The following is a 57671-nucleotide window of genomic DNA, read 5'->3' on the forward strand; positions in this document are numbered from 1 at the left end:
TGGAGGCATTCATGCCAATACCATCATCATCAATCGTGCATACGAGGTAATTATTTACCTTGCTGAAACTGATGATGATATTCCCCTGTTTATCCTCCAGGGGGGTGATGCCATGTTTAATTGCATTCTCTACATAAGGCTGAATGATCATAGATGGGATGCTGATATCCGTAGGATCGAGATCAGCAGCCACTTCTACCACATAGTTCATCCGTTCACCCAGGCGTACTTTTTCCAAATCCAGGTAGAGTTCCAGAATTTCTAATTCCTCTGCCAGCGTGATGTCGGCAGCAATGCTATATTGTAGGATATTTCTTATCAGTTTTGAAAATTTATATAGATATAAATTGGCATTTGCGGTATCGGCGCGTAATATATGATGTTGTATTGATCCTAAACAATTAAAAATGAAATGGGGGTTCATTTGTCCCCGCAGTACCTTCATTTCTAATTCGGCCATTCCTTTTTTGATCTGGTATACTTTATCTTTCTTACGCTGTTGTATCCGGAAATAAATATAAACAGCGCAGCCTATCAGGATGGCAGTGAAAAGATAAGTACATAAAATGAACCAGAATGTTTTCCAGAATGGAGGTATAACAGAAATTGTCATTCTTTTAACCGGATTACTTTTATTGCCCCAACGGTCTACAGCCCGTACTTCAAAGGTATGAATGCCAAAAGGTAAAGTCGAAAATTCCAGTACATCAGTAGCCGTACTGGCCCAGTTGCTATCCAGGTTTTTAAATCTGTATTCGAAAGTGGTTTGTTTGCCACTCCGGAAAGAGATACCGGATAGTTCTATGCGTAGTTTATTTTTCTTATAATCTATGGCAATGGTGTCTGAGGGCACTATCGTCTCACTTCCTCTTACCACGGTATTAATATTGATGAGAGGATTCAGCATGTTGTGTGAAGCCGAATTTTTTGAGATAAAACAAATGCCGCTGGCAGTTGCCGCCCATATGTACTGGCCACTGATAGCAATCTGATTTACGTCTGAAGAAATAAGGCCATCATTTTCTGTGATGCTGGAAGTTGTATAAACAGGGGTATCGTGGTCCCAATGGTAAGCTACCCGGGATATCCCCCGGTCGGTTGATATCCACGCTGTATTGCCTTCAAAAAGGACATCTTTACACATATCGCTCACTAATCCCTGTTCTTTCCCGATAGTAGTCAGGTGTTCGTTTTTTAATATGCTTACACCTTGCTGGGTGGAGATCCAGATAGCTGAATCCGGGGCAATGTTGATACGATTGATGATACCACTCAGTTGCGGATATTTTTTCCCCAGGTAATGGAGTGAATCATTGGTATAGGCATATACACCATTCAGAGCCCCCCAGTATAGGGTGTTGTTCATTCCGCTGACGCAGGTAGTTCTATTGGAAAAAATGGTTCTCGCGGTCTTATTATAGGGATTATAGATATAGATGCAGGAACCGCTTGCAAGCGCGATGGAGGTATCAGGCATCACAAAAGCCCCCTTTAAACTGATACCCAGGAACACTGTTTTACAGATATCACGGGAACTAAGTGTATGAAGACCGTAATCGCTGGCGATCATCAGCTGATCTTTGCCATAGGGCTGGATGTCCATGATCCGGTTGTTGGTATTGGCGTTGTTCCACCGGGAATATGCTTTACTTTTTAAATCGGCCAGGTTGACTTCGATGATGCTTCCATTTGTAAAACCAGCTACCACGCGTTGTTTATCAATGACCCTGATGGTTTTTACGTCTTTAGCTGCCAGGTTCTGTAACCCTGATAAATAGTATGCGTTCAGATTGGGCAGGTAATATACGCCATCGTTATAGGTGGTAACCCAATACCCCCCTTCATGGTCTTTTAATATTGATGTGCAGAAAGTTTTTGGGAAAAAAGTTTTGATGCTCCGGTTGGGGGACTGGAAATTTGTTATCCTGAGGAGGCCTCTGTTCCTGGTACAGCACCACAGGATGCTGTCATTTTCGCAGAAAATCGCGTTTATGTCGCGATATTCCAGCTGGAGAGACTTAATCGTACAGATTTTTTTTAGTCCCAGGCTATCTGCTTCATAGAAGACATCCGAGAGGAATAGGAGTGATCCTTTCCTGGGATTGAAGGTATGCAGGAATTTTATGTTGATGGGGAAATATCCATCCATACGTTTATAGGGGAAGGTGCAGGTAGTGGTTTTGGTATTACTTTTTATAGTGATTTTATAGTTATCGTAATCTGCCAGCGAGAAGTAGAAATTGATTTTTTTTTCGGAGGATGCATTCAGTTGAGGAATCCAGCAGGGGGCATATCCAGTGCCGAAAGATTGATAGGTAAACCGCCATGCGCCGGTTTTGTTGAGCGATGAGTAACGACCGCTATGCAGGTTGACTCCCTGTGTATTACTGGCGTTGAGGAAAATAGAGTCGCTCTGGAGATCTTCCGTGATAGAGAAAACACCTTTGCAATCATTCAAACTTTGTATGGTGCCGTTATAGCATACCGAGGGGATTCCGGATATGGAGATAAACCACATATTGTTATGTCTATCGAGGTATAGCCGGAGGATTTCGTTGTCGGGCAGGCCATTTTCTTTGGAGAAATTTTTAAATGATCTGCCGTCAAACCGGCTCACGCCCTGGTTGGTCGCAAACCATATAAAGCCGTTTTTATCCTGGAGCGCATGATATACGACAGCCCCGGGCAAACCATCTTTAATGGTATACTGGGTATGTGATGGTTCCTGGCAATATGCCGCGGTACCGAGGAATAGTAGGAATAGTATTAATAGTCTGCACACTACCGGGTTTGCTTTCTGATGACTATTAAAATAACGAAAATATAGGAACATATTATGCTTAATAGGAACGAATGTTTTTACTACCGGGCCCGCTACTCTTATAAAATTCGTAAAAACGCCCTTTCGCCCGATAAATATACGAATAAACATATAAGCAAACGGTTATGTATCGAAAAATGCCCCTGAGGATGCACTTTGTTTTGTTTTCAATGCAGTTATAAAATGGCATTTTCACCATTGACGGAGTACTTATATCTTGCTATGAATTGAGCGATTTTTTATACCTGAAATAGCCCAAAACGATCACCTTTTACCATTTTAGAAAAAAAATATCATTGAATACAACCACCAGGAAGGAACCTTCGAAAAAGAAAAACAGCAATAATGAATTGCTGCTGTGGCTCCCGAATCCAAACATATGTAATTAAATTTTTATTCAATGGCCAGGTACGTCAATTGACGTATTGATAGAATGAAGAGGGGAGTTAACATGCTACTTTAAAACTTCGTTATCTATCAGGTCAAAGAACCAGCATGCGCTAGTCGTGGAAAAAGGTTGCCATAACTCCTTCCGCCATTCTAAAGGATACATGGTTCCGTATTTTGGATGTACGTTTCAAACAATCATCCACCAATTGGAATATAACAGTAATCATTCATCCATGTATTAGCGTTTATCCGTTTACCAAACAATAGAGGACATTGAAKAATGTCCTTTGTTGTTTGTCTGTTTTTTTGATGATGTATTTGGTTAAGCACGTTGTTCCTGTTTTCCCACCCCCAATTATTATCAGCTACTGAGGTCCCCTCCGGGACCGACAGATGACCTTTTATGTACATTTTTTTATCTTGATAAATATAATACGCGTAAAAATAACTCTTCCTGCTTTCCTCTCGCCACAATGGGTCTCCTGCCCAATAAGGGCATACTGATGCGATATTTGGTCGTGTTCAATGGCGGCTCCTGCATTAAACCGGCAGTGAAAAAATGGTAGTTCTGATACCGGAAACAGGGTTTGGAATTTAAGAATCCTTTACCGCTGCTGTAATAAAAGTAAATTCAATTGCGTTCCTTTTTGTATATTTAATTACAAAGAAACCTATGGCCTATGTAGTAAAGTTACATACCCAATTCTTGTAGTATTTCAACCAGATCTAAGTTGCCTGTTCATCATAATTCTGATGTACCTGCACTTTTTTTTAAGCAATCTGTCCTTTGGGCCTGAAGCACAAAGTGTGTAAACCCAGTTTTGCCAGGTGTTTCGCCGGCATAAAATAGTAGAATTTTTGCGTAATACGTAAACCTATATTCGTTATTCATTGATTTAAATGTCAACCAAAATGCATGAACATTTTAGCCCAACAATCAGTAAATCCAATTCCGGACTTGTGTATATGATCCCGTACAGCTGCGTCTGAATAAGGATATACCAGACCTGACGACTTAGTGATACCAGCGCAAATTTTCCGGGCTGATGAGCCCGGGTGGCGGAGCTATGTCTATTATTTTAAGGTTATGCTGTTCTGTTGCCCTGTCACACGGCATATCAACCTCTTTACCTATTCATTCTTATACTAAAATATATCCGGAATTTATGAGAAAATCTACAACACAATTTCCCGGCCTATGCTGTGTAGTTTTGGCACAATTGCTATGCAGCAGTACTGTGTTTGGCAGTTCTCGGGCCAATGTACCCGGCCATGAGAGGGTCGGGTATGCCAACATGCATACCGCCGCAATTGATCTGCGGGGAATGGTGAAAAACACAAAAGGCGAAGTGCTTATGGGCGCCAGTATTAAGGTGAAAGGAACGTCCCAGGGAACAGTAACAGATCAGAAAGGTACGTTTGTATTGAATGGCCTTGCTCCCGGTGCGGTACTGATAGTATCTATGATTGGATATGAGCCCAGAGAGTATCGGGTTGCAGCAGATGCTACTTTCATCCAGATTACGCTGGCCGATCAGAAGGCGATGGATGAAGTGGTGATTACCGGGTACCAGACACTGCGGAGAATCGATTACGCGGGCGCTGCGACCTCCGTAAAGGCCAAAGATGTTAAGGTGGCCAGCATTGGTACGCTGGATAAAATGCTGCAAGGGCAGGTGGCCGGTGTAGCTATTCAGAATACGTCGGCTGTATTTGGTACCGCACCCAAAATCAGGGTAAGGGGAAGCGCCTCTATCAGCGGTATCAATGAACCGTTGTGGGTATTGGATGGGGTGCCGCTGGAAGCACCACTCAACATCGTTCCCTCTGAACTGTATGCAGGTAATGCCAGGAACCTGCTCGCCAGCGCATTATCCAATGTAAACCCTGAGGATATTGATGACATTACGGTACTGAAAGATGCTACGGCTACTGCCATGTATGGTACGCGTGCGGTAAATGGAGTAATCGTTATCAGTACAAAACGCGCCAGAAAAAATTCCCCCCTGCGTGTGAACTATACCTTCAACGGTACTTACAGTTTAAAACCTTCTATCCTTGATTTTGATGTACTTAATTCTAAAGATCAGATAGAACTCAACAGCGAATTGGGCACCATCTATGAAAGTCTGTTACAGAACTTTTCGGCAGAAACTTCAGGCCCTTATTTAAAATTGCAAAACCGCTATAACAGACGCGAGATCACTGAGAAACAATACCGTGAAATGGTACGCGACCTGAAAACCGTTAACACCGACTGGTTTGATGTGCTTTATAAAAACAGTTTCACCCAGCAACATTCTGTCAGCCTTAGCCAGGGCGGTGAAAAAAGCTCCACCCGCCTTTCCTTCAGCTACTACGATGACCCGGGAAAAACGAGAGGGGAATTTGCGAAAAGATATACTGCCAACCTGGTCAACAGCTTTCAGTTTACCAATCAGTTCTCTTCGGAAATTATGCTGAAATATGCCCGCAGGGAGCAACGCCAGCCCGGTACCCAGGTAAATCCTTTCCTCTATGCAAGAGATGCCAGCAGGGCTTCCAGACCTTATGACGATGACGGGCAACTGGAATACTACAAAAAGGGGTATGCCGACTTCAACATCCTGCAGGAAATAGATAATAACTATGTTAACCTTGGCAGCACCGACTTTGCGGCACAACTGAACCTGGAGTACAAGATCACCCCCAGATTAAAGGCTTCTACCTTGTTTAATACCAGGTTTACCAATTCCTCGCTGGATGAAATCATGACCGAGCATTCGAACTATGCACAACAGTTCAGAGCCGATGACTTCCGGATACTGGAATCAAATAGCCGCCTGTATAAAAAGCCCGGATCTCCTTCTTATGAACTGCCGCAGACCGTACTGCCGGAAGGAGGTATCCTCGACAAGGAAACGATCAACGCAAAGTATTATACTCTCCGTGGACAATTAGACTGGACCGCTATTGAAACCAAGAATCATAAATTGGCATTGATGGGTGGTATGGAAGTAACGCAAAACAAACAAAGCGCCAACTTCGGACGTAACTATGGTTACAGAAGCGATAGCAAAACATTCGCCTCTTCTCCACTGGCTTACGAGCGCTTATTGGTAAGTACAAACTTACCGGATGATGAAAGGCGGATGTATGGAGGAAGGAACCTGTTACAGGGTACTTCTACCTATGTGAATGACTTTACCCGGAACGCAGTATCTTATTACTCCAGTCTTTCCTACAACTTTAAAGGCAGGTATATTTTTGATGCGTCGTTAAGAAATGATGCGACCAACGTATCCGGCAGATCCAGCCGCAACAAATTCCTGCCTACCTGGGCGATTGGTGGTGCCTGGAATTTCGGAGAAGAGCATTTTATGAATGGACTCAATAATGTTGTTTCCAGCGGAAAATTACKGGTGTCTTATGGTTTGAGAGGAAACGCCGGTTACAGAGGCCCCGACCTGGTAGCTTATTACACGAACATCGTTCGTCCTTCTTTTCCTGCATATAACGCCACCGGCGTGGATATTACCGAATCAGAGAATTCGGCCCTGGAATTTGAAAAAGAGTATATGTTCAGCACAGGTATAGACCTGACATTGAAAGATGCGATAGACGTTACATTCAACTATTATTCCAGGAAAAATTTTGACCTCGTTGGTTATAAACCGGTACAATCTTCTTCTGGTTATTTGACCAAGCTATTTAACTGGGCCGACATGAAGAATGAAGGTATTGAGGCATCCGTGAATATCCGGCCGATCAAAATAGCCGGCGACTTCAGTTGGTCCGGTATGGTGAATGTGGGATACAATAAGAATACTGTATTATCCGATTACCAGGGTAATAATCCTTCTGTATTCGATGCTTCTGTTGGGGAAGGTTTTCCTTTAAAGGGTATGCCACTTACCGGATTGTATTCTTTCAGGTTTACCGGATTAAATGACAGAGGTCTGGCGCAATACAGCAATGCTGCCGGTAAAACGGTGCTGGGCTTTTCTGAAAGCGACAGAAATCTCGCCAACGTTGTTTACCAGGGTAGCAGAGACCCAATGTATTCCGGTGGTTTTACTTCCAACTTTATGTATAAGAACTTTATGCTGGGCGTGTCCTTTGTATTTAATGCCGGACACGTAGTGCGTAAAACAGATTACTACCGGGACGGAAGATTGAGCAGCATTTACCGCGATGATAAAAATGCGAATGGTGACTTCGCTTACAGATGGCGCGCCAAAGGAGATGAGGCATTTACCAATATTCCCCGCTTATTATTGCGCGATGATATCAATGACTACGTCAATCTTGGATTCTTTGATAAGTCTACATTCGAAACCTATAACAGGTCTGATGAGCGTACCATAAATGCCTCTTATCTGCGCCTTCGTAATATCGTACTGCAGTATAATTTTATGAAGTTTGCGAAACGGTTGAGAATGCAGAACCTTACTGCAGGACTGGAAGCATCTAACCTGGCGGTATTTGCCTCTAAAAGATTTAATGGTATGGACCCGGAAACATTGTTGACCGGTCTTAATATGCCACCTGTTAAATCCTTTACGTTCAGCCTGTCTGCCACTTTCTAAAAACGACAGGAAGTCAACCATCAATTAAAAATGAATACCATGTTGAAGACTTATAAAATTAATCACCGTTTTTCCAAATACATAATGGCAGGGGTGTTCCTGGTGTTAGTTACCATGCCCTCCTGTACCAAATTTCTGGAAGAACCGGTAGACAACAGAACGTTGATTACTACTATTTCGGATATGGAGAAAACGCTCAATCAGATCCATCCATATTCCGACCATCATTTTACAGACATCATGTCTGATGATTATATCTTCAGAGATCTGGCAGGACATAACGTGGAGGATGCAGTACAGCAGTTGTTGCCGATTTTTGAATATTCCATCATCAAACAATCCCTGCCCGCCACCCGTTTTCTGAGTAGTGGATTTAATCCGGTGACTGCTTTCAGAAGATATTATAATGATATTATTAACGCGTTGCTGATCATCAAAAAAGCAGATGAATATAAGCCCAATAGTCCGGCGGAAGTAAATGCGATTGCCGTTATCAAAGGGAAAGCCATGGGAATAAGAGCCTATTGCAATTATATGCTGGTGAACCTTTTCGCGAAACAGTATAATCCTGCTACTGCTGATGCAGATGAAGGTATTCCTTTTGTAGAAGCGTATAGCGGAGCCCCGGTGACCCCTTACAAAAAGGTAAGTGTTAAGAAGATATATGAAGTAATAGAGCAGGACTTATTAAAGGCACTGACATTAGTAAATGATACAGAAGCAGGTAATCCGCAATTTACCTTTAGTAAGGAAGCAATTCTCGCACTGCTGGCAAGAGTATATCTGAATAAGAAGGATTGGGATAACTGCCTGAAATATTCAACCCAATTACTCCAGAGACGCAATGTACCATTGAATGTTGGCCAACTAAGGTCATCCATCATTGACTATGCACAGTATTCAAACAGCTATTTTAATCCAGGCAATCCTGCCTATATCATGATGGCAAGCAATACCTATCAGTTGATGGCTTACTTCTGGATGGGGATGTTCCCTTATCCGGCAGCCCAGGTGATGCGCGACAATGGTGCAGATGATGCCAATAACTATGTAATCATTACCAGCGCCTTGTTCAGGGATTTCGTACCGCAGAAACTAATGATCTTTCAGCCTACTGCCACCAGGAGTGGAAACATGCCATTGCTGACAGTAGATGAAGTGTTATTTAACAGAGCAGAAGCAGACATCGAAAAGAATAACGGTCTTACCGATCTGTCAAAAGCCGACCTGACACTGCTGATCAAGAACCAGAATTTCTCCACTGCCACCGCCAATAGCAAAATTGCGCAATTAAGCACGCTGGCCACGCGTAAAGCAGCTATCGACTTCCTGCTGCTGATAAAAAGGATACGGTTTTCCAGTGAGGGTATGCGTTGGTTTGATATGAGACGGCATAACATTCCGGTAACACATGTGGGACGTTCAGGTACCTACAAGATTGATGGAACCAAGCCAGATGATTACGTGATTCAGCTTCCTACGGAAGAAATCACGCGCAATCCGGGACTTTAATGAATATTTTATCAGCATTAATTTTATTTCCCATGTACAACAATAAAATAATCATTTGCATACTAACCGGCATCCTGTTCGTATTGGGCGCCTGTAAAAAAGAGGATCCATTGACAGCAGAAGTGGATCCGCCACCGGTATTTGATACCCGTACACCTGTTGGTGTGAAGCAGAAGGCCATCTTTGATAAATACGGGGTCATTTTTGAATATAAATGGAACCGTTTTGCTTACGCGCCCAATGTGGTTGCCAATCCTGCTGAAGAGAGAGATGTATTGCCATACATAGAATTGATGGAGGAATTGTTCTTCAATGCCATGGACACCATCAGCGGCCCTGGTATTACCGCGAAGAAAGAAACGCCTGTTCGTATTTTGTTGATCGGTAACGGTATGAACTACGGTGGGGCAGAAAGTTTTGGTGAATCCACTGCTGGTCAGGCAGGTAATATCCAGCCTAACAGGCTTACCCTGGGCGGTTTGTCGCCATTTGGTGAATTGTTACGCACACCCGGAAAAGACGCTGCATTTCTTCGTGCTATATATGATGCCGCACCTACCAGTTTTCCGAACGATGCCGGGTTGATTGGGTTTATTTATCATGAATATACACACTACCTGGACAGTAAACATCAGATTCCTGTGGGATTTGAAAAACCCGCTAAAACGGAATATCTGCGTGGATCTGACCAGTACAGAAATGTATCTCTGACTACCGCCATCTCCAAAGGTTTCTTTATCCCTTACGGTATGCAGAATGAGCATGAAGACTTTGCTACCTATGTACAGACGATTATTTGGAAAACAGATGCAGAAATGCAAACCAAGTATCTGACTAATAATGCCACGAGGACCAAGTATCAGCTGGTAACAAAATATTTTGCCAACCTGGGAATTCCTATTACGGCCCTGAGGGATCATTTAACCAAACAATCGGTGAAAGATCGGCTTATTGCTCTGAAAAGGAGATATGAACAATAGGGGTTACGGTAAATTATTTTTTAATTTCTCATGCTTTTTTATGAACACACTACATAAAGTTTTTCATACGAATAGGCTGGTGGCTATGGTTGCAGCCTTGCTCATTCTCACTACGCTTTCCTGCCAGAAAGACCGGGACTATAGCCGTCCGCCGGATAACAAGAATTCTTTTGATGGCGATAAAATTGCCGCCTTCAAAAATCTTACCGACGATCAGGATGTAGTTTGGGCCTGGGATATGCCGGTAAGTATTGTCGGCAACAAATTTCCCAGTTTATTACTGCAATTCTCTAAGGATTCGACAGCGAATATTTATTCTATTGTGGCAAATGGCATATCAGCGGATCTCACGTCACTGTATTTTTCCGGAACGCTTACCACCGATGAAGCAGATCTTGCAGCGGGCCTGGTAGACGCTTTCGCCGGGTTATCGGATGCAGACCTCCGGGAGATACTTGACGATCCCAGGAACCTGGATTATAAAAACTGGGTGCTGGAACTGCTGCCTAATTATGAGAATTTTAATTCGCTTGGCTTCTATCAGGAAGAGAGAGGAGGGAAGTTTGATTTTAATGGCCCGGTTCAGGTGAGCCTGACTTTTCATAATAGTAAGTTATTGGCAAATCTGAAACAAAACAGGCTGCTTGATTTCGATTTCAGGGTATTATCATATACAAAAGATACCGTTCGCCTGGATGGCTATTTTGCCAATAGCGCGAATAAAAGTTCCGTGCTGTTGAAAACAAAAGCGCAGCCTGGTCTTTTTGCCGCGGGATCAAGTATTATCATTGCTATTAATCCCGTTAAGGCAAACGTTAAGTTTGTGGTGGGAGGAGTAACTGTAGGCGTGCCTGCTGGTTATAATACCTGTCTTGATTTCTTCTACAAAGCATTTAACCAGGGATTTGATGCTAAAACAGGATATGGTTTCCTGCCTAACGGGAAAGGAACCGCCGTGGCGCCGGATGTTTTAAAGACTGCGAAGATGGTGACCGTGAAAAAAGCGTTCAGTGGTGATCCTGTGGCAGCACCTGCCGGAACAGTACTGGTTACTTTATCAGTGATTAATACAGATGGCACAACGAAGGATATTGATGTGGTGAAAAATTAATCAGACTCACTACCGGAAATTAAAAGAACAAAAAAACCTTGCAGCAACTGATGCTGCAAGGTTTTTTGTTATAAACAGGAGATCACTACTTTTTTTGCGTATCCATCATCATGCGTGCGAAATAAGGATTCATTTCTGTAATGCGTCCGCTGTTGAAAGACAAGCCAACTGACCCTGCAGGGGGAACTGCTCCTCCCAGGCCAAAGCCTGAAACGGAGAGATATAAAGCGGCCTTCTCATTTTCGCCTTTAAGCGTCCATGTTGCACCGGTAGCGCCACCCTTACTCAGTTTCAGTTCGGTGCCAACGGGTAGTTCATAGTGCAGGAAACCATTGGCAGGAATGTCTATAGATTCTCCATTTACTTTTACTGGCATTACCTTTCCTTTGTTGCCAAAGAGATAGACTACATTCTTTTCTTCCCGCTCACTGTTCCGCCTGAGGGCTTCTTCTGAAGCCAGGTAAAGATCGAGTATCAGTTCTGGTTTGGTGGAGTCACTGTCAGTGAAAGAGCGGAATATAAATACATTGGATCCTAACTTGCGGGATCGGTTGCCGGCATGCATCCACAATTCCCAAAGTGAGCTGCCACCCATTGCGGAGCCTTTGGATGATAGCGTGGCTACATATTCCAGCCCGGTGGTGTCGCTGGGGTTGTTCCAATAAATGAATGCACGTTGTTTCCCCTGGCGTTGTAAAGTATCTGATTTCCGCAGGATATCTATATTCTGACTATATATCCGGCCACAGAAAAATGAGCAAACAAGTAGTAGGGATAAAATCTTCATATGCGGGATTTTTTCAAAAATATAAAAAAAACAATGAGCTATGATACAACCGAATGCTGTACGCAAAGATTGACGAAAGTTTAACCAGCTTGATTACTTGAAAGTCAGTTGCAGCAACAGTAACGTAGGTATTGCCGGAAAAGAAGAAGACCTGCACGATGGTGCAGGTCTTCTATATGCGTTATTTTTTTAGTTACTGCCACAACTTTCCATCCAATCCCCAGGCGGGATCAATGGGCACATTCAGCCAGGTAAGGATACGTATCGGGATATCCACTATTTTAGGGACATCACTGGATACTGCATTGCCACAAATATCTTTACCGGTTTCTTCCCAGGGCGTATTATTTTCCAGTTGCAGATCTGCTTTTTTAGGACCGGCATCTTTCATCACGTTACCTTTGCCTTCATTGCCTTTCCACCATCCAATGAGACGGGAATAGAATGGATGATCGGCCGTAATGGTAGTGTCACATTTTGAATAATCCTGGATAGTTTGAGCATCCAGTTCCGCACTCCATAATCTTACATCAGCGATGTTGAAAATGGAATTGCCGTAGTCATTACCATAGGTGGTGGTGATGTCATCTGCAATACTGAGTTTAATAGATGATCCCGGATCTAGTGTGCTGAAGCCCGTCATGTTGCCGGCTTTCAGGAAAGCACCATCCTGATAGAGTTTCACCTGGCCGGCGCGGTTAACGCTAACGGCTATATGATGCCATTTGTTGTCATTCAGGGGAGCGGCGCCATCAGCATTCACGTCTACTCTTTTGCTGCCATCTCCTGCATTAAACTTCCAGCTCTGACCCCGTACATTAATTACCCATCCTTTGTTGCCGCCACTGTTCCAGTCTTTGTTGGTAATGAACGGCGGATCGCTGTTAAGTCCGCTGCTGCGCATTTTAAACTCTACGGTGAATTGTAAGAAGTTATCAAAGTTATAAAAGGGATTGCCGGTCCATGCACGTTGGCCAGCCAGCAGGAATTTTACAAACGTGGATGCTGTTTGCGGCTTTTTTACTTCTCTTGTTTGGAAATTTTTATTGTAGTAAATGGAGAAGATGTTTTGTTCATCGTAAGAATTACCTCCATGTCCACTCATGATACCGCCATGATCTGTGGAGAGAATGATGAGCCAGTCTTCATGATCAATATTACTTCGTTTGCCCAGTGCCTGGAGGATGCTGCCTACGTAGTCATCAATTTTTGTGATGGCCTGCAGGTATTGTGGTACGGAGGTATCAAATCCGAATGTATGACCAGCATCATCCACACCGTTGAAATCCACGAACATCACATCCGGGTTGTCGGTGGCTAAACGGGCTACTGCACTGTCTTTCACCGCCAGGTCGTTATCATTTGCAGTAATAGCTATGTCTGCGTTGTTGATGATTTTATCATTGATAGGAGGCCATGATACAATAGAAATAGTGCGCAGCGATGGTTTGGCAGCCTTGATGTATTTAAATATCATTGGATATTGTGAAAAGTTACTGCCGGAAAAGCTGTTATCGCTGACGCCATGTTTGTTACCCCATACGCCGGTCAACATAGATGACCACCCCGGACCACTCCAGGTAGGTGGTTGTGTTAATGCATCATAACTATATAACGCGTGTGGTAGCAATCCTTGTATATTAGGTGCTGTAGCCGCTCTCAGGGCTGCGGCTTTGCATCCGTCTATACCAATCAGTAGTACTTTCCTTTGTGGAGCGCTGGCTGTTTTATTTCCCTCAGGCGCGGTGCTGGTTTGTATGACAGGCTTATTACAGGCCATGGTAAAGGCTATCGTCGTTGCAAACAGCACAGTGTGGCGTAGCAATTGTTGGTAGCATTGAAGCATAATTTTATTTTTTGCAGTACGGTGAGATGTAAATTTTGATCAGGGAGCCTTGTTTAGTGGTGTTAAGTTATGCTAAATATTTGTTTGTCCAAATGCTTGCCTGATTATTTTTTTGAAAATTCATATTTTGATTTTATTTTAGCATTACTATACAAATATCCCTGTATTTCTGTGAATGGTCGTAAATAAGTTTAGTAATACTGAAATTTCATTATTATATTTGAGGGGGTCTTGTTTAGTATTAGTAAAATTATTAACATTGATTTAATCGACATTATCAACCAAAGTATTATCAGCCGGGCTATATTTGAATCAGCCTTGTTTAGTGAAACGTGAACAATTATTAACATCGGTTTAAACATTCTTATCCAGACAGACATTCTTTTTTGATCCTGTAAATTTTTATGCATGACTACTCTGTACACTCATGCATTCAGAGGAGCATTATTAATGCTGCTATTAGCTACTGCTTTGTCTACTCCATCTGCTTATAGCCAGGTGAAGACAGTCAGGATGACTAATAATGCCATTGATACAACGCTCCCGCTAAATGGCAACACCACGGTGCCGGATTCCCTTATCCCGGGAAGTACCATGCCTGGAGCCATTTCAGCAATGGATGCATCACCTGTTAAATTATTACCTTATTCCAGCATCGACCAGCTATTGCAGGGACGCATCAGCGGCGTGGAAGTAAGAAGCAACACCGGAGAACCGGGCGTGCCTGGTCTCACTATCATACGTGGTACCGCTATTCAAATAACCGGCGCCAAAAGCAGCTACTATGCACAACCACTCTATGTAGTCGATGGTGTACCGCTGGTAATGGAACATCCCTATGCGTTTGATATCAAGCAATATGATTACACCCGGCCAGGCCCCAATATCAATATGGGTGCTGCCATAGATGTAAACAACATCGAATCCATAGAAGTGCTGAAGGATTTTGGTGCTACCGCCATGTATGGCCCACGCGGTGTAAACGGCGTAATTCGCATCACTACCCGTAAACCACGCGCAGGTAAACAAAAGGTGACTTTCAATACCTATTTCGGTGTGGCTGCCAAACCAATGGTTCATACTATCAATGCGGCGTTTGAAAGAGATTTTCGCCTGCCCTTCTATCGACAGTATGCCAATGCCAGCCAGTGGGCTGCATTTCCAAGGTATCTCGCAGATTCCATGCAGGCCGCCTATTATGGCCCAGCTAACTGGGATGATACTTATTATCAGAACCGTTTGGTGCAGGGCGTCAGCGCAGCTATCAACGGTGGCAGCGCCAGGTCGAACTTCATCTTCGGCGTAGGAGAACAACACGATCCCGGCGTAGCAGACAAAAGTGGATTGAACAAGTACAATGTTTATTTTAAATTAAACATTGAACCGGTAAAGAACATGCAGCTCCTTACCAGCATCAGCGGCACATTGATGGATCGCAAAAACAACCACTCCCTGCGTGATCGCTTTGCGGAAGAAGAATACCTGCCTTCGCTTACTGATCCGCTACCTCCTAACAAAGACTATCTCACAAAGTATAATACAGAGTACGACAGGGTAGTAGATAAGAATAAAAGCAATGCGATACAGGCATCGCTGGCCATAAACTATAACTTCCTGCCGCACTTTAACTTCAGTTCTTTACTGGCTGTTGATTACAATGATCAGAATCGCGACTATTTTATCCCCGGCAGTATCAATGAAGGCAATAGTTATATTTCTTATTATACCGGCCTAAACAGGCGCATTTCGGTAGACAATGCACTCACCTGGTCTGATAATTTTCAGGGTAAACATGCACTCACGCTGAAGTTGGGACAGTCCTTACAACTGGATAACCGTAAGTACGATTATACGAAAGGATACCGGGGCCCGTCTGATTTTATCAAGATCATTCGCGTAGGAGATAAAGACCATCCGGAAAATAATACCTACGATAGTCGCATGGTGTATAGCTATAAGGATTACGTCAATTTTAACCTGGTGTCCTTTTATGGCAGTGCTACCTATGAGTTTAATAAAAAACTCAACCTCAGCATGTTGCTCCGCAGTGATGGATCTTCCAATATCAATGCCAATGGATATACCTGGTTTGTATCTCCTACGGTAGCCGCTTCCTATAAATTATCGGAAGAGCAGTTTCTACGCAATAGTAATACCATCAGTAATCTGTTGCTACGTGCCAGCTGGGGACGACAAGGCAGATTATTCCTGGATGATAACATCGGTAACGGGCCTTATTATACAGTGGACATAGGTTGGTCCGGTAACAGGAACATCGCCGGTTACAATGGTATTCCTTCGTTGAGTCTTCCTTTCAGAAAAGGCTACAGTGGATGGGGTACACAATGGCCCTATACTGACCAGTGGGATCTAGGTGCAGATCTTTCCCTATGGCATAATAAAGTTACCATCAGCGCAGACATCTATTCCAAAACAGATAAAAACCTGATAGTCGCAGTACCGGTGCCTTCCGAATACGGATATAAGCAAACGAATAAAAACGGCATGAACGTGCGTAACTACGGGGCGGAACTTAGTATATCCGCCAACGTTATACATGGTAATTTCTCCTGGCAGCCACAGTTAATCGTGCAAACCAACCAGAATAAACTATTGGCCCTGCCGGATCATTTATCTGCTATTACTTACGGTAACCGCAGACTGGAGGTAGGGAAACCAATAGATCGTTATTGGTTATTGCAAAACAATGGCATCTACACGAAAGACAGCGACATCCCGGTGAAAGGCGGACAGCCGCTTAGTTTCAATGGTATTGCTTTTAAAGCAGGAGATCCGAAATGGCAGGATCTCAATGGCGATAATGTTATCAATGATGACGACCGTATGCTGAAAGGACATAACAGTCCTACTGTAAGCGGTGGATTCAGCAATACGTTCACGTACAAAGCTGTGTCGCTGAACTTTGTTATTGCTTACTCCCTTGGACGGCAGTTGATTAATGCACGCATGGCTGGTCGTTTCGACTTCGTAAACCGCGAAGGGGTAGACAATATTATTGGTGTGAAAGAGCTGACCTTCTGGCAACGAGTTGGGGACTACAATAACTATCCGCTGTATAATCCATGGAGTTATGTAAACCCTTACCAGGCTGACCAGACCTTATTCCTGGAAGATGCTTCTTTTGCGAAGCTTCGCTCTCTTACGCTCTCCTATAGTCTTGCAGACCGGAAGTGGGCGCGTAAACGCTATTTCTCACAATGTAAGGTATATGCTACGCTGAATAATCTTTTTACCATCACGAAGTATAGCGGGGGAGATCCGGAACTGGCTGACTTTAATGGTTACGACAACGGCTATGGCATGCCCATTCCTAAAACTTATACCCTGGGCTTTAGCCTGGAATTCTAAAAACAGCATTCATGAGAATCAGATTTTCTTTTATCATCCTGCTGACCATTACGGGTGGTTTGTTTTCCTGCAAGAAAACACTCTCCCCGGATGTTACCAGCCTGGTGCCTGAAGCCAATATGTGGCAGGTGAAAAATGATGCCCGGTCTGCCGTATTTGCCACCTACGGTTTATTGCGGGCCGCATTGGCAAACAGTAACGCATTCATGGCCTATGGAGAGTTGCGTGGTGGTGATTTCCGGATCAGTAGCAGACAGGATCTGAATGCAGTACTGTCCAATAACTTAAACGCCAACTATAGCGCGCTGGAAGAATGGAAAGACTGGCAGCGATTTTATGCAGTAATTGCACAGGCCAACTTATGTATAGAAAAATTGCCGCTGGTCAGTAAAAATGATTTCCGCTACCGGGCGGAGGATTTGAAACTGGATATTGCCAACATTCGCTTCCTGAGAGCACTTACCTATTTCTATCTCGCAAGGATATGGGGTGATGTGCCACTCATTACCAGCAATGCTGCCGGGTATTTTGAAGGTAAACCAGCTACTCCGCAGGCGACCATCTTAGCTTTTGCCGCCAATGAAGCCACTGCTGCTGCCATTGACCTGCCCTGGCGGTACGATGGCAAGTGGCCGGAGCAACAAGGCAACTACTGGAACCAGAATGATGATTACTGGCATTCCACAGTAGGCACTAAAGCTTCCTGTTACGCACTGCTGGCACATATTGGTGCATGGCAACAGGATTTTGCGATGGCAGAGAAATATTGTAAAGAGGTGATGGATAACAGTGGCAACGGTGGTTATTCCGTAGCCAGCACCAGCCAGCTTACTGCGGAAGATGGCGTATTTAAGGGTAAAGGGCTGGATGTGATTTTCTCCCTGAGCTTTTCTGCTGATTACCAGGAGGCTTCTGTGAGTGGTCATGCGGAAGACTGGACATTGAGCGAGCCATTTGTACCAAAGAAAACAGCAGACATATACGTACCCAAAGATTCTGTGCTGGCTATTTTCGATGAACCCGGTGATGGACGCTTTTCTTTAAATGGAGATGGTACAGCAAGCGGTAATTATTTTACCAATTTCAATAATTCCGCGCCGATGTTCAGCAAGATCAAAGTGCGTGCGGTAGTGCAGTCACCTGTTTTACGCAGCTACGAATCAGCTATCCTCATTTTCCGCTATGAAGAAATTATCCTGCTACGTGCCGCCGCTGCCATACGTATCAACGATGTACCGCATGGTCGTGATTATCTGAACATGATCCGTACACAGCGTGGTCTTGCCAATTTTGATTCATCAGATGGAAATGAAGTGTTGAATTATATCCTGAAAGAAAGAAGGAGGGAGCTGCTGGGAGAAGGATGGCGCTGGTTTGACCTGGTGCAGTTCAAACAGATACCGGTGTATACCACGCTGTCCCAGGCAGATGTAGATAAAGGCGCCGCTTTCTGGCCTGTGTCGAAAAGTGCGCTGACCAATAATCCCACACTGATACAAAATAATTTCTGGAAAAAATAAATCGTTCCTTATGTCTTTAAAACATATTGTATGCTGCTGTGTGTTGTCAGGAATGATATTAGGCAATAGCGCATGTAAGAAAGATAATACTTATCGCAGCGGACAGATTGCCACGAAAGTCAATGCCAATATTTATGACTATCTCAGCAAACAAAAGGAGAATTTTGATACGCTGCTCTATATCATAGACAAAGCCGGCCTGACAGATACGCTGAAGAAAAATGCGGTCACTTTTATCGCCCCGGTAGACCAGAGTATTGCGGTAGCCATGCAGAATCTGAACTTATACCGTAAATCACATCAGCTGGCTACAGCCACACTGGACAGTGTAGCTCCCTTTGTATGGCGTACGTTATTACTACGCTACATGATTGCCGGCAATAAAACATCTGCCAGCTTTTCATTAAAAGATGGGATAGATGTAAGTACCCTTAACCGGCGCAGGTTGCATATGGACGGAGTACAATCCAATACAGAAGGGGTGGTACAATCAGGTGCCTACCTGCTCAAGTACAGCGACCTGAATGGTTCCCGTTTTGTAAGAGACTGGATTTTCTCTTACGTGAACACCGCAGACATCCAATGCACCAATGGGGTATTGCATGTATTGGAGCCAACACATGTATTCGCCTTTAAGTCATTCGTGGAAAAAACAACTTCCCTGCAAAATAAGTATAGTGATTATTACCTGGCTACAGGTACCATCTTCTTTCCCACGGGCACTAATCGTCCCTGGTATGACAGGTTGAAATCGGTATCCGCGATAGACAGTGTTACCTGTGATGTGGAGGGAGCCGATTTACTCGGCAGTGGCTATATCATCCGTATGAAGGTGGCGGCAGATAATAAGGTGACGATTACGCCTGCGCCGCAATCCGCCAATAAAACGTTGGCTAATGATGGCGATTGCAGGTATGATGAGGAGATGCAGGCATTTGTACTTCACTACAAATATGTAGGATCTACGGGTAATCGTCATATCGATGAAGTCATCAGCCTTCGTAATTTCTAAATTTTCAACCCACTGAAAAATTTTATCATGCTGAAAAAATATCAATTAACATCCTGGCTGATCTTATGTATGGGGGTTATTGCAAGCGGTATTTCGTCCTGCAAAAAGGCACCACCGGAGAGAGATTACCTCAGCAATAATGCAGGGTTTGAGCAGGTAGACGCATATACACCTGTACTTGGCAGAACCTTTTTGTATAAAACCAATTTCCAGCCAGATGGCTCCAGCTTCCCGCTGCAATTTAGCCTGCTGAACCTGCGTCATGCGGATGGTTCTCCAGCTCCTGAATTAACACAGAACGTAACGGTGAAGGAATGGATAAAAGACTATGATGGTACGGAGAAAACATACCAGGAAATAGAAGATAAGCGAAAAGCAGTACAGCATCCATTCTTTGAAATAAGACCTGGTTCGGGCGACTTTATTTTCCGTCAGGCAAGTGCATCTCAAATCCGGGCATATCCGGATAGCGGATACTTATTTGATGTAAAAGTACAGAACAACGGCAATGAGCTCTCATTTAAAAGGATGCGTTTGCAGCCTCTCAAAGAGGTGCCCTATGAGCCCTATGAATATGATTTTGTAAGTCGTGTGCGCAAAACAGAAACCCGTACAGATGTTACTGGTCGCAATTACCAGGCGCCATTTTCTATTCATCCTGAACTGGTAAATGTGTATGTATCGAAAGATACGCTGATGGCTGATTCTGCAACGGCGGTTTTTTTCCGGAAAACAGGCAATGGTCATTCGATTACCTTCAAATTCCTGGACCAGGATTCACTGCCGATAGATCCGGTAAAGCTGAATCTTACAAAGTGGAGTGAACTGATACACGGGTTTGACATTAAGAAAACCAGTACGCAGGTAACTTACAATGTAGCTTATCCCATCCCATTAACATCACTTAGTACAAAATATGCAGTGGCAGGTAATGCAACGGTTATATTTGGTTATTCAAGGAAAGGACTGGGTGGCGGTCGTGCAGAAGCTGCCTTCAGGCTGAACTTTGCCATATGGGAAGAGGGAGATTGGGAGGTGATCTTCCGCTTTTATCGCACGCCACGTTTCCAGGATGAATGATCATATCCTGTTACGCAAATCAACCTATTTTTTAATTATCCAATTATTCCATATGCTACTCAAATTTACTATACGCAGGTGGCTATTCATGGCGGTGTTACTGATGCTGCCGGGAGTACTGTATGCTCAGTCAATAAAAGTAACCGGTAAGGTATTGACTGATGACAATACGCCTATGCCGGGAGTTACGGTGATGCTGAAAAAAGATGCTACACATAAACAGGGTATAGGTATTACAAATGCCAGCGGAGAATTTTCCGTGAGCGTGCTGGCGACAGATATCCTGGAGTTTACGTATGTGGGATATGAATCCAGACAGGTACCGGTAAAAGGAAAGGTACGCCTGATGGTGACGATGGTGCCTTCTTCCAAAAGCCTGAAAGAGGCAGTAGTAGTAGGTTATCAGCGTAAAACAAAGGAAGTAATAACGGGATCGGTTACACGTATTACTGCCGATGAAATTAAAGATGTACCGGTATCCAATATAGAGCAATTATTGCAGGGTAAGGTGGCTGGGTTAAATATCCAGAACAATACCGGCTCGCCAGGATTCAGAGGTAGCACTGTTTTGCGCGGATTATCCCAGATTGCTGTTTCGGGTTCCGGCAACAATGCCTATGTTACGCCAGCTTCTCCGCTATATGTAATAGATGGGGTGCCTGTAGATGCCAATGCCGGTTATGAATATGGCTTTCAATCCAAAGGGCCTGGTACCAGCCCGCTATCGATGATCCCTCCGGAAGATGTAGCCACCATAGATGTGATGAAAGATGCGGATGCAGCAGCCCTTTATGGTTCACGTGGGGCGAACGGGGTTATTGTAATTACCACTAAGCGTGGTAAATCTGCCGTGCCGATTGTCAGATTGTTCAGCAGCTTTTTTATGAATACGACTCCGCCTTTACGTAAAACCATCGGCGGTATGTCTGAACGTGATTTCCTGGTGAACGAAATCCTGTCTACTTACAGCCGCGATGAGATTTACAAGATTTCTAAAACAGCTTTTTTATCGGACAGCCTGAATCCTTTTTTCAACAACTCTACCAACTGGCAGGCGTTATACTATAAGCCTACTTTTAATCAGACACATAATCTTTCTGTAAGTGGAGGTACACAGGTATTAAGTTATAAAACCAACCTGAACTACTACCGCGAGCGTGGTGTGATAAAGAATACCGGGTTTGACCGTTATGCGGCCACTATGAATCTTGATTATAATCCCAGCCAGAAATTTAAGATTTCAGGATCGGTGACAGCGGGTCTTGGTAAAAAGCTGAAAGGTAGCGGTAATGGGTTAACAGATGTGGGCGCGGGTACAGGAGTGGCTTCTTCCCTGCTGCCGGGACCTTCTTATTTTTTGAATGTGTCGCGTTTTACAGGAGCGATTAACCGCAAGAGTGATTCTAAAACATATAATTTCCGTACTTATATAGATGGCTCCTATGAATTTCTGCCGCATATACGCATAGGCAATAATATCAGTTACGACTATACAGATGATACGGAGGATAACTTTATCCCTGCGCTGGCAAATGGCGATCAAAGCGCTGTTTATGGCTATAGTGGTCGCACGGCAAATTTATATGACCGCAGTTCCCTTACGTATTCAAATACATTTAAGGAGAAGCATACACTGTATGCGTCCGTTTTCTCCGAAATGATTGTCAACCAAACGCAGGCCAGGGAAATCAATCTGAATAACGGCCCCAATGACGTGTATCACGGACCGTTAGGCTTTTCTTCCTACTACGGTGGCTACTCAGGGATAGAAGTGAATGGAGGATACCTGGAAACGCATTCGGTAGGTCTGGCGGGTAACCTGACTTATGATTTCAGCAAGAAATATGTTGTCAATTTTAACTACCGGGCAGATGGTAATTCCTACGCGGGGGTAAAAGACCGCTGGGCAAAAAGTCCGTCGGTTGGTTTGAAATGGAATTTTGATAAAGAAGAATTCATGAAAGGGATTAGTTGGTTGGATTTTGGCGATCTGCGTGCTACTTATGGCATTAACCTGCGTCCTTCTACCAATGTATTTGCTTCCCTGGGTTCTTATCTCGTGAACGGCAATTACAATAATGTTTCCCGTATTACGCCCAAATTGGGTATCATGCCCAATCCTTACCTGAAGCCGGAAAGGGTGGAACAATATAACCTGGGAATAGATCTCAGTTTATTTCAGGGACGTTTTGCACTTACTGTAGAAGCATATCAAAAGGTGATTTCCAATATGCTTTACGACAGGAACCTTTCTACTTCTACAGGTTTTACCAAAACGATTACGAATGAGTCGTCTATGATGAACAAAGGGTATGAAGTTACGATCGCCATCCGTCCATTGCCTGCGTCATCGAAGTTTTTCTGGAATCTTAATATCAATTGGGCTGTTTCCAAAGACATCCTGCTGGAATTACCAGGAGGCGCCAGACAGGTCATTTATTCTTCTGACAACGGACCTGTTATTAATAAAGTGGGCAGAAATACCCTTAGCAACTTTTTGTTCATGACCGACGGGGTATACAGCACCAATGATGATGTACCTATTGATCCGATTACGGGTTTGCGCATGCGTAGTGCCAGCGGGGGCTATTACCACGCCGGCGATACCAGGTACCGGGATATAGACGGCAACTTTATTGTTGATGACAGAGATCTACAGATCGCCGGAAACCCCGAAACACGGTTGACCGGGGGGATTTATTCTACGATGACGTACAAGAATTTCAGCCTGGCTGTGAGTGGCACTATTGCATTACACCGCGACTTGCTGAACAACGCATTATCGGAACGATTGGGTAATTTATATTATCCGCTGGGTAATAAACCCAATAACGGACCGCTTACGTTGCCTGATGTTAACGAGTATGATTACTGGAAGCAGGCAGGCGATCGCGCAAAGTATCCTAATCCGCTTAATTATACCGGCAATACGGATAACTATAATCCTTCCCAGAGCCTGTTCCAGGAAGATGGATCTTACTTTAAAATTAATAGCGTTACGCTGGGGTACACGTTCAACAAGGACCTGATTAAAAAGGCAAAGTTGAATAATGCCAGGATATATTTTACCGGCGCCAATGTGCTGATGCTGTCCAGGTATTCAGGTCCTAACCCGGAAAATGTGACAACACTGGGGCGTGACCGTCTTGATTCCTATCCAACATCACCCTCTTATACACTTGGTTTAAATCTTGAATTTTAAATGATGACCGTTATGCATAGCAAAAAGTGGATATGGACTTTACTGCTGACCGGTACCTGTGTACTGGCAGGCTCCTGCAAAAAATTCCTGGAGGTAGAACCGGTGGATCGTCTTGGCGCGAATTCGTTCTGGAAAACACAGGCGGATGTAGAATCCGCTGTAGCAGATACTTACGGCCTGATTTACGACAAGCTGACTTATGGCCCTTTTCATAATATTAATGGAGATATCAGGGCGGGAGAATTTAATGGTAACTGGGTGACTTCCTTTAAAACCGTTGCCAGGAATGACCTGATGAATACGACTGAACTGAGAGATCCTGAAAGATACAAAGTATATCAGCTGGATGACTGGTATCCCTTTTATCAGTCTATTGCGGCCTGTAATATAGCCATAGACCGGATTCCGGGGGTAACCAGCCTGTCTGACGCAGACAGAAAACGTTATCTCGCTGAAGTTCGTTTTGTGAGGGCATTTACCTATTTCTATATCGCACGTATTTACGGAGATGTACCCTTGTATACGTTGCCTTATGATGCCACCGCCCGTCCGCGTACCAATTTCATCGAAGTCCTGAAATTTTGTATTAAGGAAATGAATGAGGTAAAAGACGATATGCCCTGGCAGTATGATGATCCGACTAACTGGGGCGTGCGCGCGTCACGCGGTGCCGCCTATGCGCTGATTGCCAACTGCTACATGTGGATGGCCGGCTTTGACAAAAGTAATCTCAATGAGTACTGGAAACAGGCCGCAGATGCCGTGTTAGCGGTGAAGAACAGCGGGGTGTTCCAGTTATTGCCTATTGAAGACTTCAAGAAAGTCTTTAAAGGTCGTACCCGGGAAAGCATCTTTGAATTTTCTGTAAATAAAAATTACGGCACAGAAACAAAGTATGTATCTCTCGGGCAGTGGACTACCCACGACCCGATTGTAGTGTATGGTTCCAATAGTGATTGCTATTATGAAGCCAATTATCTTACCCGCCTGTATCCTCCGGCTAATCCGGATAAGCGCCGGGATTTGTGGTTTTATCTGCCATACGTGAATAACACTACATCGATGTTTCTTAAATACTCCAATGTCACCAATCCGCAGACATTCTACTTTGATGATGACATGATCATCTTCCGTTATTCCGGTGTTCTTTTGCTGGGAGCGGAAGCATTGGCTAATCTGAACAGGAATGATGAGGCAGTGGCACTGATGAATATGGTGCGCAACAGAGCCGGCGCTTTGCTGTATACCCCTGCTGAGGGCAATCTGAAAGATGCTGTTTTCCTGGAAGAACAAAAGGAGCTGATAGGAGAAGGTGTAAGATGGTATGACCTCGTGCGCACCGGAAGGGTGACAGATCCGGCGCAATGCAAAAATTATCTTACCACTGATCAGTTCAAACAGGGCGCATGGACATGGCCTATTTCATCGGCTGCACAAGTTAATAATCCCAATATCGTATTGAATAAATATTGGGTCAAATAAAAATAAATGTTGTGATATGAAAACAGGAACACGTTTATTCCCTTTACTGATAGTGGCAATGATGGTATTAGCCCTATCCTGTAAGAAAGATGATTATTATAAAGATAGCGGTAAGCAGATAGGAGTATACGATATTGGTGCGTACGATTTTCTGAAAGCACGACCTTTCTTTTTTGATACGCTCACCAATATTATTGACAGCGCCGGGTTACATGATGTGCTGCAAAACGAAAGTGTTACTTTCTTTGCACCTAACAACCATGCCATTAAAAAGGCGATGGATGCGCTGAACACGATACGTTATATCGAGAATATGGATTCTATCTATATCCGGGAGATCCCTGGTGAAATCTGGAAGCGCTTTCTCTCGCGTTATATTTTCAAAGGCAGATATATGCTGAAAGATATTGCACGACGTGATAAACTGCAGTTGCCGGTGTTTCCCGGGCAGAATATGGAATCATATAACGGCTATATCATGAACCTGGGTGTTCAATTCAGTGACTACAATAATACGAAGGATGTTGGCCCCCGCACGGTAGTGATCACTGCCATAGGAGACCTGGCCAGCCCGGTGAATATTACCAACCTGGTGGCGACATCAGATCTGCAGTGCAAAAATGAAATTGTTCACGTATTGGATGATGATCATAGTTTCGGTTTTAATCCTATGGAATTTGTGCAGGCAGTACTGGATTACTGGCAACAATCCGGCGGGCATTAATTGTTTACTTCAAATTTACGCGCATGAATAATCATATTTTAATAGTGCTGCTTGTCTTTTTTTTAGTGGGAGCAGGCGCCTGTAAGAAAGATACCTACGTAGGTAAAGATCCGTACGGAGATGCCAAAGAACAGTTGAAGGTAAAGTTGAACACCGCCACAGCATCGCCGGCAGCAGGAAGTTATGGAGATGTGATCCGTTTCACCGGTAGCGGTTTCCTGAAGTACAAAGATAGTATTGTAATGAAGTTCAACGGGCAACCTGCTATTATAAAAGCCATTTCAGATACAACCTTGCAGGTGCAGGTACCGGAGCTGGCGAGTAGTGGTATGGTTACTATGAATGTAGGTGGACAGGTGTTTCCCGGGCCATTGTTTACGGTTAATGGACTGATGCAGGTGGATAATACCTTTGCCTCTTTTGTAGGCGCCAATGATGGTGTATATCGGATACTGGGCTTACCCGATGGTACTTATATTGTAGCAGGTGCTTTTACAGATTACAATAATGGTGGTCCGCGGGCCGGCAACAATGGTATTGTAGCTATTTTAGCCGATGGTACTCAGGATAAATCCTTTAAAACAGAAGGTCGCATCAAAGGTGGTGTTAATGATGTACAGCTTATGAAGAACGGGCAATTGATCATATGTGGTTATTTTAACGTCAGCGGATATACGGCGGGCGTAGTAAGCAACCTGGCGTTGCTCACCTCAAAAGGAGCTTTGGTATCACGCACGGTTAATCATATCAATAAAGACGGCGAGGCGGTGACAGATACGGTGCCGTCTTTTAAAGCAGCCTTCGATGGTGCAGTATCCCAGTTACGTGTGCAATCCAATGGCGATGTGATTGTAATCGGCGGATTTAAATATTACCTGAGCAAGCAGTATTATCCCGCAGGAAAGGATACCGTGATTACTGATTCTGTGCGGGTTTCAGGAGTGGTAAGACTGCATGCAGACGGATCTTTTGATTCTACTTACAACTACGACCTGGTAGCGCACCGGGGAAAGGAACTGATGAACGGGTATATCAGTAATACTTATCTGCAGTCAGATGATAAACTGATAGTATGTGGCAGTTTCACAAAGAGTGATGCTGCGGCGGTAAACAATTTATTCCGTGTGAACACAGATGGCACAGTGGATCCTTCTTTTCAAACAGGCAATGGGCCTGATGGCGTGATCAACTATGTATCACCTATGCGTAATGGTAAACTCCTGATTACCGGCAGATTTGTTAAGTATAATGGTCAGCCCCGTAACAGAATTGCCGTCATTAATGCAGATGGGGCACTGGATGCGGGTTTTGACACAGGGACGGGAACTGGCGCTGACGGATACATCTACAGATCGATGGAGCTGGGCAATGGTCAGATACTGGTAACCGGTGATTTCCAGTTGTACAACGGTATTAAAAGGTATGGTTGTGCGATACTGGAGCCTACAGGGAAACTCAGTACGAAGTATAATAACATAGGCGGATTTGGCTTTACACAGCCATTTTTCACGATACCGGTAATGGACGGTGTTAACGCAGAGGATGGTCATTCCACTATACTGACAGGAAATTTCAATAAGCTGGATCTTAAACAAAATAATCGTCTCGTGAAAATCACCTATTGAGTAGCAGATGTAATAAGGCCGCGTGAATCGTATGATTTGCGCGGCTTTTCTATTTTGTGGAAATAAAAATGATTGGCAGGTTTGTCAACTCCTTAAATAAAGCAGGGCGCACCTGGTAAGTGCGCCCTGCTTTTATTTTGATTCCAGGTTATCAATTACTGTACGATCAACTTATGCGTATTGGTTTCACCATTACTACCTGCGATCACAATAAAATACATACCTGCCGGTAATGATACTTCTTCTTTGATGCGTCCTGCTGGCGATTGCAGCCATTTCTGTAATACCGGCCGGCCACTTACATCGTTGATCTGTAAATGGAACCGGTTATTGTTTTTGCTGCTTATTTCCACATAGCACTTTCCTCCTGAAACAGGGTTGGGATATACGGTTGATTTAAATTGCGATACCGGTGTAGTATTAGTTTTCAGGGAGATACTATCTGCCTGTAATGCACCTGCTGCGATTACATTAAATGTATCCTGTATACACCGTGAGCCGGCAGTGGCATTATCCGATACCGTGTACACGGTGGTGCCGGCAACGGCGGTGAGGGTGATTGCGCGGGTAGTATCGCCGGTGCTCCATTTGTAGTTGCCTTTCCAGGAGGCGGTCAACGTTACATTTTGTCCTGCTGTTGTATTTACGGTCGTTTTTTTGTTCACATCTTTCAGGATGGTAAACTTGTCTTTGATCGTATTATCTGCCGCAATAAATTTAGCATCCAGGCGATTGCCTTCAATCTCCACCGACAGCGATCCTCCGGTAGTTGCATTGGCATAATAAGAGGAAGCATGTGGGAAAGAAGAAGAAGTACCGCCCACCTGGCCAGCAGAACCAGCCACTACATATACGGTACCATGCAGTGTTTTGGCTGAAGGCGTGAGATATGGGCAGGCATTGGCGCTACCATCATATTTAGCGCTGCTGTTACTCACTGCATTGGTGGTAAAGGAAAAGGTATTTTCCAGTCCATAATGTCCCTTGATCAGGTAAGATCTTTCATAGTCATGGCTATGACCATTCAAAATAAGATCTACCCCATTCCTTTCCAGAATACGGATTACTTTCTGGCGGATGGCAACAAGGTCGCTTTCTGTATCAGAGTTATGGCTACCCATTGTATAGGGTGGATGATGCCAGTAGGCGATTGTCCATTTACGTGCATTGGCAGCCAGGTCATTTTTGAGCCAGGTTATCTGCGCACTTGAGGTATCATAAAAACGTTTATTGCTTTCTTCCCCATAAGCATCCAGGCAGATAAAGTGGATATCTCCATAGTCAAATGAATAATATTCTTCTTTACCGGAAGCTACACCACCACATTCACCATTTGCAGGCAGGGTGAAGTTAGCCAGATAGGGGATGTTATGATCATCCTGCCGGGAAGAGTTGTTGGCATAATCATGGTTCCCTGGAGTAGGGAACAGGTATATATTTTTTAGCAGATTATCTTTATAGATATTGAAGAAATTAGTTTGATATTCTCCGTCGGTACCTTCATCATAGGCGTTATCTCCCAGCAGCAGCCATACATCCGTGGGGTTGCTGCCCATATAATTCAGATAGGCGTTCCTTACATTGACCTGATTGGATGAATTGTTTCCGCAATCCCCATAGGCAGCAATGCGGACCTTGCGGGTAGTGGAAGGAGTGGGGGCCGTATTAAAATAGTTCAGCGCTGTAGCTTCTATTACGCCGGTGGTAGTACCTACGCTATAGTAATATTTTGTATCGGCCAACAGACCAGTAATTCTCAGTTCATGCTCCGTCAGTGAGGTGGTATGTTGCACACTGTCGGTATACACCCCGAAGGTGGTTCCGTATTTTACTTTTCCTGTGGCCGCAATGCTGGTACGCCAGCGCACACTTACCGCTGTTTGATTACCCATCTGCAGATAGGGGCCACGGGTAATAGAAGGTAAGGTGCTGTTGGTAGTGCCTTTCAGCTGAAGGTCGAAGGAAATGTCGCTGCTGCTGGCACTTGTCTGATGGATTTCAACTGCAATGGTATTGCTGCCTTCTACAAAGGCTGATGTAGCAATAGTAGCAGTTTGCACCGTACCACCATCATCGCTGGCATCTGTGGCGAGCGTGGTATACGAGATAGTGCCGGAAGGCAGATTGCTTCTTTTCACTTCCGTGCCGTTCACATAAATGACGATGCCGTCATCGCGCCGGTATTCCAGCGTAAATCCCGTATAGTTGTTCAGGTTAGTGATGCTGACTGCTTTACGGAAATAGGTGGTGATGTATTTGCTGGAGGAGCTGCTGCCATAGCTGACAACGGTGGCTTCATCGCCATCACCATATCCCAGTTCTCCCGGGCCCGATGCCCAGGTGGCGTCATTAAACGTGGCTGCTCGCCAGGCAGTGCCCTGGTTAGTGCCTTTGTCAAGATACTTCCACGTGCTGCCAAATGGCAACAGCGTGGTTTGTGCATGAGCAATAAATGAAGTACAGACGATAAAAAGCAGGGTTGCTACCAGCTTACAGAAGGTTAAACGATGGGTAATCATGTAGGGGCAGATTTTGGTTATAACATGAAATATAAATTAAAATTGCTTATCTTTTAAGACTATTTTATTTAGACAACAAACCCTATGAAAGCCAATATTATAGCAATATTTTTGCTTTTTCCGATGCTTTCTTTCACTGCACCGGGGAAAAGAGTGAGGGACAGCGCTCAAAGCACTGCACTGGAAACAGCATTCAGGAAAGACCTTGGCGTTATCATCGGGCAGTTGACCCATCTGGAAAAATCATTGTTGCAACGTACAACTCCTGCGCAGGTAAAACGGCATTTCTGTGATAGCAGGATCGCGTACAAGAAAGTGGAGTACCTGGTAGAATATTATTATCCGCATCTTTCTAAGATCATTAACGGCCCGGCGCTTCCATATGCTGATGGTGAAAATTCCCTGTCGGTTATTGCTCCGCAAGGGTTTCAGTTACTGGAAGAAAAAATATTTACTGATGGGCAACCGGTTCACTGGCGGGAAGCATTATCTCTTACCAGGAAACTGCGGTTACAGTTTGTTCGTTTGCAGCAACAAACGGACCCTTATGGATTTATGGATGCCTACATTTTTGAGGCCATCCGGTTTGAAATATACCGGATCATTGCATTGGGCATCAGTGGTTACGACTCTCCCGTGGCGTTGAAGTCTATGTCGGAAGCAGCAGCAGCACTGCAGGGCCTCCAACAGGCACTTGCCCTGTACCAGCCGGTATTAGCAGATAAAAGTTTATATCAACAAACGATGAGCCGCCTGATGGCAGCAGCAATATACCTGTCGCAGCATCCTGACTTTTCCTCTTTTGACCGCCTGCATTTTATCACTGCTTATGCAAACCCCATCAGTACTACTATTCTTCAATGGCAGCATACCTTGTCGTTGGAGTTGCCGGCAGAAAGAAAGATCCTGTTGCCCGGTGCCCCTCATCTGTTTGCAACCACCTACTTCCAGCCAAATGGCTATTCACCAAACAATGAATCAGATCCTACTGCGGAGAAAAAGATATTGGGAGAGCAACTGTTTTATGATCCACGACTCTCCGGTAACCTGCAACGATCCTGCGCGTCCTGTCATCAGCCGGATAAAGCATTTACAGATGGACTCGCTAAAAGTCCTTCACTGGATGGCAACAGCACAGTAAGCCGTAATACGCCTACGTTGATGAATGTAGCCTTTCAATCAAAATTGTTTTATGACTCCCGCGCCAATTTTCTGGAAAGCCAGGTATTCGAAGTGGTGCATAACAAGGTGGAAATGGGCGGTTCTCTTTCTAAAGCGGCGGATATTTTCCGGAAGGATAGCAGCTATAGAAAACTTTTTGCGATGGCTTTCCCTGGAGACGCAAACATTTCTGTGGAAATGATCACCAACGCCATTGCGTCTTATCTGCGTTCACTCAACAGTCTGCAATCGCGGTTTGATCAATATATGAATGGTGATCCTGCTTCGCTCAGTGCCACCGAAAAAAAAGGGTTTAACATCTTTATGGGAAAGGGTAAGTGTGGTACCTGTCACTTTGCTCCTTTGTTTAATGGTGTAGCGCCTCCTTATTTCGCAGAGCCTGAATCCGAAGTATTAGGTGTGCCGGCAGATAACCGTACCCCTGCCCGGCTGGACAGTGATCCTGGTAAATACCTGTTATACCCGATCTCTATTTTCAGGTACGCCTTCAAAACGCCTACCGTCAGGAATAGCGAGTTGACTGCTCCGTATATGCATAACGGTGTGTTCAGTAACCTCGAACAGGTCATCGACTTTTACGATAAAGGGGGCGGTGCGGGACTGGGCATAGGGCCGGCGCATCAAACATTGCCGCGGGGGAAGTTACAGCTGACTGCCGTTGAAAAGAAGGCGCTGATAGCGTTTATCAGGTCATTAACAGACACGGTTAGCTATCAACAGGTGGGGAGTAGATTATCGAGGAACAAGATATCAATGTAGCTGATATTTTGCTGAATAATTTATTTGTGATATTTTCATTCTGATCCTATCTTTTTTTATTTAAAAACGGGCAATATGAACGAAGAAGTAAAGGCATATAACGATACTATGTCTGCTGCGGATAAGGCCATTTGCCAAAAGTTGGCGAAAGAAATTGATCAACACCTGGCGGGCGCAGAAAACAAGATCTGGCACCGGCATCCGGTATGGTTTCTGAATGGTAATCCTATTGTTGGCTATAGTAAATTGAAAGACTCCGTGCGCTTGTTATTTTGGAGTGGGCAGTCGTTTGAGGAAGAGGGTTTGCAGCCGGAAGGCACCTTCAAGGCAGCGGAGGCCCGCTACACGGATGTAAAGCAGGTAGACACAGATTTGTTGAAACGCTGGCTGGAGAAGTCCGCAAAGATTCAATGGGACTATAAAAACATCGTTAAGCGCAAAGGTGTTCTGGAGCGACTGTTGTAGTTGCAGCCGGCCAGATTGATAGGACTTCCTTCGGAATGCGTTCCTCTTATACTTTAGCGGGATGTAATAACTTCCTGCTCTCTTTACTCACAAATGTGATTGGCACAAACTTGTCTGTAGGTGCGCCGATATAATATACCATCCACTCCGGATCGTGATGTGAGAGCATTTCACTGATACAATCTGCCCGGTGTCCCATGGGATTGGAGCAATCGTCCCAATAAAACAACTCTACCCGATAGTGCAGCTGTTGCTTCTGGTTGTTGATGGTTACTTCCACTTCTATTTCCTGCTTACCCGGGAGTGGAGGAATCGGAATGACAATGTGACTCATGTTTTTGATATTATACAAGCACTTCCGCAAGAAGGTTGCCATATCAGAGCGATATGCAACTTATATCACTTATGTATGACTTTTTTCTCTAACTGTTCATGTGCGGGCGTTGGGCGTCCGGAAACGGACAGTTGGAGGTACGTCGGGGAGTATTGGAAGTGTGTTTTAAACTTTATACCCTCTTCATTTCCCATGTGCCGGTAGCAAGTTCTACATAGTAACCGTCTCCATAAATATCTTCCCTTCCGGTAAATTCCCAATTGCCTGAAAAGCTTTTGCTTTCCGGGTTATAGTAGCCATCGTAATTCAATTGGGGCTTTTCCATGGGTGAATAAGGAGTTACTTTATTGTCTTTATCAATCGAATAGAAAGTTTTATACTCTTTTGTAAAGCTAATAAAGTCATCTTCCATAAATCCTTTAATGAACGCCGGATTGTTTGTACTTATACTACTATTCAAATCGAGACATTTTCCTTCAAATTCATTGTCTCCGGTATCTAACAGTGACAACCTGAATTCCACTTTTTCTCCGGATAATTTTTCACCGTATTCCGGACCATAGATGTAGTATCCCTGCCATTCGCCCGTCATTGAAGCCATGTAGTATGTTTTTTAGAATTTACACCGTGATATTTACGGGTAAATATAAGGAAGCTTTTGAATCCTATTGAAGAGCAATAAGGGAATGTTTATCTAGCCGGATATTTGTGCCACAAAAAAAATAGTTACTTTGCCCGCGATTCAATCGATAATTTATGACGAGGCAGGAAATGATCGCTTTTAAAACCAGTTTAAAACAGGCAGGCCACCTATTAATAACGGAACGCATTGCGATGGCCCAATCGGCTATTGATAACGCACAGGAGGCAGCTAATAGTGAAGGTAAAAGTTCGGCTGGTGATAAATACGAAACAGGAAGAGCAATGGGGCATCTCGAAAAAAATATGTACGCACGGCAACAGGCAGAAAATCTAAAAGAGCTGGCGAGGTTACAGGAAGTAAATACAGACGTCATTTATACGACTGCTCAAACAGGTGCCTTTGTGCGATGTAAAGAACAATCCTTTTTTATTGCAGCAGGTTTGGGCAAACAGTTGATAGGGGAGCAACTGATTTTTTTTCTATCTCCCTATACACCACTGGCACAAGTACTATTGTATAAAAAATCAGGAGATAGTTTCCTTTTCAATAAAATGGAAATAGTTATTCTTGAGATTTATTAAAGTGAGGTCTTTTTTCTTTCTGCCAGCAGATCGTCTATGATAAATTCAAGGTCTAGAAAGTGGTGAGCAAGGTCTGATATGATACTATCCAGGTTTTCTTCATCAATGGCAACCCAACCCTCCATCAGTGTTAAAGGACCAAAGTCCACCCTGACATTTGGCCATTTTTGCTCAAAGTTTTTGAATCTTAACCGGAAGGCATCCGCAAAATCACGGCTTTTAATTGCGTATCCCGCCAGTTGCCTTAATTGTAAAGCATGGATGTTATAATATAGTTTACCCTGCCGAATGGTATCCTCGTTTAGCCAAACAGAAAAGAATATGGATTCTTCGAATGGCTTTGCTGTTGGAGACGTATTGCGCCAGGATTTTTTCTGGATTTTCAATACGACTGAGTTTAACCAAATACCAACTTTATATTCCAGTTTTTTTTTGATGAAAAGCTGTTTGTCGAGGCGGGTAAGACTTTTCTCAAATTTATTTATATAGTAATTGGTGTCCATTATTGCTAAAGTACTTTTTTTTCCTGTATGCACAAGGAAGGTTGATGACCTTTTTCGTCAATGGGAAGGTTGGTTGCCAGGGTATTGCCAGGTGGCGCTGCCCATTGCAGGTTTTCCTACCTGATAATTCAAACTTCCATTTTCTTGGATATCCCGAACTTATTACTTTTATTGAGGGCGTAAAAAATGAATCATGAGAATTTTATCCCTATTGATATTTGTTTTTTTTATGGCTTCCTGCCAGCAGCAACAAATTGTAAAAGCTAAAACTACAATCGATTCTATCTCGGACTATTTGAGCGAAAAAACAAAATATTTTTCTTTACCCTATAGGATAAATGTTACTGACAGTAATGAGTTATTTTTCTGTCATAGTGAGCGATTCGATACTTCTCTATTGATTCATTTTAAGAAAGGAAGGAATGAGATACGGGGGATAGTGTATCAGGTAGTAAGGGGATATTTCCTGGTCGATCAGGAAGAAGATGGGCCACAGTTTTTTGAGGGTTATAGCTTTAAGCTCGATACGATTCAATGGAAGAGCATCACCCATGCTGCCGATAGCTTGCTGATGACGGAACCAGGGCATAATTACGAACATGCGTTTGATGGCTCTGATGATGTTTTGGCTTTTAATTCAAGGGTAAGATTTAACAACACCAGACCAGATGACTCGCTATTATTAGGATATTTAGCGTATTTAAAAAGCACTTTGTTAAATCAATGCCTGGAAAAGAAACCCAAATGGTTTATAACAAAATAGCGGTTGTTAAGAAGACGTTCATTTTTTAATATTAATAACAGGGTATAAATTTTCCCGGAAAGCGTTTAGTATATGTTTAATTGGTTTAAGAAGAAGGCGTCTTCGGGGATAGCAAGCGAGGGGACGGAAAAAGGAAAAGAATTATTTGAGCTGTTAGCAGAGCAATTGGCAGGAGTGATAGCTACAGATAGAGAGGAGCTGTTTAAGGGAGCGCGGATAGCAGCAGAGAAGGGGATTGTTTATATAAAACGATTCAATATTGAAATACATTGCCATATCGTCAACCAGCAACAACATCCGGAAGTGATTGTTTATTGCTTGGGATTTCTTATCAGGATTGATGGGGTAGAAGTATTTTATGACGAATTAGCGGCTATTGGTGTCGATCCTTTCGCAGCGATGTTGGATGGCGCAGCATCATTTAATGAGGGTTTTTTAGATGGGTTTTTCCGCTCCTTTTTTGGATGTTATGAACCGTCCTTCGATCTAAACGATATCCCGGGTAATAAATTTCATTTGGTATACAGTGCTTTGCAGGTACAGGGGGCATTTAAAGAAGATGATTCATTAACGCATGAAGGGCTTGTCAACATTGTGTTTCCGCTGATAAAGGATCTTTTTAGCCAATTTGCCTGTCAGGAGGAGTATACATTTGAAAACTATTATTGGATTAAGATCTATTTGAGCAGACAGCCGAATGGCAGCTTTATCGGAGAATGTAACTTTAACAATCAGGAGTGGGCTGCCGGGCTACAGACGGTAGTACAGGAGGACTATGAAAAATGGAAAAAGACAGACAGCTTTCTGGCAAAAAAACAGTTTATATTTCTTAGAAAGTGTGGGGTATGTTGTGTTAACAACCTATAAAATATAATCCGGGCAATCCTGCCCGGATTATATTTTTATTTTACAGTGAACTTAGTCTTTGTAGGTTCCCACTTCACACATAGCGGCAAACTGTTCCCCGTCATAAGAACTTTTCATATTCAGTTTAAAGTAGCGGAAATTCTTTGTGGAGGAAAGCATTATATTTTGTGGATTGGTGCTTTGCGCCAGCGTGAAATCGCCCTGGGAAGTCCAGGTAGTATTGTTGTTGCTGGTTAAGATTTCCACCACCTTTACCATTCTGCTGTCCCGTTGTTTGAACGTAAACCGGTTCACGTCCAACGCCTGACCCATGTCGATGGTAATATAATGCGGATAGCTGGTGGCACTGGTTGACCACCGGGAGTGCCAGTAAGTACTACCGGAGCCGTCAATGATGTTCACGGCGGCGCCGTTTTCGCTGGCCGTTTCCTGGGAGCTATAGGCAGCTACTGACCATCCGGTTTTATCGTATACCGCCTTATCGCCGAAGGTGATAACGGGGACGTCGTTCACGAAACTATAGGAAGCAACATAAGTGCTGATGCTACCGTTTTCGTGGCATAGCCTGATAGTAAATTCATAGTTGGTATTTCCCTTGTCTCTGAAATCGCTGACAGGCATAGCGATACGGAAGCTGTCGGTTCCAATCGGCTTAGAGGCGAATGTTACGGAGGTATAGCCACCATTATCGTTATCGGTATTGCGGTTGTAATAAGCGATATCCTTTACTGCTTTAGTGGCTGAAAACTTGCCTGAAACGATGATGCTTGCGGAGGCACTATTATACTGTGCATACACTTGTTTCACCTGGCATCCGGGATCAGTGTACCAGTCAGTTCTGGTAACAGTACTGAATACCTGGCCATTTGCCAGTATCGCCGCATCAGCCGGTGAAAAATAGGTAGGTGCTTTCCCGAATGTATAATTGCCAGAACCCATTAATGTGGTGCCATATAGGATGTTTTGGGACTGGGCGCCTCCGTTATGTGGGAGGTTAATGCCGTGTCCCATTTCATGCGCCATACCCCCAATCCATTTGGTAGAAAATTTATCATCGGGTTTACCAAGATTGATTGTATCCAGACCGGTATAATCCAACGCAAAGCACCAGCGACCGATTCCATAGAATGGTCCGCCACTGGGATCTCCATTGGCGCCGTAGGAATAAGTGGGGATGACAACTATGATATGATCGCTTTTTTTCTCGGTGGGATGCGCCGCGAAGTAAGCATTTACTTCGGTCATGACAGCACCTGAGCCGCCGTCATATGGATAGCTGCTTTTACCCTGTTGTCCGCGTATCAGTGATATTTTCAATTGGCCGCTGGAATCTGTTTGCAGTCCCATTGTTTTGCCGGTGTATCCCCATTGGTTCATCCATTTGGAGGTGAAATTCTGCATATACTGGAATACGCCGTTTAACCTTGCCCGGTAGCCTGGCACGGTATCAAGATCTGATGGAACAAAATATACGACGTTCAGCATATACGTTCCATTTGCGATGCCATTGACGGTTGCCAATGGCTTTTTCGTATCAATTTTCTGAAGATTGGCAGATTCAGGCTGCTTTTTACAGCTGATCATTGCCAATGTAAGGGCTATGACAGCCACCACGAGATGGGAGATTTTGGTCATTGTTTACTGTTTAGGATGAAGAATTACGGTTTTTTCAATAGTATGTTAATTTAAGTGCTACTGGATTTTTTACATGTCTGGGAGAGAGGAAGTGACAGATTATGGGAAGCTGGTATTCCACCCGGGTCAATAAAGATATAGCGCCAGCTCCTGCAGTCAATTCATTGTTCTATCTAAAAATAAGGAATAATTTAATTTCCCGGTAAGAATTTTTTGATCCTGTATATTGGACTTAATTTTAAAACAGCTATTGCGAATCAGGACTTCCGGGCATTCAGCAAATCATTTTCAGCAACAATGATTCCGTCTTCATCACAATAAATAAAATGATTTGGGATAAAGTCAATATTGGCAAAATGAATAGTGATGCCGGTATCTCCTTCATTTTTCTTTCCGCTTTTTAGGGGAATTACGTCCAGCGCTTTTAGCCCGATAGGTAATTTAGAAATGGCCACGCTATCTCTGATGCAGCCATAAATAATAACGCCGTTCCAGTTATTCTTAATGGCCAGTTCAGCGATATTATCGCCCATTAGAGCGCAATTTTTTGAGCCGCCACCATCTACTACCAATACTTTGTTAGTGCCGTTTGTTTCTAATGTTTGTCTGACCAGGGGATTGTTTTCAAAGCATTTCAGGGTCACGATTTGTCCGTGAAAGGATTTTATTCCACCAAAATCTTTGAATCCGATAGGTAAGGCTACTTTAATTTCTTCGCTGAATTCATCACAAAGGTCTGTTGTTGGAATCTGCATATGGTTTGTTTATTAGATGGGTTAGCGGTTGTATTCGCGGCCAGGTTTTTCAGATATCGGCCGAAGGGTACATTTTGTACCAGTTATCACCAAAAGTACTAAGGTTCAATATAATTACAAAAGTTGGGTGCTAAATTATTAAGCTGTTGATAATCAGTTGTTTTTAATTTTGGGTATGCAGAAATAACCTGATATTGCCTGCTCCCGATTAATTTTTAAAAAAATTTAATTTCATTTTTGTTAGTTTGTAAACCGCATGCGGCCAAAATCATTTGAGTTTATAAAAATAATCGTTTGATCTCTTCAATAATGAATCATTCATGAGTACAATAACAGCATTTCCGGCGCAGGCTGGAGAAGTATCAGCCATAGCCGGCGAAGGTGAAAAGAAAGGCCGGCTTTACTCATTAGATGCCCTCAGGGGATTTGATATGTTCTGGATTATGGGTGGAGGCTCAATTTTCCACGAGATAGCCAAAGCAACAGGTTCACCATTCTGGGGCGCGATAGCTGAACAGCTGGAGCATCCTGATTGGAATGGGTTTCACTTTTATGATCTCATTTTCCCTCTTTTCCTTTTTATGGCTGGGGTTTCAACGCCTTATTCCGTAGGGCGCGAGCTGGAGAAGGGAAAAAGCCGTACCCAGCTCTTATTACGTGTTATAAAAAGGGGATTGATCCTGGTATTACTGGGGGTTATTTATAATAACGGTCTGCAGCTGCATCCCATTTCGGAGATACGCTTCTGTAGCGTATTGGGACGGATTGGTCTGGCTTATATGTTTGCCAATATCATTTACCTGTATACCAAAGAGCGGGCGCAAATGATCTGGTTTGTGGGGATCATTGTGGCTTACTGGTTGCTGTTAAAGTTTACGGCCGCACCTGGATTTGCCCCCGGCGATCTTACTATGCAGGGAAATTTCGCATCTTACCTGGATCGCTTAATTGTTCCGGGCAAATTGTACCTGGGGATCCATGACCCGGAAGGATTTGCTTCTACGTTTCCAGCTATCAGCACTGCTATGTTGGGAATTATTACCGGTAATTTATTACGGAACAGTCCTATGTTACCAGTAAAAAAGGTAGGTGTGATGGCTGCTACCGGCGTGGTTTTTTTAGTGCTGGCGCAGATATGGAACCTGGACTTTCCCATCAATAAAAATTTATGGAGCAGCTCATTTGTCCTGCAAGTAGGCGGTATCAGCCTATTGTTGCTCGCGCTTTTTTACTATGTTATTGATATTGCAGGGTACAAAAAATGGGCGTTCTTTTTCCGGGTGATCGGAATGAACTCTATCCTCATCTATATTTCTGCTCACTTTATAGACTGGAGTTATACCAATAACGCCTTCTTTAAATGGCTTGGGCAGCTGATCGGTGAACCATTTGGCGCCGTAGCGCTGGCGATCACCCTCGTATTTGTGAAGTGGTTGTTCTTATATTTTATGTATAAGAAGAAAGTATTTCTGAAAGTTTAACTAAGCTTCCCGCTAAGCGTGATACCATTCGAAAGAAAGGTATCACGCTTTTTATTTTAAGGGAAACATAGTGTCACAAATCTCTTATAAAAGAGATATAATCGCCGGCGCTTTGTTCTATTTGCGCGGTGGTAGGACGATGCTCTACTCCATAAAAGGCGAAGAACGATTTGTAATCAGCTTTTATGTATTCAAACGTTATCTCAAACGGAGCTGTCAGTTGTTGCAGTGTGTATTTATACCTTCCGGAGGCCGTGTAATCTTCTTTATTAATACCGGCTGTAATGCCCAGTGCAATTTTCTTTCCCGCCAGTTGATACCCGCTGCCAGACCCATATGCCCATCCCTCTGTTAATACTTCATCCAGCCATTTTTTAAAAAATGGAGGACAGTTGAACCAATAAAAAGGAAACTGGAATATAATTTTATCGTGAGCTGCTAATAGTTGTTGTTCTTTCTTTACATCAATTTTTTCATCCGGGTACATGCTATGCAGATCGTGTATGAGATATTCATCCGGATGTTTTTTTAATTCTTCCACCCACCGTTTATTAATGGTGGAGGTTGTCAGGCTCGAATGAGTGATAATCACCAATGTCTTCTTCATCTCTTTTTATGAATTATTATTTGTTATTTTAGCAAATATGGCGTTCGTATGATCATTGGCCAATAGGGGGGTAATTAATCAGTCGGTGATTAATTTATCACCATGCATGTAAGCGGTCAGTTGATTAATTTTGTAAGTCTAAAAAAGCATATTTAAGCAGATGTATCAAAGAAAAATTCCCATTGATTATGAATGTGGTCTCAGCATTGCGATGGAAGTGGTAGGTTCTAAATGGAAGTTTTGTTTACTGGATGAAATTTCGAAAGGAATAAAGCGCCCCAGAGACCTGGTACATTCTATTAATGGTATTACCAAGCGGGTTATGCAGAAGGACCTGAGAGAACTGGAACAGCATGGTGTGTTGGGAAAAACAATCTATGCAGAAGTCCCTTTAAGAGTAGAGTATTATCTCACGGAATCAGGCAAGACACTGTTACCGCTCATTGCTGCCGTTGACAAGTGGGGATTGGGATTTGCTCCCCGGTTGAAATCTATATTGGAAGGGGCGGAGACTGCCGCACTTTAAATTATTCTCCCAATTATTTATATCATGATCACCACGAAACAACTATCCAAACATTTCAGGGACGTTCATTTTGGAGGTAACTGGACAAGTGTAAATCTGAAGGATACTTTAGCCGATGTAAACTGGAAACAAGCCACCACAAAGATATATGATCTTAACACCATTGCTGTTTTAGTTTTCCATATCAACTACTATGTGAGCGCTATTTTGAAGGTGTTACAAGGGCAACCCTTAAATGCCCACGATAAATTTAGTTTCGACCTGCCTCCCATTACAACGGAAGAAGAGTGGCAGGAGCTGATCAGTAAAGCTTTGACAGAAGCAGAAGAACTGGCATTACAAATTGAAAATTTAGCCGAAGCAAAGCTTGACCAGGACTTCGACAACCCTAAGTACGGAAATTATTACAGGAATTTACTTGGCGTGATTGAACATACGCACTATCATCTCGGGCAAATATCCCTGATAAAGAAAATGGTAAAGGAAACAAAGACCGCATAACAGATCATGCCATGGCTACCGTTTGGCCTTGTCCTGTGGCCTTCACAGTATAATAGATTAAAGCAGGAAAGAGCCTGAATAGGCCTGGTACTGAAGTAATCGTTTCATTCGCCAACGGAAATATTTTTTAATTTTTTTGCAAGAAGTGTTGAAATTTTAAAAAAATGTTTACTTTCGCGCTCCCTTTAGGGGGAATGATTCCCTAGCTCAGTTGGTAGAGCAATACACTTTTAATGTATGGGTCTTGGGTTCGAGTCCCAAGGGGATCACAACTTGGGACAAGTCTAAAAAATAGACTTGTCCCATTTTTTTGCATGGTAATTCATCGATGTTCTGACCTAAATATATGTAATATCTGTAACCCCAATTAATTACTGTATCGTATAATCCTTTACGTCCACTTCCGACAATCTGAAATATCCATAAGCGAAGTTTTCGAAATGGGTTTGATTGATAACATTTCCTCTCACCGAACCTGGTGCTGTTTGAAACGGGCCGTTACCAGCTCCGGATGCTGCTAACAATTTTCTGAAATAATCATAATATCTCCTGGAAATTCCATACATCCTGATGTTTATCATATCTCCGGCCTTCAGATCCTTGTCAGAAAAATATGCCTGCATTAGTTTGCCCTGACTATTCTTGTCATCTTTGGCATTATATTCCGGAAACTTTGATACAGGTGATAGGATACGATGCAGATAGTGGTTTTCCTCATTGCCATTATCCTGGTAGTAGTATTTGATTTCCATTTCATCACCTCCAAATCCGCCGGCATTATTTTGTTCAATATTATTTTCAATATCCGGCACACCTATACAAGTTTCGGTTGCAGTATAGATTTCCCCATTTAAAACTACTTTTAATGTATAAGTTTCCCCGATAACCGGATGGAAATTGGAGCAGATATATTCTCCCGTGCCGGGATTTTCCATAAAACTAAAAACAGTATTTGCTGAATTAGTTATAGCTATATCCGCTCCTGAAACTGTTGGGAATGCCGTACTGTAATATCCCGTTGTGGTGGATAGTGTGATTTTCTGCTCATTGCCTGTCGTTCCCTTTACCCAATCAATTGATGCGTCAATTACCAGTTTCGGTTCAGCTGTTTCCAGATCCACTTCCACTACTTTTGTGCAAGACGCAAAAAAGCAGGATGAAGCAACCAGGCATTTAAGTATATTTTTCATTTTTCTATTGTTAGCATTAAAATTTGAAATTGTAAGTCACACCCGGAATGATACTGAAGATGGATATCCTCTTTGCTTCGCTCAACCCTGTTTCTCTGTTTTGCTCGAACATCATAGATGCGGCGTTGCTTCTATTGTAAACATTGTAAATGCTGAATACCCATTCACCTTTCCACCTTTTTTTGCTGTCAGGTTTTGGTGTGTAGGTGGCCGATAGATCCAAATGATGATAAGCCGGAAGCGAATTAATATTTCGCTCTCCGTAGTTAGCAATCGTAATTCCCTGATACTGATATTTACCGATGGGATAGGTTGCAGCTTTCCCTGTTTGGTAGGTGAAAATGCCGCCAAAATTCCATTTTTTAGTCAGTTGATAAGCGGCTGTAAGTGAAAGGTTATGCGTTTTATCGTAATTGGCACGATACCATTCGCCGTTGTTAATGCCAGGTTCTTTTGCGTTTCTTCCCGGTGTGCGCTGCTCTGCTTTAGAAAGTGTGTAAGAAAGCCAGCCTGTGAGTTTTCCGGTATTTTTCCTCAGCATCAGCTCAAGTCCGTAAGCCCTTGCCTCCCCGTTTAGCAGTACCTGTTCTATGGCTTTGTGGGCAATCAATTCAGCACCGTCAATGTAATCTGCTCTGTTTTTAGTTTTCTTGTAAAAAACTTCCGTTTCCAAAGAATATTTTCCATTGCGGAAATTTCTGAAATAGCCCAATGCAACCTGGTCAAGAATTTCGGGTTTCAAATATTGGTCGCTCGGTGCCCAGATATCGAGTGGAGAAACGGAAGCTGTGTTGGAAATCAAATGGATATACTGGCTCATCCGGTTATAACTCGCCTTAATGGATTGGTTGTCATTTAGGGCATAAGAAACAGCCAAACGAGGTTCTAAATTTCCAAAATCAATAATCTTTTTGTTTTTATTGTAGTGTGTTACACCTGTGGGCGTTCCTTCCTCATATATTTGTAACTCGGGATTGAAGATCGCTGCCTGATCATTGGCATACTTATTTACATTCTGTTCCCCCAACCGTTGGAAATTGCTATATCGCAGTCCATAATTCAAAGATATTTTGTCCGATAGTTTGTGATCAGCACTGATATACAATGCATTTTCCCAGGCATATTTTTTTTCAATCTGGTCGGCATTGATGGGCGATTTAGCATCCATAGGTTTTATTGTGCCGGGATTGAATTGGTAGTAGATGGAATTGACGCCATAATTCAAAACCAGCTTATCAGACAGATAATGGCTAAAATTGTACTTCAGATTATAATTACGGATGTCCGATACCCAGTCAATGCCAACATATTTTATCTTCAGGCCATAATCATACTTACTGTAAATGACCGATGCATTGGAGAAAAATTTCTCGGAAAAGGTATGATTCCAGCGAAGATTAATGAATGAGTTCGAATAATTGTTGCTGAAAAAATTGCTGAAATCCATTTTATCCTTACCGAAATATCCGGAAAGGAAGATCCTGTTGTTGTCATTGATCTTATAATTCAGTTTGGCATTCAGGTCGTAAAAAGAAACAGAATTATCGTTGTCAGCAAGTTTCATAAACAAATGAGCATAAGAAGTACGGCCAGCAACTACGAACGAACCTTTATCTTTTACAATAGGGCCTTCTGCCAGTAATCTGCTGGAAACCGCTCCAATTCCACCCGTTATATGATATTCTTTGTTGTTCCCTTCTTTTTGATAAATATCCAGAACAGAGGATGTGCGCCCACCGAAATTAGCGGGTATTCCACCTTTATACAATTTCAGATCTTTAATCACATCAGCATTAAAAACGGAGAAAAAGCCAAACAGGTGTGAAGTATTGTAAACAACAGCTTCGTCTAACAATATCAAATTGCCGTCAACCGAACCTCCCCTAACGTTAAAGCCCGTTGCTCCTTCCTGTGAAGTGGAAACTCCCGGAAGTTGCAGAATAGCTTTCAAAATATCAACCTCACCCATAACAGCCGGCATCTTTTTGATGGTGGCGATAGAGAGTTTATTCACACTCATTTCCGGTTTTCGGATGTTGCTTGTTGAATTATTGTATTTTACCACTACTTCATCTAAAGTTTTGCTTTTTTCCAGCATCGAAAAATTTTTCTTGCTGTTTTCTGTCAGAAAGATATGTTMTTCAATATTCTCAAATCCTATACAGCTGATAACGATTGTATATTCTCCTTTGGGCAGGGTGATAGAATAAAAGCCATACGCATTGGTAACTGTTGAAACTTTTGCTTCAGGAATGAAAATGCTTGCACCGATTATTGTTTCGGTGTTTGCTTTCATGGTAATTGTTCCACTCATGGTAACTTTCTCCTGTGAGTAGACGCAGAATGAAATGGTCATGAACAGCAGTGTATAAATAATCTTGTATCTCATCTTTTAAAAATCGATTTGACAATTGTAACTTGGAACAAAACTATTCCTTTGGATAACCACCTTTTTTTAATTATACCAAACGCGGTATCTTTTATAGCAAAGTATGCCGGGACACTACAAAACATATTTCTTGTTTTATGCGTTTTTATAATGCTTTCGTATAAAAAACATACACTTTTGTATAAAAGCAGATCAGATCATAGCTTTGAATTTTAAATTTGTTCTATACAATTTTATAAATGAATGATTCTACCCATCAGCAGCTTATTAGCGAAAATGTGCTTTTTCGTTTCCTGATTTCACCTGACCGCAGGATATTCCGGCATCTGCTGCTCATTGTTTGTATGGGCGCTGTGTTGTACAACAGTACTTCGGTAATTGCCAACCCGATAGCTGTATTTGCATATTTTATTATATTATTCTATGTAAATATGCACGTGCTGGTACCAAAGCTTTTGTTCAGGAATAAAAATATTGAATACTGTTTATCTGTGATCGGCATCCTTGTTGTAGTGGGGATTTGTGGTTATTTTTTCAATCCTTTTAATAAAGAAAATGGACTGAATATCCCCCTTTTTTCCTTCCTTACCGTGCTGCTGTTAGCAGCGTCATCTTCCATAAAACTGTTTCAGAAGGGAATGATGGACAAGCAATTGATCTACGAGCTGGAACGGTCGAAAACTTATGCAGAATTGGAACAATTGAAAAACCAGATCAACCCGCATTTTTTGTTTAATATGTTAAACAATGCCAATGTTCTAACGAAGAAGGACCCCGAAAAGGCTTCGCAGGTTTTAATGAAGTTGAGCGATTTACTTCGCTACCAACTTTATGACAGTGCAAGAGATAAGGTGTTGTTAACTTCGGATATTCGTTTCCTGGAAGATTTTTTAAATTTGGAAAAAGTAAGGCGGGATAGTTTTGATTTCCTGATTTCAAAAGAGGGAGATTTGAGCGGCGTTCAAATTCCTCCTTTGTTGTTCATTTCGTTTGTGGAAAATGCTGTGAAGCACAACAATGATGCAACAAAATCGTCTTATGTAAACCTGTATTTCGATGTTAGGAACGATGAGCTTTTTTTTAAATGCATCAACTCTAAACCCATGCTTAAATCCGTTAATAATACAGGCGGATTGGGGTTAACAAATGTCAAACGAAGACTGGAACTTTTGTTCCCGGCAACACATAGTTTAAATATCGAAGATGACGCAGAAAGGTATTGCGTAACCTTAACCATAAAGCTATGACTTGCATAGTAATTAATCAGCGCATATAAAGAGGATGTTACTATTAGTTCAAAATGAGTTCGGTTTCCCAAAGGGGGTGATATGACAAGAACTTATTCCAGCGTTGTAAAAAAAGAAAATTCAGATATCGAAGACGATTATTTCATTATATAGTAAAGCGTATAAGATTATGAACTGTATTATTATAGATGATGAACCATTGGCAAGAGAAGCCATAGAGATGTTGATTAACCAAACTGATAATTTAGATTTAATCGGTTCGTTCAACAGCCCCGAAACCGTCACAAATTTTATAGGAAGCAATACAGTTGAATTAATCTTTCTTGACATACAAATGCCGGGAATTAACGGAATCGAATTTGCCCGAACCATTCCGAAAGAAACATTTGTGATTTTTACAACTGCCTATTCTGAATTTGCTACTGACAGCTACGAAGTAGATGCGATTGACTACCTGATAAAACCCGTAAAATTAGAGCGTTTTCAAAAGGCCGTTGAAAAAGCCCGCACCTACTCCAAATTATTCAAGGCAGATTACGCTAATAACAACATCGAACAGGTAGCAGATGATTTTTTCTTTGTGAAAGCAGACCGAAGAATTTTTAAAATCTATTTCAATAACATACTTTTTATTCAAGGTTTAAAAGATTATGTGGTGATGCACACCGAAAATCAGAAAGTAATCACGGCGATGAATATCAAAACCATCTACGATCAATTACCCAAAGATATGTTTGTGAGAGTAAGCAAGTCCTATGTCATCAATGTTAAGCATATCGGTTCTGTGGATAACAACACGGTGTATATAGGCACAAACGAAATCCCTATCGGAAGTATTTATAGGGATTTCTTTTTCAATGAGTTCGTAACAAAAAAGATTATGAACAGGTAATTGATGTATAAAGCCCACTAAGGGCTAAAAGTAGCCAACAACTTAAGATCATGTATCAAAAGGTTCGAGTTTTGTACCAGCGGGATCACCATCAGGAGATGACCAGCTTTTCTGTTCTTTTCTGGCTTAATAAAAGCCGCTCTAAAAACAACAAGCCCGCCATTTATCTGCGCCTCAGCCTGGGCGGCAAACGTGCAGAACTTTCCACGTATCAGTATGTACCACTTTACTATGGAATGCGGCCACTCAATCCGCAAAAGGAAGTTCCGAAGAAGCACAAGCGATTAACCGACAGTTGGTAACCAAACACCACAGCGCAAATATTCATAATCCACTCGCGCCTCTTTCCCGCATCGCATTTTGGTTGATGGGCGGGTGACTCTTATCAAGTGCTTGGGGGATTCATCCATACAAATAACCGGAAAGGAACCTTTACTTTGCAGGGTTTAAGTTCATTTTTTTAATACCCACCACACCGTTTCATAAGAGATACTTTCAGCATACTTTAATTCAACCATTTTATCAGCAAGTAAGCGAGGCGACCATTTAGCGTAACCTTTAGGCGGTTCGCTACAACATAAGGTGATAAGTTTTGCTTCTACATCCCCATCGGCTTTATCTCATATATTCTACTTGTTGGTTTTCACTCCAGGGCTGCTTCCATAAATCGTTCTTTACCCGATCTATAGTACGCGTACCCATCCTAAAGGTTTTTACTAATTTGATCATTTGTTTTTACTGCTCTGCGCGCAACAGGCCCAATACTTTCGGGCTGCTGTCCTTAGCAGCCCCGGCTGCAAATCAGCATGCTGTGTATAGGGTCGCAGGGATTTTCTGTCAACGGATCAGAAATCAGGCGACCAGCCATATTATTGGCGGGTGCTGTACTCAGTCGTGCAATAATTTTTTTGCTCAAAACGAGTTTTTGTGAAGGCATTTTCTTTTTCATGATTTTTTCAATTTGTGGTGACAGAGAAACATTTGTACTTTAAGGTACTGGATAATTTGCTGCTATGGTATCCCGTAAAAGCGGGATTTTTCACACAAAGAATTGAAGAGTTGATGTTCTTTGCTTCTTCGCGCGAAATCCTTTGGCTTTTACTCCTGTATACCATGCAGGTCTTTCCTGCTGAATACTCTGGAAAAGCGCTGTCTGTCCAAATAGTGAGCCATCCGGATGACTCAATCGCCATACTACGTCATCATAAATGGTAAAAGTGTTGCCGTATTTATCGATGCGCGTGTAAGTATCCCTATTGTGGTGACAGCTTAAACCTGAGAAAAATGGATTTGTTTAGAACAATAATAAAGCGATCATAAATCATTTTCCCATCCTGTTTTAAATCATAACTCCGTTGAGGTAATGACCTCAATCGTCCAGGGCGTTAAATTTTGTGAGCGTATTCTCTTTAGAAAGGAATTCGTACATGATGTCATTTTCATCTTTAACTGGAAAAATTAGAACCATATAAAGAGTAGTTTATTACCAATATGAAAATTATAGTCAATCTGCGCTCCCCCGAAGTCGAAAAAAGAAAAGCTGCCTCATTTATTTATGAGACAGCTTTTCTTTTTTTAGTATTTCACAACTTTCATCGTCTTGCTTTGAGTGCCCTGACTGATATTGATATAGTAAACACCTGGTAGCAGATGTTGACCAACCTGGTAATTGGCGCCGGCATTTATTTTTGTAGAATAAATAACGTTGCCTGCGCTATTAACAATGATAAGAAGTGCCGGTACTTTTGAGGAAGAAGCCATTCTTACATTAAACACGTTGTTAGATGGATTAGGATATACTGTTGTTGTAAAATCCAGCTTACTGCTGGTGTTTAATTTGTTGCCGGTTACTGCGATCCCGTTTTGATTTTCGTTCAAACTTTGCAGGGAGTCTGCAGGCGTTAATGTCCGTACCTCGATAGCAGCTATTGAACCACTGTAAGGATCATACAATCCTTTTTTAGGATAGAAGAATACCAGTATCATACCTGCGCTGTTTGCCGTTGCCCGAATGGTGCGTGTAACAGCGGTGTTCAACCTGTTGCCTGCGGCCTGGTATATGTTGAAATCCGTAAGACTGTCGAGACCATTAGTAGCCTTTACGCTGAATATCCTTTTATTTTTTTCTGCATCCTGTGCCTCAACGAAGTGCAGGCGGATAGCATAAACGGTATTGGGAGTGAGCCCGCGCAGATAATAACGCATCTGGGTGATGTTATCTTTGAATACGCGTATATACTCGTATACCTGCGGGGGTGCCGGATCGGTTACATAAGACACGTCTACGGGTGAAGATACTCTTTGTATCCAGGTATACCCTGCATGCCATAGTTTATCCGTGCCGGTAGGACCTTCGGGAACATATTGGGCAAAGGTGGTATTGGCATATGGACCAGAAGGCGTGCTCGTGGTACCGGCATTTATGCCGTAAACAGCGGATTTATTTGTCTTTAAAACTTCTATACAATAATCATCCACCCATGCCGTGCCGAATCCAACCTTAGCCACCCAATAAGTAAGCCCCGTGGCACTGTCGGGTACATTGATAGTATCTCTTATCTGAGCCCAGTTATCCCGGTATGTGGTCACATTGTCTATTTGTTTTTGGTAAGCAGTACCGGTAGCTGCGCCCTGGTTATCAACAAACCCAACGCCATATCCTGACCACCACGGATAACCCATAGCGTCTTTTTCTACTTTGACCCATTGGCTGAATACAATGACGCTGCCGCCTCTAACTGGTATGGAGTCTTTTATGTTCAAAGAGGTGTTTGCTGTAGTGGAACCGAGGGTAACGGCTTTATCGCCGGAATGGCCTTTCCCGCTAACGGCATATACAGCGCCCACTGTAGGAACAGATTCTTTATAAGCAATCCAGTTAATAAGGCCGCTTTCAAAACCATAATTGGGTATTCCTCCGCAGGAATCAAACGGCACTATGGTTACCGGCAAAGTAGCTGAAATGCCTGAGCTATCCATTGTATTGACGGTAATGGTAACGGCGCCCTGTTTAATGGCAGTGATAAGGCCCGTACTGTCAACCGTAGCAAAGGTTGTATTAGAACTGCTCCAGGTTACTTTTTTAATGGAGGTATTAGATGGCAGGAAAGTAACTTTTATCCGCAGTGTATCCCTCTCCCCGATAACAACAGCGGGTGGCTGCAACGTAAGACCAGTGGCCAGTACATTGGCTACGTGGATATTGGACTGTGCGGCAATTGCAGGGTTGTCTGCAGAAGTGGCTGTTACTATTACATCGCCCTGTTTAATACCACTGATAGTGCCATTGTTGTTTACTTTGGCGATGGTTGTATCTGAGGATGTCCATACTATCCCTTTATTACTGGCTTTTGCCGGGGTGATAGTGGTATTCAGCTGCAAAGTTGATCCTACAAATACATTGGCTGAAGTGCTGTCCAGTGTTAAGGATGCAACAGGTATGTAGATAACTGTATAGGTTTTGGCAGCCGTAAAACTACTTTCCGCAGATGTAGCGGTGATAGTAACCGTGCCGGCGCCTTTTCCTGTTACCACACCGTTCAGGTCTACAGTAGCTATAGCATCGTTGGATGATTTATACACCAGGTTCCGGTTAGTGGCATTTGCCGGTGTAGTGGTCAGTTTCAGGGTGTCTTTATAACTTACATAAAGATTACTGCTGTCTGAATTAATGCTGATCCCCTGGAGCGGGATGATAGATGCTTCAAGGGCGGATATGGAAGCGCTGTAAGGATCGTTGGTACCCGTTTTAGGAATGAACATCACGGTTATTACACCACTGTTGTCGGCTTTTGCCTGAAGGGTGCGTGTAATCACGGTATTCAACTTATTACCGGCAGCCTGGTAAATGTTGAAGTTGATGAGGCTGTCGCCACTGGTCTTCACGTTAAACACCCGGTTAGCTTTGTCGGTATTGCTGGGTTCAACAAAATGCAGGCGCAGCGAATAGTTGGCATTGGGAATCAGGTTGCGGAAATAATAGCGTAGCTGGGCCGATGTATTTTTGGAGATGCGCATATACTCATATACCTGGCTGGGAGCAGGTGATGTTACCTGGCTCAGGTCCATTGTTGCTGTGTTACGAACGCTCCAGGTATATCCTGCATGCCATAGTTTATCGGTTCCTGCAGGCCCTTCGGGTATATATTGGCCGACCGCCGTATTCTGAAGGGGCGTTGCCGGGCTTCCCGTTGTTGCTGTTGTACCGGCATTGATGGCTGTTACAATGGTGTTTACGATCAGCTGCACGGTTTTAGCGGGCCCTCCGTCTGCCGGGGAGATGGTGAGAGAGGTAGTGCCCATTTTTAAGCCGGTCACTACACCATTGGCATCCACTTTTGCAATGGTGCTATCCGTCACAGACCAGTTCAGTGTTTTATTGGTGGTATTTGAAGGCGCAAGCGCAGCGGCAATCTGCCTGGGCGTATTCATGGTGCCATACACGACACTGTCTATCACGATACCGGTGGATATAGTGGGCGGAACGACGACGATCTGTCTTGTATCCGTTTTTCCTCCATCGACTGATGTAACGGTAATAGTAGCGGTACCTGTATTAATGCCGCTTACCTTCCCGATCTGATCTACTTTAGCGATTGTAGTATCCGAGGAGCTCCAGGCAACAGCGGGATTGGTGGGATACGTGGGTGTGAGCTTTACGTTCAGTTTCACGGAGAATCCACTTACAATAGTGTCTGATGCGGGATTAACTATTTCCACCGACTGAACAGGGCCGGCTACCGGGGAGCCGAAAAAAATGCCATTTCCGCTGATCGCAAGAAACATTCTTCCTTTATTGTCTGCCGTAATATTCTGCACCACACCTGGTACCCTGTCTAAGATGGTGGTCCAGGTACGGCCGGTATCATCTGAGCGGAAGGCGCCGTAGGTAATGCCATTGATGGGAAGGATCTGGGCGGTAGCGTATAAAGCCAAGTGCGCGTTGGCGGTGGTGTCGGACATGGCGGCAGCTATCCATTTAGGCTTGAAATTTTCGCCACCTACCTTACTGAATGTTTTACCGGTGTCTGAAGTATGATAAAGGGAGGCATATTGAGGATAGGCGTCATCGTAAAATGCGATCCATACATCCCCTGTTTTCCCGGGCGTTGCTTCAATGTTGGAGGTAGTGGCATAAGAAGAGCCATTGGGATTGCTGCCGGCGTTTGCAGTAAGACCAGTGGCAGTTGTTTTCTGGAATGATTTCCCGCCATTAGTGCTTACATAAAAGGAACCACGGTCCCAGATATAGAAATAATCGCCGTTCACCTTGTCCGCTACGAGATGGTTTTGCCCGGGGTACAGGTTGAACTGCGGGCCCGAGGGTAAGATCCCGGAAGAGGCACCGGTGGATTTGGTCCAGGTGGCGCCCAGATCTTCCGACCAGTAAACGTTACCGGGAGCATCATTAACATCTATCTGGGTGAGCCAGAGGATATTCCTGCGATCAGCGGATACGGCTACACGCCCACGCAAACCGGGTGATTTTGGAAAAAGGGTATATGTATCACCACCATCAGTGGAGTAACCCGCGCGCGATGCCTCGATCTTATTAGCCGCCGGGCCGTCGCAACCTACCCGCACCACAAAATTAGGATCGGTATACTGGAAAGCTACTCCCTGCATATTAAACGCAGAGAAGATGCTGTAGTGCAGTGCGGTGGCGGAAACAGCGCCCTGGTTCAATGGTTCTGTAAGGGAACGGTGATGGGCGCCTCCCACATCTGCGGTAGCAGTGAGCAACAGGTTCTTGCCACTCGGAGGAGCTGCCATAGGGCCTGTTACCACAATTTCTTCCAGGCCTACTACGCGGATCTTCCAGTTGCAAATGGGGTCAAAGATATTATCTGTGGAAAGCACGTCCAGCATATCGTTGATCCATATCCGGTTTGGGTAAAAAGGGTCCCAGGTAAATGCAGCAGCATTATGCCCTGGTGAATTATAATATAATCCGTCATTCGATGAGTGTGGCGCTTCCGAATTATCGCGGGTGATCTTTCCCTGTGTATAGGAGCCGGGGGCGCCGCCCTGCCTTGAAATGTAATAGGGATCTTTTTGCCAGCTGCCACGAGTGCTTACAACAATATCATTTGAATTGGCGGGGTTTACCGCCACTTTAGAGAAGTATCTGTCACTATTAACCGGATCTGGATCTAAAGTTACTGGAGAGACGTCCTGCCAGGTGCCATTCTTATACTTGTAGACACCTTTTTTTTGATTGTCGGTTCCGGCAGATACGTACAGGGTTCCATCTGCGTGAATCACGGCCCGGATAGGATACTGTGGACTGTTGCTCATTAGTGCAAAAGAAGCACCACCATCTTCTGATACCCATACGCCTGTAGACCTGCCAATGTAAATACGCCTGGTAACATTCTGGCCGTTCACAGCAATGGTACCGGAACTCTGGTCGAAAAGAATAAAGGCACAGGAGCCCGGCGTAGTGATGGCGCTTACCTGGGTCCAACTGGCGCCGGCATTGTCCGTTTTCAGGGCGCCATTCTGGTCGGTAACCACCCACACAGTATTACTATTGGAGGGATCCACCTGTATACGATCCCCGTAAGCCTGCGTGCTGTTTGGGTGCACCACAATGGGAACCTGCAGGTCTGTCCAGGAATCGCCCCTGTCGGTACTCTTCATGATAGTACCTGCCGAGCTTGAACCTTTGCCAGGTGCTGAACCGGCGCCGTTTTCCACGGTAGCATAAAGAATATTGCCGGTACTGTCACTGGGATCTATGCCGATGCTGCCGCAACGCTGGTTAACTTCCCAGTTCCAGTAGTTGACCGGTATTTTTTTAAATAGCATTAAATGCTCCCATTTCTGCAGGTTCTTATTCCATCGGTAAGGAGTGCCAACATCAGTGGTGATGAAATAAAGGTCAGGTACCCTAGGATGCGCCACAAAAGAGGGCAATGCACCGGACCCGCCAATCCGGACCTGGTTCCAGGTATACGTTTGCGCACGTAGTTCCTGCGAGGTGGTCAGAAAAAAAATGGATAGTAATAGCGTGTAGCAAATCTTTTTCATATTCATAGTGGAATTATATGGTAATGGGCTACGAGGTACTTCCTGCCGGTGGTTAAGCCAAGCTGTTTTATGATTAGTTCCAGCCGTTGTTGATGTCTTTGGCTACATTAGGATTATAGTTTTTTTCTACATCGGGAATAGGGAACAACAGGTGTTTATCCTGGAAAGGTTGGGTGCCCGTGCCAGGTTCTGCTGCCTTTTCTGCATTGATAGTTTGTTTGATAATACCCCAGCGCAACAGGTCGAAATACCGGGATTGTTCGCCGCATAATTCCAGTTGCCGTTCGCGCATCAGTATTTTCATTGCATTTGTTTTGTCGCCTAATGTGGTGTATAAAAATGCGTGAGAGCGGGAACGTACACTGTCTATCAGCGCCAATGGAGCATTGCCCGTATTGCCTTGCTGGATCTGTGCTTCGGCCAGCATCAGCATTACATCTGCCAGGCGGATTACCTGCCCGTTAATCGGGCTTTTAGGGTCACCATATTTTTCCATGAGATGATAATACTCATACTTCTTCCAGCGATAATCGCCCTGGGGATCGGCGGGATCAAAAGGATACGGCTTTGCACCGGCAGCGCATTGCTGACAGTAAACGGTTTCACCACCGGAAGCGGGAGTGCCGTAAAAAGTAAATTTAGCGCGGGGATCTGTATATTGCAGGCCATTTGCAGGATTGGGATATGTAAATGCTTTCACGGCGGCGTTGCTGATGTATACATTCTTCCAGTCGTTCCATCCATACTCCATAGCACGCCCACTATGCGTTTGTTTACCTACCTGTTCTGCACCGTTACCAAACATATAGTAGGGCGAACCAATGCCCCAGTCGGTCCACTGTTGATTCATGATCTGGAAAATGCTTTCCGGTGTGTTCTGATTGGTGGTACTGAAAACATTATCAAAGGAAGAATCGAGTTTGTACGTATAAGGTGCTCCCATCAGTTTTTCCAATTCTGTTTGTGCAGGCACCCATTTTTTCTGGTACAAATAAACTTTGCCAAGTAGGGCTGTTACGGTGCCTTTGGTGGCTCTGCCCAATTCCGCGGTTGGGTATACAGTGGGTAGTTCCGCCGTGGCCTGGGCTTCCGTCAGGTCTTTTTCTATTTGTTTCCACACGTCAGCAGCAGGGCTGCGGGATAAATAGTTTTTATTAAGTGTGGTTTGATAGTCGATATACAGTGGTACATCTCCCCATAATGTTACCAGGTGAAAGTAGGCATATGCCCGGAGGAATTTTACTTCTGCGAGGTATTGATTCAGTTTTGCGCGATCGGCGGTAGCGGTAGGATTCCAGGCGGCGGCGCGGTCCAGTACCAGGTTGGCTCTGAAAATCATGCGGTACAGGGAACTCCATAGGAAACTAAGATCGGCGTTGCTGGTACCAAAGCTGTAATCGCCCAGTTCCTGTTCTGGACCCAATAAAAAGCTGGCCCGTTTGGCATCGTGCCCAAGGAGGTCAAAAATAAAATAATATTCCCGCGCCCATAATCCCGGATGCAGCAATGTAGCGTAACTGGCTACAGTGGCCTGGTTAAGCGCGCTGATGTTAGTGAAATAAGTATCGTACGCATAGGCGCTCTGGTCTACCAGGTCGAGGCGTGATTTTTTACATCCGGGTGCAATGGCGACCAGCGTGGCTATGAGGAGCGATTGATATATATACTTCTTCATAAAATACATTTTAAGAATTAAAACCCTAGTTGAATACCTGCCAGGAAAGTTTTGGGCTGCGGTACCTGTCCCTGATCAATACCACGTGCAAACAGGTAGTCACCCGCTATTTCCGGATCGTAGCCGGTGTAGTTGGTGAAGGTGAATAAGTTTTGTGCTGCCACATAAATGCGGAGTGATTTAATGGTGCCTTTGGTCACAGTATTTAGCATTGACGCGGGAGCGTTGTAGCCAACGGTAATGTTCCTTAAACGCAGGTAGCTGCCATCTTCCAGCCACCAATCGGAGGGGCGGAGGTTTCCGTTGCCGGTAGCATTCTGGCCTATTCTCGGCAAAGCCGCTACATCACCCGGTTGGCGCCATCTGTTGAGGATGTCGGTCGATGCATTATGACCGGTGGCCATAATGCTGGTATTTAATTTTAAGCCATTGAGTAATTTCAATCCGCTAATGCCGGACAACACCAGGTTCAGGTCAAAATTTTTATAGGTTATGCCGGCGTTGATACCGTAAATATATTTTGGAATAGCATTGCCTAATATTTCCTGGTCCTTAGCGGTGACAATACCATCGCCGTCAATGTCTTTATAAATAAAATCTCCGGGTAATAATCCATCCTGGTATTTAGCATTGGGCTTGCCTGTTTTCTTTGCGGCTTCCTGGTCCAGGGCTGCCACTTCGGCGGCATCTCTGGCCACATGATCCTGGCGGTAACCATAAAAGGAACCGATGGCGTTGCCGGCGGCGGTATAGGTAGTGGCAGGAACAGGAGTGAAGGCGCCTGCCTGGATGGGCGCGGAAAACTGATCGCCTAACGACAATACTTTGTTGCTGTTAACAGATCCGTTTACGCTTACGTTGTAGCTGAAGTTATTATTGATCTTATTCTTATAACCGATGGTGAGTTCAAATCCTTTGTTTTGTGCATCCGCAGCATTCACTGTTTTCCTGGGCTGGGTACCGGTAGGACTCACACCAATACTGGCTGGCAACAGGGTAGTAACTAACAGCCCCGTACTTTTCCGGTTGTACCAGTCGGCTTCAACGGTGAGGCGGTTATTTAAAAATGCAAGGTGGATGCCGACATCTGTTTGAT

39 protein-coding genes, 1 tRNA gene and 1 pseudogene (2 of these 41 cut by a window edge) are annotated in these 57671 nt (G+C 43.7%); 24 read left to right on the forward strand and 17 right to left on the reverse strand.

The annotated features are described in order from the left end of the window. Window positions 1-2932, reverse strand: partial view of a sensor histidine kinase gene (locus AC1DCV_RS33440; RefSeq protein WP_477027247.1) — the 5' portion only. 188 nt of this gene lie to the left of the window's left edge; only the first 2932 of its 3120 coding nucleotides appear in the window; it begins with the start codon at window positions 2930-2932; its stop codon lies beyond the left edge, outside the window. 1445 nt (window positions 2933-4377) lie between these two features. Here AC1DCV_RS33440 and AC1DCV_RS33445 point away from each other — a divergent pair. The 4 genes from AC1DCV_RS33445 to AC1DCV_RS33460 are packed head-to-tail and all read left to right on the forward strand — an operon-like array spanning window position 4378 to window position 11382. After that, the gene (locus AC1DCV_RS33445; protein ID WP_477027248.1) at window positions 4378-7779 is read left to right on the forward strand and encodes a SusC/RagA family TonB-linked outer membrane protein; all 3402 of its coding nucleotides are present in this window, start codon (window positions 4378-4380) and stop codon (window positions 7777-7779) included. A gap of 39 nt (window positions 7780-7818) precedes the next feature. After that, entirely contained in the window at window positions 7819-9291 is a 1473-nt protein-coding gene (locus tag AC1DCV_RS33450) for a RagB/SusD family nutrient uptake outer membrane protein (protein ID WP_477027249.1), read from the forward strand. Window positions 9292-9323: 32 nt separating this feature from the next. Next, a complete protein-coding gene (locus AC1DCV_RS33455; RefSeq protein WP_477027250.1) occupies window positions 9324-10271 on the forward strand; it encodes a putative zinc-binding metallopeptidase in 948 nt (315 codons plus the stop codon). A 40-nt stretch (window positions 10272-10311) separates the two neighbouring features. Further along, entirely contained in the window at window positions 10312-11382 is a 1071-nt protein-coding gene (locus AC1DCV_RS33460; RefSeq protein ID WP_477027251.1) for a hypothetical protein, read from the forward strand. Window positions 11383-11467: 85 nt separating this feature from the next. On the opposite strand, the gene AC1DCV_RS33465 is transcribed toward AC1DCV_RS33460, so the two are convergent. Beyond that, complete coding sequence (locus AC1DCV_RS33465) at window positions 11468-12169, reverse strand: hypothetical protein (RefSeq protein WP_477027252.1); 702 nt, start codon at window positions 12167-12169, stop codon at window positions 11468-11470. Window positions 12170-12362: 193 nt separating this feature from the next. Next, window positions 12363-14015, reverse strand: a complete 1653-nt coding sequence (locus AC1DCV_RS33470) for an alkaline phosphatase family protein (RefSeq protein WP_477027253.1) — start codon at window positions 14013-14015, stop codon at window positions 12363-12365. A gap of 408 nt (window positions 14016-14423) precedes the next feature. On the opposite strand from AC1DCV_RS33470, the gene AC1DCV_RS33475 reads away from it, so the two are divergent. Genes AC1DCV_RS33475 through AC1DCV_RS33510 form a run of 8 tightly spaced genes read left to right on the forward strand, consistent with a single transcriptional unit; the run spans window position 14424 to window position 28029 of the window. Beyond that, the gene (locus AC1DCV_RS33475) at window positions 14424-17384 is read left to right on the forward strand and encodes a SusC/RagA family TonB-linked outer membrane protein (protein WP_477027254.1); all 2961 of its coding nucleotides are present in this window, start codon (window positions 14424-14426) and stop codon (window positions 17382-17384) included. Window positions 17385-17395: 11 nt separating this feature from the next. After that, the gene (locus AC1DCV_RS33480; RefSeq protein ID WP_477027255.1) at window positions 17396-18904 is read left to right on the forward strand and encodes a RagB/SusD family nutrient uptake outer membrane protein; all 1509 of its coding nucleotides are present in this window, start codon (window positions 17396-17398) and stop codon (window positions 18902-18904) included. A gap of 10 nt (window positions 18905-18914) precedes the next feature. After that, complete coding sequence (locus tag AC1DCV_RS33485) at window positions 18915-19916, forward strand: BT_3044 domain-containing protein (RefSeq protein ID WP_477027256.1); 1002 nt, start codon at window positions 18915-18917, stop codon at window positions 19914-19916. Window positions 19917-19943: 27 nt separating this feature from the next. Then, a complete protein-coding gene (locus tag AC1DCV_RS33490; RefSeq protein WP_477027257.1) occupies window positions 19944-20996 on the forward strand; it encodes a DUF5007 domain-containing protein in 1053 nt (350 codons plus the stop codon). 52 nt (window positions 20997-21048) lie between these two features. Continuing rightward, window positions 21049-24198, forward strand: a complete 3150-nt coding sequence (locus tag AC1DCV_RS33495) for a SusC/RagA family TonB-linked outer membrane protein (RefSeq protein WP_477027258.1) — start codon at window positions 21049-21051, stop codon at window positions 24196-24198. A gap of 12 nt (window positions 24199-24210) precedes the next feature. Continuing rightward, window positions 24211-25680, forward strand: coding sequence for a RagB/SusD family nutrient uptake outer membrane protein (locus tag AC1DCV_RS33500; protein ID WP_477027259.1), 1470 nt, complete (start codon window positions 24211-24213; stop codon window positions 25678-25680). 16 nt (window positions 25681-25696) lie between these two features. After that, entirely contained in the window at window positions 25697-26404 is a 708-nt protein-coding gene (locus AC1DCV_RS33505; protein WP_477027260.1) for a fasciclin domain-containing protein, read from the forward strand. Window positions 26405-26427: 23 nt separating this feature from the next. Beyond that, the gene (locus AC1DCV_RS33510) at window positions 26428-28029 is read left to right on the forward strand and encodes an IPT/TIG domain-containing protein (protein ID WP_477027261.1); all 1602 of its coding nucleotides are present in this window, start codon (window positions 26428-26430) and stop codon (window positions 28027-28029) included. Window positions 28030-28184: 155 nt separating this feature from the next. Here the strand turns inward: AC1DCV_RS33510 and AC1DCV_RS33515 are convergent, their stop codons facing one another. Further along, window positions 28185-30548, reverse strand: a complete 2364-nt coding sequence (locus tag AC1DCV_RS33515; RefSeq protein ID WP_477027262.1) for a metallophosphoesterase — start codon at window positions 30546-30548, stop codon at window positions 28185-28187. 84 nt (window positions 30549-30632) lie between these two features. Between AC1DCV_RS33515 and AC1DCV_RS33520 the strand changes: the two genes are divergently transcribed. Next, entirely contained in the window at window positions 30633-32489 is a 1857-nt protein-coding gene (locus AC1DCV_RS33520) for a cytochrome-c peroxidase (RefSeq protein ID WP_477027263.1), read from the forward strand. Between the two features lie 75 nt (window positions 32490-32564). Further along, the gene (locus AC1DCV_RS33525; protein ID WP_477027264.1) at window positions 32565-32954 is read left to right on the forward strand and encodes a DUF1801 domain-containing protein; all 390 of its coding nucleotides are present in this window, start codon (window positions 32565-32567) and stop codon (window positions 32952-32954) included. 46 nt (window positions 32955-33000) lie between these two features. Here AC1DCV_RS33525 and AC1DCV_RS33530 read toward each other — a convergent pair whose 3' ends face one another. Then, window positions 33001-33288: a hypothetical protein gene (locus tag AC1DCV_RS33530; RefSeq protein WP_477027265.1), complete on the reverse strand. Its 288-nt coding sequence runs from the start codon at window positions 33286-33288 to the stop codon at window positions 33001-33003. Between the two features lie 172 nt (window positions 33289-33460). Further along, on the reverse strand, window positions 33461-33889 hold the full coding sequence (locus AC1DCV_RS33535) for a hypothetical protein (RefSeq protein ID WP_477027266.1): 429 nt from the start codon (window positions 33887-33889) through the stop codon (window positions 33461-33463). 155 nt (window positions 33890-34044) lie between these two features. Between AC1DCV_RS33535 and AC1DCV_RS33540 the strand changes: the two genes are divergently transcribed. Continuing rightward, window positions 34045-34512: a hypothetical protein gene (locus AC1DCV_RS33540; protein ID WP_477027267.1), complete on the forward strand. Its 468-nt coding sequence runs from the start codon at window positions 34045-34047 to the stop codon at window positions 34510-34512. Here AC1DCV_RS33540 and AC1DCV_RS33545 read toward each other — a convergent pair. Continuing rightward, complete coding sequence (locus AC1DCV_RS33545) at window positions 34509-35015, reverse strand: hypothetical protein (protein ID WP_477027268.1); 507 nt, start codon at window positions 35013-35015, stop codon at window positions 34509-34511. The genes AC1DCV_RS33540 and AC1DCV_RS33545 overlap by 4 nt on opposite strands. Before the next feature lie 193 nt (window positions 35016-35208). Here AC1DCV_RS33545 and AC1DCV_RS33550 point away from each other — a divergent pair, with 193 nt between their 5' ends. Continuing rightward, on the forward strand, window positions 35209-35778 hold the full coding sequence (locus AC1DCV_RS33550; RefSeq protein ID WP_477027269.1) for a hypothetical protein: 570 nt from the start codon (window positions 35209-35211) through the stop codon (window positions 35776-35778). Window positions 35779-35850: 72 nt separating this feature from the next. Further along, window positions 35851-36645 carry a DUF6348 family protein gene (locus AC1DCV_RS33555; RefSeq protein ID WP_477027270.1) on the forward strand — a complete coding sequence of 265 codons (795 nt, stop codon included), beginning with the start codon at window positions 35851-35853 and terminating at the stop codon, window positions 36643-36645. Window positions 36646-36696: 51 nt separating this feature from the next. Here the strand turns inward: AC1DCV_RS33555 and AC1DCV_RS33560 are convergent, their stop codons facing one another. Next, window positions 36697-38280: a discoidin domain-containing protein gene (locus tag AC1DCV_RS33560; protein ID WP_477027271.1), complete on the reverse strand. Its 1584-nt coding sequence runs from the start codon at window positions 38278-38280 to the stop codon at window positions 36697-36699. Window positions 38281-38537: 257 nt separating this feature from the next. Continuing rightward, window positions 38538-39035, reverse strand: a complete 498-nt coding sequence (gene rraA, locus AC1DCV_RS33565) for a ribonuclease E activity regulator RraA (protein WP_477027272.1) — start codon at window positions 39033-39035, stop codon at window positions 38538-38540. Between the two features lie 320 nt (window positions 39036-39355). On the opposite strand from rraA, the gene AC1DCV_RS33570 reads away from it, so the two are divergent. Then, window positions 39356-40516, forward strand: coding sequence for an acyltransferase family protein (locus AC1DCV_RS33570; protein ID WP_477027273.1), 1161 nt, complete (start codon window positions 39356-39358; stop codon window positions 40514-40516). A gap of 73 nt (window positions 40517-40589) precedes the next feature. Here AC1DCV_RS33570 and AC1DCV_RS33575 read toward each other — a convergent pair whose 3' ends face one another. Then, complete coding sequence (locus AC1DCV_RS33575) at window positions 40590-41123, reverse strand: NAD(P)H-dependent oxidoreductase (RefSeq protein WP_477027274.1); 534 nt, start codon at window positions 41121-41123, stop codon at window positions 40590-40592. 160 nt (window positions 41124-41283) lie between these two features. Here AC1DCV_RS33575 and AC1DCV_RS33580 point away from each other — a divergent pair, with 160 nt between their 5' ends. The 3 genes from AC1DCV_RS33580 to AC1DCV_RS33590 all read left to right on the forward strand — a co-directional run bounded on the left by AC1DCV_RS33580 (window position 41284) and on the right by AC1DCV_RS33590 (window position 42419). Beyond that, window positions 41284-41649 carry a winged helix-turn-helix transcriptional regulator gene (locus AC1DCV_RS33580; protein ID WP_477027275.1) on the forward strand — a complete coding sequence of 122 codons (366 nt, stop codon included), beginning with the start codon at window positions 41284-41286 and terminating at the stop codon, window positions 41647-41649. 24 nt (window positions 41650-41673) lie between these two features. After that, window positions 41674-42150 carry a DinB family protein gene (locus tag AC1DCV_RS33585; protein WP_477027276.1) on the forward strand — a complete coding sequence of 159 codons (477 nt, stop codon included), beginning with the start codon at window positions 41674-41676 and terminating at the stop codon, window positions 42148-42150. A gap of 196 nt (window positions 42151-42346) precedes the next feature. Then, window positions 42347-42419: transfer RNA gene (locus AC1DCV_RS33590), tRNA-Lys, on the forward strand. Between the two features lie 102 nt (window positions 42420-42521). Here the strand turns inward: AC1DCV_RS33590 and AC1DCV_RS33595 are convergent. Together AC1DCV_RS33595 and AC1DCV_RS33600 are read right to left on the reverse strand one after the other, a co-directional pair. Beyond that, window positions 42522-43340 (reverse strand): DUF4249 domain-containing protein, encoded by an 819-nt coding sequence (locus AC1DCV_RS33595; RefSeq protein WP_477027277.1) that lies wholly within the window; start codon window positions 43338-43340, stop codon window positions 42522-42524. Window positions 43341-43356: 16 nt separating this feature from the next. Next, on the reverse strand, window positions 43357-45729 hold the full coding sequence (locus AC1DCV_RS33600) for a TonB-dependent receptor (protein ID WP_477027278.1): 2373 nt from the start codon (window positions 45727-45729) through the stop codon (window positions 43357-43359). Between the two features lie 431 nt (window positions 45730-46160). Here AC1DCV_RS33600 and AC1DCV_RS33605 point away from each other — a divergent pair, with 431 nt between their 5' ends. The 3 genes from AC1DCV_RS33605 to AC1DCV_RS33615 all read left to right on the forward strand — a co-directional run bounded on the left by AC1DCV_RS33605 (window position 46161) and on the right by AC1DCV_RS33615 (window position 48170). Next, window positions 46161-46976, forward strand: coding sequence for a sensor histidine kinase (locus AC1DCV_RS33605; protein WP_477027279.1), 816 nt, complete (start codon window positions 46161-46163; stop codon window positions 46974-46976). A gap of 169 nt (window positions 46977-47145) precedes the next feature. Then, window positions 47146-47868, forward strand: coding sequence for a LytR/AlgR family response regulator transcription factor (locus AC1DCV_RS33610; RefSeq protein ID WP_477027280.1), 723 nt, complete (start codon window positions 47146-47148; stop codon window positions 47866-47868). 71 nt (window positions 47869-47939) lie between these two features. Continuing rightward, window positions 47940-48170, forward strand: coding sequence for a hypothetical protein (locus AC1DCV_RS33615; RefSeq protein WP_477027281.1), 231 nt, complete (start codon window positions 47940-47942; stop codon window positions 48168-48170). 171 nt (window positions 48171-48341) lie between these two features. Here the strand turns inward: AC1DCV_RS33615 and AC1DCV_RS33620 are convergent. From AC1DCV_RS33620 to AC1DCV_RS33640, 5 genes and pseudogenes are all read right to left on the reverse strand, one after another. After that, window positions 48342-48485: pseudogene (locus AC1DCV_RS33620) on the reverse strand (helix-turn-helix domain-containing protein); the annotation flags it as partial. 164 nt (window positions 48486-48649) lie between these two features. Beyond that, complete coding sequence (locus AC1DCV_RS33625; protein WP_477027282.1) at window positions 48650-48817, reverse strand: hypothetical protein; 168 nt, start codon at window positions 48815-48817, stop codon at window positions 48650-48652. A 626-nt stretch (window positions 48818-49443) separates the two neighbouring features. Then, window positions 49444-54900, reverse strand: coding sequence for an Ig-like domain-containing protein (locus AC1DCV_RS33630; protein ID WP_477027283.1), 5457 nt, complete (start codon window positions 54898-54900; stop codon window positions 49444-49446). A 73-nt stretch (window positions 54901-54973) separates the two neighbouring features. Next, window positions 54974-56575 (reverse strand): RagB/SusD family nutrient uptake outer membrane protein, encoded by a 1602-nt coding sequence (locus AC1DCV_RS33635; RefSeq protein WP_477027284.1) that lies wholly within the window; start codon window positions 56573-56575, stop codon window positions 54974-54976. A 17-nt stretch (window positions 56576-56592) separates the two neighbouring features. Continuing rightward, window positions 56593-57671, reverse strand: partial view of a SusC/RagA family TonB-linked outer membrane protein gene (locus AC1DCV_RS33640; RefSeq protein WP_477027285.1) — the 3' portion only. 2080 nt of this gene lie beyond the right edge of the window; only the last 1079 of its 3159 coding nucleotides appear in the window; its start codon lies off the right edge, out of view — the gene reads right to left on this strand; its stop codon occupies window positions 56593-56595.

It is taken from the genome of Chitinophaga sp. 10T418 (assembly GCF_056394125.1).

Excerpts from the sequence above, each read along its gene's own strand:
- AC1DCV_RS33450 (WP_477027249.1), top strand. The coding sequence starts at position 7,819 with ATGTTGAAGACTTATAAAATTAATCACCGTTTTTCCAAATACATAATG.
- AC1DCV_RS33455 (WP_477027250.1), top strand. The coding sequence starts at position 9,324 with ATGTACAACAATAAAATAATCATTTGCATACTAACCGGCATCCTGTTC.
- AC1DCV_RS33460 (WP_477027251.1), top strand. The coding sequence starts at position 10,312 with ATGAACACACTACATAAAGTTTTTCATACGAATAGGCTGGTGGCTATG.
- AC1DCV_RS33465 (WP_477027252.1), bottom strand. The coding sequence starts at position 12,169 with ATGAAGATTTTATCCCTACTACTTGTTTGCTCATTTTTCTGTGGCCGG.
- AC1DCV_RS33470 (WP_477027253.1), bottom strand. The coding sequence starts at position 14,015 with ATGCTTCAATGCTACCAACAATTGCTACGCCACACTGTGCTGTTTGCA.
- AC1DCV_RS33475 (WP_477027254.1), top strand. The coding sequence starts at position 14,424 with ATGACTACTCTGTACACTCATGCATTCAGAGGAGCATTATTAATGCTG.
- AC1DCV_RS33480 (WP_477027255.1), top strand. The coding sequence starts at position 17,396 with ATGAGAATCAGATTTTCTTTTATCATCCTGCTGACCATTACGGGTGGT.
- AC1DCV_RS33485 (WP_477027256.1), top strand. The coding sequence starts at position 18,915 with ATGTCTTTAAAACATATTGTATGCTGCTGTGTGTTGTCAGGAATGATA.
- AC1DCV_RS33490 (WP_477027257.1), top strand. The coding sequence starts at position 19,944 with ATGCTGAAAAAATATCAATTAACATCCTGGCTGATCTTATGTATGGGG.
- AC1DCV_RS33495 (WP_477027258.1), top strand. The coding sequence starts at position 21,049 with ATGCTACTCAAATTTACTATACGCAGGTGGCTATTCATGGCGGTGTTA.
- AC1DCV_RS33500 (WP_477027259.1), top strand. The coding sequence starts at position 24,211 with ATGCATAGCAAAAAGTGGATATGGACTTTACTGCTGACCGGTACCTGT.
- AC1DCV_RS33505 (WP_477027260.1), top strand. The coding sequence starts at position 25,697 with ATGAAAACAGGAACACGTTTATTCCCTTTACTGATAGTGGCAATGATG.
- AC1DCV_RS33510 (WP_477027261.1), top strand. The coding sequence starts at position 26,428 with ATGAATAATCATATTTTAATAGTGCTGCTTGTCTTTTTTTTAGTGGGA.
- AC1DCV_RS33515 (WP_477027262.1), bottom strand. The coding sequence starts at position 30,548 with ATGATTACCCATCGTTTAACCTTCTGTAAGCTGGTAGCAACCCTGCTT.
- AC1DCV_RS33520 (WP_477027263.1), top strand. The coding sequence starts at position 30,633 with ATGAAAGCCAATATTATAGCAATATTTTTGCTTTTTCCGATGCTTTCT.
- AC1DCV_RS33525 (WP_477027264.1), top strand. The coding sequence starts at position 32,565 with ATGAACGAAGAAGTAAAGGCATATAACGATACTATGTCTGCTGCGGAT.
- AC1DCV_RS33530 (WP_477027265.1), bottom strand. The coding sequence starts at position 33,288 with ATGAGTCACATTGTCATTCCGATTCCTCCACTCCCGGGTAAGCAGGAA.
- AC1DCV_RS33535 (WP_477027266.1), bottom strand. The coding sequence starts at position 33,889 with ATGGCTTCAATGACGGGCGAATGGCAGGGATACTACATCTATGGTCCG.
- AC1DCV_RS33540 (WP_477027267.1), top strand. The coding sequence starts at position 34,045 with ATGACGAGGCAGGAAATGATCGCTTTTAAAACCAGTTTAAAACAGGCA.
- AC1DCV_RS33545 (WP_477027268.1), bottom strand. The coding sequence starts at position 35,015 with ATGGACACCAATTACTATATAAATAAATTTGAGAAAAGTCTTACCCGC.
- AC1DCV_RS33550 (WP_477027269.1), top strand. The coding sequence starts at position 35,209 with ATGAGAATTTTATCCCTATTGATATTTGTTTTTTTTATGGCTTCCTGC.
- AC1DCV_RS33555 (WP_477027270.1), top strand. The coding sequence starts at position 35,851 with ATGTTTAATTGGTTTAAGAAGAAGGCGTCTTCGGGGATAGCAAGCGAG.
- AC1DCV_RS33560 (WP_477027271.1), bottom strand. The coding sequence starts at position 38,280 with ATGACCAAAATCTCCCATCTCGTGGTGGCTGTCATAGCCCTTACATTG.
- rraA (WP_477027272.1), bottom strand. The coding sequence starts at position 39,035 with ATGCAGATTCCAACAACAGACCTTTGTGATGAATTCAGCGAAGAAATT.
- AC1DCV_RS33570 (WP_477027273.1), top strand. The coding sequence starts at position 39,356 with ATGAGTACAATAACAGCATTTCCGGCGCAGGCTGGAGAAGTATCAGCC.
- AC1DCV_RS33575 (WP_477027274.1), bottom strand. The coding sequence starts at position 41,123 with ATGAAGAAGACATTGGTGATTATCACTCATTCGAGCCTGACAACCTCC.
- AC1DCV_RS33580 (WP_477027275.1), top strand. The coding sequence starts at position 41,284 with ATGTATCAAAGAAAAATTCCCATTGATTATGAATGTGGTCTCAGCATT.
- AC1DCV_RS33585 (WP_477027276.1), top strand. The coding sequence starts at position 41,674 with ATGATCACCACGAAACAACTATCCAAACATTTCAGGGACGTTCATTTT.
- AC1DCV_RS33595 (WP_477027277.1), bottom strand. The coding sequence starts at position 43,340 with ATGAAAAATATACTTAAATGCCTGGTTGCTTCATCCTGCTTTTTTGCG.
- AC1DCV_RS33605 (WP_477027279.1), top strand. The coding sequence starts at position 46,161 with ATGCACGTGCTGGTACCAAAGCTTTTGTTCAGGAATAAAAATATTGAA.
- AC1DCV_RS33610 (WP_477027280.1), top strand. The coding sequence starts at position 47,146 with ATGAACTGTATTATTATAGATGATGAACCATTGGCAAGAGAAGCCATA.
- AC1DCV_RS33625 (WP_477027282.1), bottom strand. The coding sequence starts at position 48,817 with ATGAAAAAGAAAATGCCTTCACAAAAACTCGTTTTGAGCAAAAAAATT.
- AC1DCV_RS33630 (WP_477027283.1), bottom strand. The coding sequence starts at position 54,900 with ATGAAAAAGATTTGCTACACGCTATTACTATCCATTTTTTTTCTGACC.
- AC1DCV_RS33635 (WP_477027284.1), bottom strand. The coding sequence starts at position 56,575 with ATGAAGAAGTATATATATCAATCGCTCCTCATAGCCACGCTGGTCGCC.